Raw genomic sequence first — 56,335 nt, forward strand, 5'->3', positions numbered from 1 at the left:
CGCCGCATTTCCACCGTTCGCAAGAATCGTGATCGACCAGCCGCTGTCGGGAACCAACAGGGTGATGCAGTTGGATCCCGAGCTGTCTCCGTTCTTCTTGGCGAACCGTTGTGGGAAGTTCGGCGTCGGGGGTTGGAGCTGCCACGCCATTCCCATTCCGAATGCAGGATTCTCCGGAGCTTGCGTGTCGATCTGCTCGAGCATCGAGGTCAGGACCGGTTTGAGCGGGTTGTTGCCATAGCCGAGAGTTGTTGCGGCCCAGATCGACATGTCCTCGGCGGTGCTGACGAGGCCACCCCCGCCTGCGATCGCACCCGTGTTGTTCCACAGAGGGGCTCTTGTGCCGTCGAGGTAGTACGGAACGGCCAGGTCGGTTGCTTTGGTCTCGATCACGGTACCCATCATCCCGAGCGGGTCGGTGATTTCGCGGGCAACTGCTGCCGCGAAAGGCGGCTTCTCCTGTCCCGGAATGATCTTGTCTGCCATGAGTGTGCCGAGCAGTCCGAACCCGAAGTCCGAGTACAGCCAGTGGCTACCGGGGGCGAACTCCAAGGCCCCGGGAGCCCGGAGTCCTTCCCAGAGCATGTCTCTCGTGTACTTCGCTTTCTCGTCCACGCACGATTGTGTGGGATCTGCGCACCCAGCCGAGAGATTGGGCGGGTCGTCGCTCAGACCGGAACGGTGGGTGACCAGTTGGCGAAGCGTGATCTCCTCGCCACCGCTACCTTTTGGCAGCGGGTTGCCGTCCGAATACTTGCTCGCCAGGTCGTCCAATCCGACTTCTCCCCGAGCGATCAGTTTCGCCAGTAGTACAGCGGTGAAGGTCTTGGTCTCCGAGGCGATCTCGAATTGCGTTCGTGGAGTGACTCTCACGCCGTTTTCGACGTCGGCCTGGCCGTAGTGGTACGTAGTGGTGACACTCGCTTTGCGGTTCTTCTCATCCGGTTTGACGATGGCGAAGGCAAGACCGGGGACTCCGCTGTTCAGCAGTGTCTCTGCGACGCGCTGTACCGCTTGGGCTTCCGCAGGATCGCCGACCCGCGAACCTGGATTGGGTGCCGTGGGGCCGGCGGCGCTGGCGGTCGAGGAGGTCGCGAGGGTTATGACGGCGGTTGCCGCCAGCCCTGCAACGCTGATGAACTGTCGTCGTGACGTCCGGGCGGACCCTCGATCCTGGTTTTCCATTGTTTGCACATTACAACCAAAGTCGACTGGTTTGACTGTTTTGTCGGAATTGCCAAGGTGTGGTCCTTAGACGATGGTTTTGCTAAATCACGCCGCCGTTGACGTAGATGACCTGGCCGTTGACCCAGCGAGCTGGGCCGGCGAGAAACGCGACAGCCTCCGCGATGTCCACCGGTGTGCCGAGGCGTTCCAGGGGAGCCAGCTTGGACAGGTTCTCCACTGTAGCTTCGTCTTTCCCGTCCAGGAACAGATCGGTGGCCGTGGGGCCCGGGGCTACGGCGTTGACCGTGATGTCGCGTCCCCTTAGCTCTTTCGCGAGAACCAGAGTGATCGCGTCGACAGCACCTTTGGTGGCGGCGTACGCGGCATAAGTCGGAAACGCCAGCTTCTTCACGGAGGTGGAGAAATTGATGATCGCACCACCGCGCCGGACACGTCTGGCTGCCTGCTGGTCGACCACGAAGGTCCCTCGGACGTTGGTCCGATGCATCCGATCGAAATCGTCGAAGTTCAGTTCTGCGACGGTGGAGAGAATCATGATTCCGGCTGCATGGACGACGACGTCGATGCCCCCGAACTCCTCCTCGACCGTATCGAACAGGGCCGCGACTTCACCTTCGTCGGCGACGTCGGCATGCACCGCGATGGCGCGACCGCCCGCTGCGACGATGGTGTCCACTGTTTCCTGGGCGCGTTGAAGGTTTCCTGAATAGTGCACGGCGACAGCCATTCCGTCGGCGGCGAGCTTCTCGGCAGTCGCTCGCCCGATGCCGCCGGAAGCTCCGGTGACGATGGCGACGCGGGTGGTGGTGGTGTCAGTCATGATGTAACTCCTGAACTGGTTTGGGTGCATCGGACAGCTTGCGGAGCCACTCCCGTAGTAGGCCGACTTCGTTGGTGGAGAGGGAAGTTGAATCTGCGGCGGCGAGTTGGGCGTCGAGAGTGGATGCAACTCTGTTGAGGGAGGCGTCCGGGTGGGCGTCGGATTCGTCGATGATGGACGCGAAGATTCCGTCGCGAACTCGCTGTGACAGCGTCGGATCGGGGTACTGTTCCGGCCTTACGACGAGCATCAGAGCGACGCCCGCATTGGCGGACATCACCATCTGCGTAGCCACGTCGACCGACACGGTCAGAACACCTGCCGCAGCGCATCGTTCGAGAACGGATCGAAGTAGCGCCTGGGCCTGCAGGGCGGTGTCGGCGCTCTGGGCGGAAGGTGAGTGCATCAGTCGGTAATGAGCGGGATGTGCGAGCGCGAAGGCGGTGTGCGCATCCCAGCCGGCCCGTAGATCGGCGACGGGGTCATCGGAAGGTGTCGCAGCGCGTTTGCCTTCGAGGTATTCGAAGAAACCTGCCTCGACGACGGCTGCGAGCAGTCCGTCCTTGTCGCCGAACTGACGGTAGAGCGCGGGGGCGCCGACGCCGGCCATCTCGCACACGGCACGGGTGGAGATGTCACCGTTGGGGGAGGTGTTGAGCAGCTCGGTCGCTGCGGCCAGAATCTTTGCTCTCGAACTCATGAAAACAACGCTAACACAAATGTGTAATCGTTGCTATCGCCGGTTTGGTCGTGCGAACGAACTACAGACACAGGCACCAGAACTTGATCAGATGAGTGAGCCGGTCCGGCCACGGTTCTGTGTGGAGTGACGGCTAGAGCCGTTCTGTTGTCACACTCTGAACTAAGGAATCCTGGTGATCGACTCGGAAACTACTGTTGCGCCGAATAATTCGCATTCCGGTTATCTGGGGTGGATTCTGCGGGTCATCAGTGTCGTGGCGTGCGTTGCGGTTGCAACGGTCGTTGCCTCGCTGACGCTCGGGCCGCCATTCGCACGGGCCTGGGCACAGTGGGTTGCTCGTCATCTAGGTGGGGACTTCGAGACGGGAGTCGTTGTCGGATTTGTGACTGGGCTTTTAGGCATTGCTGTGACTTTGTTCGCAGCGCTGATGAGTTCGTTGGCGTGGCGGCGCCGAGGTGGCCCGGCATTTTCGCTTGGTATCGGTGCTATTGCCTTGCTTGCCGTTCTTCCTGGCGCAGTGAATTTGAGTATCGCGGTCGGTGCAGCAGGATCCGGGGTAAGGGCGGCGGGGAGGATCCTCGACGTCGACGGGCCGGCGTTTCGTGGAGCCTGGGTAGCCGGATCAGTGGCGGGACTGTCGCTGTATATGGTCGGGGCGCTGCTGTCAGGGAGGAGCCTTCGTTCGGCATTCGGGCCTGTCAGGCAGGTGGTGTCGCCGCCGCCAGGGGTGGTCGGCGGTACGAATGCCTTGGCCATCGTCGCACTGGTACTTGGAATCTTCGGTGGGGTTCTTGCTATTCCCGTGGGCCATGTGTCGCTGAACCAGATTCGCCGTTCCGGCGAAAGTGGGCGCGGATTGGCAGTGGCCGGCCTCGTTCTCGGCTATCTGTCGCTGGTCGTCATCGTAGGTGTCGTACTAGTGGCTGTGCCCGCGGCCTTTCGATAATTTGGGTCGCGCGTCAGAGTTGGGTGGGCTGGAGTGGCTCGATGTCGTAGGCGCGGGGTCCGAACAGGCTCGCCGTCCGGGTGCGAATGGACGGAAGTGCTTCGTAGAGGCTCCCGCCGAGGCGGTGGAGGGAGTTGAACGATCGCGATTCCCAAACCGGAAACTCTCCGTCGGTGTCGCGTGATGCTGTGTCCCACAGGAGGGCGTCACCGTTTTCGCTCCATCCGAAAACCTGCAGCGAGTCGGGGAGTGACCAATCGCCGTCGGGTTCGATCATCCAATCGAACTCGTCATCCTGTCCTTCTGTGTAGACCGAATGAAGATGAGCGGTGAGGTTGCGGGCGCGCCCTTGCCAGCCGTCGGCAAATCCGGGAAGGACGGGCGGATAGATGAGCCAGAGTCCGAAGGTCCGCGCCCACCCTGCGTGCCGGATGAATGCGCGATATGAATCGGGGAAGCCCTGCCGGTCGGGAAATCGAAAAGAATCCAAAAAGGTGAAATCTATGTGTTGAAGCGTCGGTTGGCCTTTTACCGTCAGCGCGTTGGGTCCCGTGGCAAACACGTCATCAACACTAGCAATGCGAGTCCGTGGGGGATCTCGGGCGGGAGGTCTTGGCTGGTTGTTCCCCGAGTTCGTCGGATCAAATACCTTCAATGACCCGCAAGATTCACCACCAATCGAATCACCAACTCGCCGTCCACCTCTCGGGTCCGTTTCTCGCAGATCACGTTCATCAATGCGGTGCCCTCATCGATGCCGAGTTGGTGTGTGAGTAGCGTGTCGATCGTGTCGTCGGCGCTCGTCAATGCAGCTGCAGCGGAGGCGAGTTGGTGGTTCGTGACTCCTCTGTTGCCCGTCAAGGCAACGCGCAGAGAGCCCCTGGTGAACGTCGTGATCGCGGGTGGTGTCGGTCCACCCGTGTTGGCTTGTCGCACCCCGGCGATGTCCACCCCGGGTAACAAATCGGACGTGGCCTTGGCCGGCACTCCACCAATCGGATGCACGGAGACAACTCGATCGCCGAGGCGTTCCAGAGCGGTGTCGATCGACGCTACTGTGCCGGCGCGGTGAGTCGCGACCAGCACGGCGACCGAGCCTGTGGTTTCGCGTACCCAGTTCTCGGTAGCGAGCGAGTTGACCACGGATGGAAAGTGATTTGTCGTCCACTCCATGCCGAGTTCGGTGCGGTGGACCATTACTACTCGGACGGTTGGGAAGAGAACGGAGGGTGCGAGGGCCGCAGCCAGATTTCCGATGAGACCGTCGCCGAAAATGAGCAGCGTCCCCGGTGACTCACGGGAGAGGCAGGAGAGCGCGTACCTGACGACGGCGTACGGTTCGACGAGAGTAGCGCGTGCGCTGGAAAGTTCCAGTGGCAACGGCGTGACCAACCCTCCACTCACCGCGGGCACGCCGATGATGACGCGTTGTTGAAACAACCCCTCGACGTTGTGGCCGAGAAGAAACGATGAATCATGCGGATGCGTCGGGTTGACCACGACTCGATCACCTACCTCGAAGCCGGTGACGCCGTCGCCCACTTCGACGACGCGGGTAGCGCCTTCGTGGCCGACGATGGGCGAGGGGTCGTCCCTGTCTCCGCGCACAATCTGAATGTCAGTCCCGCACAGGCTGACTTTCTCGGGGGCGACGAGAAGTTCGCCGGGTCCGGGAGTTGGAGTCGGCCGCTTTTCGACGCTCGACCGACTGCCCCTTCTCACGATTGCGCGATGGGTGAGTTGCGTTGTCATGAATCCTCTTTCACAGCTTGCTTACGCGGAGGCGACCGGCGGCAATATCGTCGGCACCGGACAGGGTGTCGATGTCGTGAGGACGGCACAGGTATATCGTCCTATGGATTCTCTCGGGAGTCAGTGACGTGTCCGCGTACGATCGCACCGAGGCGAGTTGGGAACAAAGTTCCCTCTCGTACATCTCGGACAGACCTTCGGCGAGCCCGCCACCGATCCCGATGCGATCCAGTCGTGGATCGAGGGCGATCATCGTTCTGACCAGCTCGGCGATCGGCTCGACGACCACGCTCAACAGAAGTGATGCACCAGGGGCGCCTGACTCGAGTGCTGGACCGAACGAATCTCTGTCATAGGGCAATTCGAGAGCCGAGGCGACAGCAGCCAACGCCGAGCCGGACGAGATCGCCGCGACATGTCCGATGCCTCCACATGCGCAGGGCAACTGTCGCACTGTATCCGGCCCCGACGTCACTGCACGAAGGTGGCCGACCTCACCTTGCAACCCCAATGCGTCCACTGGAATCACTCCCTCTCTTGCATCAGCTATCCGCAGTGCGATCCCGCTGCTGATGGTGAGGTAGGCGATGCGCCGATCGGTGGGACGTGTAAACCCACGAGCGAATGACGCCAACCCTGCCGTCACGTCGTTCACGAGTGTCCATCGAACGTCCGGGCGGTGGGATTCGAGGAGGCGCAGCAACGGAATCTCACCGGCAGGAGTGCCGCCCCACAATGGGCCGGATCCATGGGCGACGCCCTTCTGTTCGTCGAGCGCGGCCCCGCACGCCATGTTCACTGCGGCACCCGGCGGTAGATATCGATCCAGTGTCTCGATCAGCTCGCGCAGGAGTTGATCGGGAGTGGCAGACGGTTGTCGGAGCACGCTGGGCGATGGCAGCCGTTCGGTTCGCTCACCGCTGCGGATGCGTAGCCACGTACCTCCCAGATCGACCGATACGGTATCCGTCATAGTTCCGGTACCACGTCGATTACGAGCTCCGATCTCTCTCGGGAGAGTCGTAGTGAAGTAAAATTATTCACTCTCAAAAGGTTTCGTCCGGGCTCGGCTCCGATTGCAACGCATGATGCGCCGGAATCGGCCGCAGCAGCCATGCCGGCCGAGGAGTCTTCGAATACGGTGCAGGAGTCGGCGGAAACCTTCAAGCGCGCCGCCGCTGCAAGAAAGCCCTCGGGATCTGGCTTGCCGGCGCGCACGTCCTCAGCGCATACCGACGCGTGTGGAAGCGGGAGGCCCGCTTCAGTGAGCCTTCGCACCATCATCGATCGAGGGGCCGACGTGACAATCGCCCATTGCTCCCGGGGCACAGACGCCAGAAAGTCCTTGGCGCCGGCGATGGCGCGAACTGGATGCGAGTTCTGCTCTTCGCTTTGCCTGATCCAGTTCAGTTCGGATTCGACGTTTGCTCGATTACCGAGAACCCGAACGATGATGTCGGAAGCGATGCGGCCTGGAAGTGCCTGCGCTACCACCGCCCGATCAACGCCGTGCCGGTCCGCGAATTCGAACCAGACAGCCTCGATCGACGCCTGCGAATCGACGAGGGTTCCGTCCATGTCGAACAGCAGTGCCGAGGTCGAAATGGATTGTCGAATCAAGCTGGGCCGCAGAGTCATAAGACGGCCACCCGACTCATTCCCAAACTTTCGCCGGCAATGCGAATCAGATCGAGATCGTGGTCGGTTGAGCGGCGCAGTCGCTGGTCGCCAGGATCGGTATCGAGCACAATCGTCTGTGCACCGATCTCAGACAGAAAATCGATGTCGGCACGTATCTGGTTGATGGTTCCGTACCCGAGTGGACGGTCTGGTGATTCGACAGATCTTTCGGTGGGGAGAAAGTAGATGCGGGGGACGAACTCACGCCCGGGGGCGAGTGAAGCGACTCCAGCGATGCATAGGCCCCGGGTAGGGTGCAATGGGTGCCATGCAGTGCCTAATCTGTTGGTTCGGTCGATCGCAGCGGGTCCGTTGCCGCCGATCCACAACGGAGGGTGTGGTTGCTGCAGCGGTAGAGGTCCGTTGTGCACGCGATGTGTTCCGGCCGAGCCCGGTGCGTCGTATGTCTCCGACGTCCACGCTGCGATCAGGGTTTCGAGAGTGGTATCCGTCAGTCGGCCTCGACGTGTGAACGGAACGCCGAGGACGTCGAAAGCCTGTGCAGTCCAGCCGACCCCGATGCCCACGATCAACCGTCCGCCGCTGAGTCGATCAATCGTCGCGGTCGCGTGGGCGAGGTGGGCCGGGTGTCGGTGACTGCCGATCAGCACGCCGCTGCCCAGGCGAATCGACTCGGTACCCGCTGCGAGCCAGGACAGCGTGGCCAGGCACTCGTAAAACGGAGCGGGAGAGCGGCGATTCGCGTCGTCGGTCAACACCACGTGATCCGAGAGTAGGACATTGTCGAATCCGGCAGCTTCCGCTGTCCGGGCCCACGCGAGAATCCCCTCGGGGTCGATCTGCGGCCCGAAGTTGGGGAGATTGATTCCGTACTTCACAGCGAACTCGGAATCAGTCGCGCGGCGCCCCCGTGGCGGAACGTCAGGAAGTTTCCCCCGTTGGCGGTCAAAGGGCGAGGGGCCTCCTGCCGGCCGATGTGGTGCTCGAACAACTCGATGTTCAAGTCGCCGACGGATACCATCGCCATCCGGGACGTTCCTTCGACGTCGAGATCGAACTGTGCCGTCATGAACCCGCGATCCGCTGCGATGTCGGTGCGGAGCACCTCGGTTCCCGAATGGGCGGTCACCAGACGCGCTATCGCGGCGTCGAGGTCCGGGACGCTGTAGCCCGTGTGATCCAAACCGCGGCAGGTCGGGAGAAGGGCTGACGCGATGTCCTCTCGTCTGTGGTGGAGTCGGGCCTGGGTTTCGTGGAAGTATCCCGGCTCCTCGGGCCACTGCTGAAGTTCGAAGAGATCGCCCCACGGCGACCGGAAGTACACCCACTTGTTGCCCGCAATCGGACCCTCGGGTACCTCGATCACGTCGCCGAGGACTGTCACGTCGCTTCGCGAATCAAGGTAGCTCACAGCGAGTTCGATATCGCCGACAGTGAAGCAGAGATGGTTGGTACCGATGTCGACCAACCGCGGTGGGGGTTGATGGGGCCAATCCGCTGATACGAAATCCACGACCCCCGACAATCCGATCGGTACGGAGACACGTCCGGGGTATCTTACGACGCGGTTCGCACCCAGGAGTGAAGCGAAGAAGTTGGCGGCGGCGTCCGCATCGGGAACGGTGACACCGACTGTGGACAAGGCATCTTCGACATTCGCGGTCACGGTCATGGGATCAGCAGTACCTTTCCTCGGGTTCCGCCCGCGGCCAGCAGAGCGTGGGCTTGGGGTGCTTCGTCGAACCGGAATGTTCGGGCGACAGGGACGGTGACCGAACCGGTCGATACCAGTTCGGCGAATGATTCGAGGCCCGAGCCGTCCTCGTCGACATAGCTTTTCGCCGGTGTGATTCCACGTTGCGGTGCGGGTTGCTCGTTGTCGTCGATGGAGATGAAGGCGCCGTCGTCTCGCACACTGTCGACGGATTCGGCAATACCCGCCGTGTCGACGATGGCGTCGTACTCCTTCTGCGGCAGGTCGACGGGACTCGCTATGACCCGGCTGAGGCTGAGGGCCAAGAGTTCGTCAGTGTCGCTCTCGCGAGCGAGGGCTTCGACGCGGTGTCCCCGCGAGATCAGCAGCGCCGACGCTATTCGGCCCACCGCGCCGGCAGCACCGGTCACCAACACCGTGGATTCTGGTGCAAGGTCGAGTTTCTCGAGGCATTGCACAGCGGTGAGCGCTGCGAGTGGGATCGCAGCAGCGTGCTCGAGGGTGACGTTCGACGGAGCGGGTGCGAACAAGGACTGGTCGGCGGTGACGCGTTCGGCATAGGTTCCGTAGCGGTGTGCCGGTTGCGCGATCATTCCGATGACGCGGTCTCCTGGCGTGAAGCGTGTTACCGCGGATCCGACTGCGATAACAGTTCCGGAGACGTCCCATCCCAATACGGCTGGGAAGTGCAACTCGATGGGCAAGAACCCCGAACGGGTCTTCAGATCGACAGGGTTGACGGCAGCGGCTGCAACGGAAACAGTGACGTCTCCGGGGCCGGATGTCGGCTCGTCAACCTCGGTGAGAGTGAGAACGCTTGGGTCGCCGGTGGCTTCGATTGCGATGGCTTTCATGCGATTCCTTTCATGAGACCTTGCGTTGGAGAATGATCGACGGCGTAGCGGGCATTCGCTTCGGCTGCAGTCAGAACCAGTCCGCCGTCGACGGTAACGGTGGTCCCCGTGAGATAGCTCGAACCGGACCCGGCGAGGAACGCCGCGGCTGCTGCGACCTCGTGCACACCGGCCGGACGCCCCAACGGGATAGCGGGGCGATCGATGTCCGCATACGAGGATTCGTCATCGATGCCGTTCATCGCGGTGGCGGTTTCTCCCGGTGCGACGGAATTGACGCGCACTCCGTGGGGCGCGAATTCGAGGGCGAGGACACGACTCGACGCCGCCAATGCGGCCTTGCTGGCGCAGTAGATTGCACCGCCGGTGATGGGGACCGTGTCATGGATCGATGTGATGTTGACGATCGATCCTGCGATACCTCGCGCGATCATCCGGCGCCCCACCGACGAGGCCAACGCAAGTGGGGTGATCGAATTGACGGCCATGACCTCGCGCATTCGATCGATGGCGAGTGCATCTGCGGGTGATCGATCGTTGATTCCGGCATTGTTTACCAGGCAGTGGATCTCACCCAGTTCATCTGTGCATCTCAGAACGGCGTCGACTGTCGATTCGGCATTGCGCAGGTCCAGTTGCAGGGGAACGACGTCGATGCGGAACTGCGCATTTAGTTCGCTCACCAACCGTGCGATGCGATCGAGACCATTGCCGTATCCGAGGACGAGGTTGTGACCCTCTTTCGCAAGCGCGAGCGCGATTGCCCGGCCGATACCACTACTCGCTCCGGTTATCACTGTGTATTCGAGCTCACTCAACAGAGATCACCACCTTCGGCCGTGTCCTGTGGCCTTCGAGACGATCGAATGCGGACTGTGCTTCGGTCAGAGGAACCACACTGTCGATCAATGCGGTCAATGCCGGGCGAATCAGCGGGAACAGTTCCGCGGCTCGGCGGTAGTGATCTACCCCGTGACGTACTCCGATGATCGAAATGCCGGCCAGCGCAACCGCTCCGGGATCGATCGATTCCGTGTGCGCCGCGACGCCTACGAGGATGCACTTGCCTCCCGGACGGAGAACGCCTACGGCGGTACCCAGCGCACCGGCGCCGCCAGACGCCTCCACGACCACGTCGTACTGCCCGGTCAGGTGTGTGGCATCGGTGAAACTGTGTGTGACGGTGCCGGAGTCGAGGTGTTCGATCGACCGGGGTTCGAGAACGTCGACGGTGATCGGGTATCGACTCAGCATGGCGATGGACAAGCTGCCGATCGTGCCCGCGCCGACGACGAGAACCCGATCACCCGGCGACACCGAAGCAGCGTCGAGCGCCTCGAGCACCGTCACGAGCGGCTCGATGAGAACGTGCTCCGGTTCGACTGTGACGCGACCGAGTGAAACGACCGTGCGCCGCGGCATGCGGAGGAATTCGGCTGCGGCACCAGGATGTTCGTATAGCCCGACCTCACGCAGATCGGAGCATTGGTTGCGTCGTCCGGCCCCGCAGGCCGAACACGCCTGGCAGAAAATCATCGTGCTCCCGGTGACTACGTCACCCGCCGACAGATCGTGAATATTCGGGCCGGTCTGCTCTACGGTGCCCACCCATTCGTGCCCGAAGTGATGCGGAAACGATGTAAGGCCATCAGTGAGGTATGACGACGTGCCGTGCAACAACTCCAGATCCGTACCGCACAGACCGACATAGGCAACCTTGACGACGACATCGTCAGGCCCGCAGTTGGGACGGTCGATCGTCACGATCGACACGGAACGGGGAGCGTCGATCATCGCAGCTCTCATGGCTTTCACGTCACGCTCCGAGCAGTGCGCCGACTGACGAACAGCAGCAGTACTGCGCCCGCCGCGAGGACTGCCCCGATAGCAGGCAGGACTGCAACGCTGTTGCCGCCGGACAGAGCGATCGAGCCGATCCACGCGCCGGCAGCATTCGCAAGTTGGAATCCTGCAATGTTGACCGTGGCAGCAAGGTGCGGGGCTTCGCTTGCAGCACCGATGAGTTTCGAGGCGAGCGGCGGAATAATGGAAAAACCGGTAGCACCGAGTACGAACATCCAGGCGAAGGCAAACCAAGACGTTCCGCCGAAGACGAAGAGAGCGAGAAGTGCCAACGCGAGCGCGGTCAACGCGATGTACAGCGTTTTGTCCAGGTCCTTGTCTGCGTAGTAACCACCGAGTTGATTGCCGACAACAGACCCGACGCCGAATACGAACAACACCACCGTCACCGTCGACACCGAGATGCCGGCATGCTCGGTGAGATACGGCGAGATGTAGGTGAACACCACGAAAAGCGCTGCCTGACTGAGAGCGGTCAGCCCGATCGCCCACAGAACTGGGCCCCGGGTGAACACCCGTAGCTCTGAGCTGACATTGCCGGTCTGGTGCGAGGGAGCGGCGTTGCGCGTCGAGGCGATCAGCGCAGCGGTGACCAGCAGTTGGAAAACGGCGATGATCGCAAAAGACCAGCGCCAACCCAGTTGTGTACCGATGAGAGTTCCCAAGGGGACGCCGAGGACCGTCGCCAGGTTCAGTCCGAGGGTGACGCGGGCGATCACACGCCCTTGGAATTCAGGCGCCACCAACGACGTCGCCAGCACCAGGCACAGAGCGAAGAACGTCGCGTGTGGCAGAGCAGTGATGATCCGAAATATCACCATGGTTGCGAAGTTCGGTGCCAGCGCAGTTCCGATGTTGCCGATGACGAAGAGAGCCATCAGAGCCGCGATGAGAGGTGTCCGCGGCACCCTGGTGGTAGCGATCGTCAGTAGAGGGCCACCGATGACCACTGTGACGGCATAGATGGTGACGAGCAGTCCGGCTGTGGAGGTGCTGACCCCGAGGTCGGTGGAGATGTCCGGAAGTACGCCGGCCACAAGGTATTCGACAGTGCCGACGCCGAACACTGCCAGGAGCATCCAGATTATTGCGGCATTCGCGTTGGTAGAGCGAGCCGTTGTCGTCAATTCGTGCGGAGTTTCGACCACCATGGCCTATCCCTTCTCGTATCCGGTGTATTCGACGACTGCGCATCCCCATGTGAACCCGACGCCGATGCCGGTGAGCATGATCCGGTCTCCAGGGTGCAGGGCCTTGCTGCGGCGGAGCAGGTCGAGGCCCAGTAGTGGGTCGGCAGCACCGGTGTGGCCGATGGTTCTGCCGAGTTCGACCAAGGTCTGCTCGGCGCGGATCTTCAGCGGCTCGAAACATTGTTTGCGGAGTAGGACGTTGCCGAAATTCGGTACGATCCAGGTGGCGATGTCACCGTGATGAGTGGCGGCATCACCCAAAGCTGTTTCAGCGCATCGAGACAGAGCGGCCGCGTTGCGTGACCAGAACTCGTCGATGGAGTGAGTCTCGGTGAAGCCCCCCACCCGTGCTCGGAGATCGATCGGGTCGGCGGTGCCGTAGACAGGCATGCTTGTGCGCTCGTGCCCGCGGTGCATCTGCTCGAGGTGTGCATCAGTGACTACGGAAGTCGAAAGAATACGAAAGGGACCCGGATCCGGGCCGATGACAGCAGCGGCCGCGCCGTCTCCGTAGGCGAGACCGCTGTCGGAATTCCACCGGTCGAACAGGGGGAGACGCCAAGCGTCGGATGCAGTTACCAGGCCTTTGCCGTGTCCGTCGAACCAGCGGCCGATCAGTTCGATTCCGACGATTGCTCCGGCGCAGGCTGTTCGGATCTCGATCGGCAGGCAGTCGTCGATGCCAAGTTCGTTCTGAATGTAGGCGCCGCAGTTCCACGCCTCCAGGCCGTTGTGCAGAACCACTGCATGCACGAGTAGGTCGATTTCGTTGCTGCTGATTCCGCTGTCGGCCAACGCAGCTCTGCCTGCGAAGACTGCCATCTCCGGCGCGGATTCGCCGATATCAGGGTCCGACACTGCAACCGAAGTCTGTCCGGTCTTCTGCTGTTCGACGGGATCGAACCGTCCTTCGGTCACCATGTCGGAGGCTTGTTCCCGCCTGTCCGGTAGGTATGAGCCGAAGCCTTCGATGTAGAGGTCGCCCCACCTCATGACGCGACCTTCGTCACCGACGTCTCACGGACGCGTAGCTCGTCGCTCTTCCTGTTCAAAAGGGCGGAGGCAGAGTTGATTCCGTCGATCGTGACATCATTGACGAAGTGGTGTCCACCGATCCCGACCGGCAAAGGCAGCCGTTGCCGCCCGTCCCGATGACGCACTGTGTCGGCCAATGCGGCGCCGAGGACGCCCGGTGTGGACAAGACGTCGTTCCAGGTGGGAAGGCCGAGGCGCCTCATTACAGTCAGGACGCGATCAAGTTCAGCTTCACTGATACTTCCCCGCAAATAACCCAGTGCAGACGTCAATGCCATGTCGACAGCTACGGCTTCACCGTGCAGAAGTTCCGGTAGTGCTTCCATCTCGAGCGTGGGCGAGAATGTGTGGCCGTAGTCGACGCAGCGTTCGAGGCAGGATTCCCACAGATTGGGCTGCAGTTCCTCGAGCATCAGGTGGATCGACTCGGCGATGACTTGTGTTGCTGCTGTGTCGAGTTCGTCGGAAGAGCCCTGAAACCTGTCATCGATCAATCGTTCCCCGAAGATTTCCAGCAGTTCGAAGAGGTCGAGGGATTTGATCAAGGCCATCTTGAGTATCTCGGCAAGGCCGTTGGACAAGTGTCGGTTGTCGAGGGTACGCAGGAATGCTCGGTCGACAAAAGTTGCCAGGGCCGGTGCATACGTCCCCAGTCGATTCTTGCCCATGCCGTAGTTGACTCCGGTCTTGACGCCGACCCCGGCGTCGACGAGGCCGATCAGTGTGGTGGGGACCCGGATGTACGGCGTTCCGCGGCGGTAGACGCTCGCGGCGAAACCGACAATGTCGAGTAGAACACCCCCGCCGATCGCGATTACCGGCTCCCTGCGTCGGTCGATGCCGAATCCGTTCATCGCGTCGACCACCCGCACCGCAGAACCCCACTCTTTGACCGTCTCGTCGGCTCGCATCGGTACGAAGGATGCTCGTATTCCGTGGTGTTCGAAGTAGCCTCGAATTCTATCCCCGTGAATTCGGTCGACGTTCGCGTCGATGATGATCAAGCGTCGGTCTCCGCGGTGTAGCGACGCTGCGCTGCACCCGTCGAGTAGTCGAGTGCTGTCCTTGGCGAACAGATTTCGTGCGGCAATCACGTGATACTCGACCTGTTTGACCGCTTCGACCTTCCATGTCGAATCGGTGGCCGCGCTGTGGCTGAGACCCAGTTTGAATGAAGCGGCACTACGCATGTCGATCCCCCTAGACGGTGTGAAAGAGCGTTCGCGAGCTGTGTCAGCAGTACGGCGGTACTTCAGTGAACGAAATGAACTTTCGAGGAGAACAGTAGGACATTCGCATAGTGATCGCTACAAGAGTAGAATAGATCACATTTGGATCGGTAGATGCTGCGGAATTGGGAGGTTGCATGGCCGGGGTGCCGGGACAAGGGCGGAAGTTCGACGTAGACGCGGCCTTGGACAAGGCGATGTATGCCTTCTGGGAGCACGGCTACGAGGGGACATCCGTTGCCATGTTGACTGCTGCGATGCAGATAAATCCACCGAGTCTCTACAGTGCTTTCGGCGGCAAGGAAGGAGTGTTCTTTGCCGCCGTCGATCACTACAACGCGACTCGCGGCGACTTCATGGACCGGGCGTTCGCCGAAGAGCGCGAGGCATCCGAATTGATTCGCCGCCTCTTGAACGACGCGGCGTCCCATTACACCGACGAGTCTTGTCCGGGTGGTTGTCTGATCATCAGCGCGGCGGTCAGCGTAACCGACGCCAACAGTCACATAGCAAACCGATTGCGCGACATGCGAAATGCCAACGTGGTGTTGCTGTCGCAGAGGATCGCAGCCGATATCGCCAACGGACTCATGCCCGCTGACTCCGATCCCGAGGACCTTGCCGAGTTCATCGGTGTAGTCATCCAAGGCATGTCTCAGCGCGCCCGAGACGGTGCAACACAGAGGCAATTGGAACTCGTAGCGAACAGGTCTTTCGACTCGCTGAACTTCTCGAAAGACCTCATCGGCTGAACAGATTTCAGTTGACGGTCGGGGGTCGAGCTGGATTGGGCGATGGAGAGCATCGAGGTCGGTCCTAGTGACCTTCTATCCCAATGTAATTCGTCACTGACCGTGATGGCTGTCGGTTCGTTGAAGGAAGGGGCGAGGCCAGGCTCCGAGTGCGAGCACGGCGAGGATCGTCTGGGCCAGTCCGGTGGTGAAGAAGATGCCTTGCAGCGGCGACCAGGCGAGAACGATGGCGATCTCGACGAAGATCCAGATAATCATGGTCAGCCCGGCGGCGGCGTGCAGGCCCCATGCCAGACGGAACCTGTTGTGCTGAGCGAAGAGCGCGGCGGCTTGGATGCCTCCGACGACAACGCCGAGGAGGATTCCGGGCCAGAAATATGAAGGGAAGACGGTTCCCTCGATCCACTCAGGAGGCAGGCCCATCCCGCCGCCGATCGTCAGGCCCGCCATTCCCACGAGCGCAGAGAGCAGGTTGAGCCACGCGATGGCGGACAGACCGATCCGGAGACCCCGTGGAGGGAGCGATGTGGACGTCATGCCTGACAACGATAGAGAGGGTCAGTCGAGCCCGTCCATGTTCCTGCGCGTTGCCGCGCTGGCAGCGTCGGCATCACCCGCGACGATTGCTTCCACCAGATCTCGGTGGGCAGCGGCTTCGTCGTCGATGGATTGGGGGTTTCGTGCCGTGACGTCGGTGATAACGTCCAGGGCCGAGTTGCGGAGCGTTTCGATGAATGAATCGAACACCATCGACAACACGCTGTTGTGCGCAGCATTCACCACGGCGCGATGTAGTTCCATGTCAGCGTCGACAAATTCTGTTGGTGTCGAAGCATTTTCACGGGCTTCGAGTGCTGCCCGTAACAGGTCGACGTCGGCAGAGGTCCGACGCATGGCAGCCAGGCGGCCCGCTTCCACTTCCAGAAGTCGGCGTACTTCGTAGACTTCGCGGCGGTCCGAGCGTTTGAGTTCTCGCTCGAGTTCTGTGACCGGAGTCGAGGACATGACGTAGGTGCCGGATCCTTGATGAGAGTAGAGCTGTCCCGACGCGATCAGTGCACGCACGGCTTCCCTGCCGGTCGAACGCCCGACTCCGAGAAGCGTGCTCAGATCCTGCTCGTTCGGGATTTTCGTCCCGACCGGCCATTCGCCGTCGCCGATGAGGCGCGCAAGTTCGTCTGCGGCTTTCTGTACCAGTGACTGCTGCTTGACCTGGCGCACTGCCATGTGTCTGCTCCTGACTGACTCGGTGAACCGCCGTGGAGCGGCCCACCGAGTGACACTTCATGTCCTCCGATGAATCTTCAGACTACGGGGCTGTCTTCGGGTTATCGAAGGGCGATGACGTCCAGTTCGCGCTCCGTCTCGTCCTCCGGGTCGAGGCGTCGATCGCGCAAGGTGAATGCGATGACGGCTCCGACCAACAGCACTGCAGTTGTCGCCCCGATCGCCATGCGCGGTCCGAAGTGATCTGCCAGGTAACCGAACAGCGGAGAGGCGATGCCTCCCACTGACATTGCGAGTCCGAGGGTCACCCCACTTGCCGTGCCTGGGCGGTTCGGTAGGTAGTCCTGCGCCAATGTCACCTGTGGCGCGAAGGGCAAGAACATCGCGAATCCGAGACAGACGATTCCAAGTTCGGCAATTGCCACGTTCGGAGCCGCGGCGAGCAATGCCAGTGAAGGTACCGCAAGCAGGTAACCGAGTCGGATGGATGCACGTCGACCACGACGGTCCGCGAGGACTCCGCCCAGTAGCGTGCCGGCCGCTCCCGCCAAGGTGAAGGAGGACAACACGATTGCTGCACTCGAGGACGATCCGTTCAGTCCGTTGAGTACGTACGGTGAGACCAACGACAGCGTGGTCACATATGGAATTGACCAACACACCGTTACCAGCACGAGTCGGGTGAACGAGCGCCAATCATCTGACACGGGACCGTTCGCTGCTAGCTGCGAACTCAATGATTGGGCTGATTCGGCGTCCGTGCCCGTGCCGGCTGGTCGTGATTGGGCGACGATCCACCAAATAGCCGCTACCGCTGCAGGAACTGCGAGCAGGTAGCCGCCGGACAATCCGAGCGAACCGACCACGAGCGTGACGAACGGTGGCGCCAGTGAGGCTCCCAACGTGCCGCCCACGGAGAACACGCTCATGGCCTTCTGCGAGTGACCTCCAGCTGCGCGTGCCAAATTTGTGGCGGGCGGATGGTATGCGGCAATGCCGATGCCGGCCAAAGCAATTGCCAGCCAAGTGACGATGTAGGTGGTGCTCATCGCGGCCACGACAATTCCCGTTGCGGCCGTCACAAAACCTGTGGGTACCAGCCAATTCCGGCTCTTTCGATCGACCAGCATGCCGAATGCGGGTTGCACGACACTGGATAGTCCGGTCGCGGCGAGCGTGATTCCGGCAACCGCGGAGTAGGAATATCCGCGTTCCAGCATCATGAACGGCAACAGTGCAGGCACAGCCCCCTGGTACAGATCGTTCACGACGTGTGTGCCGGTGAGAAACGCAACTTGCCCCTTCTTCATCTCCTTGGGCATCCCTTCGTTCAGGTCTTCAAGTCCTCAGGTCCTCTGAGGACTTGAAACCTACATGAACTCACGAACGCACGGTTGTGTTGGAGACCTGGATCTCATTCGCGACGACTGCCTAACTCGCAGCAGTCGCGGCATTGCGGGCGGCGAGTTGTGCGAAAGCGTGGGTCAGTTCTGCCGGGCCGACGACATCGATGTCGGTGTCGAATCGGTTGAAGGAGGCTGCCAGCGCCGTCCAGGACCATGATCCGGCTTCGAGGCTGCACTGGTCGGGGCCAAGATCTTCGACGGCGCCGTCCTCGACAAAGGGAAGAACATAACTGGCTGGTCGATGGAGAACGACCTTGCCGTGGCACGGCCATTTGTTGATATGTTCCGATCCCTTGAAGCACGCGGCCACGTATTCGCTCACGTCACCGCCGGGGATCTCCTTCGGTGTGAACTGCGGGCCGTTCGGGATGCGTGGGGTGATGCGATCGGCGCGGAAGATTCGCCAGTCGTCTCGCTCGAGATCCCACGCGACGAGGTACCAGCGACGCTTGGAGGTCACCAGATGATGTGGCTCCACGCGGCGTGGGGGTGTTATTTCGATGTTGTCAGTTGAGCGGCCGTTCGAGTAGTCGAAGCGGAGCACCTCGCGAGCGCGCACCGCTGCGGAAATCGCTACGAGCACCTCAGGGGACACCGAGTCTGCGTCGCTGGAATCGGTCGAAATCGTGGTGAACGTGAGTGCGTCGAGGCGATGACGCAGGCGCGACGGCATCACTTGTCGCACGGTGGTCAGCGCACGCACTGCGTCCTCTTCGATGCCGACGCCGGTCAGCGTCGCCGCCTGCAGAGCGACTGCCAAGGCGATGACCTGATCGTCGTCGAACAGCAGGGGTGGTAGCTCGCTGCCGGCGTCGAGTCGGTATCCGCCGTCCGGGCCCATGGTCGCCGCAATGCTGTAACCCATCTCCCGGAGCCGGTCGATGTCGCGGCGGACCGTGCGGTGGCTGATGTCGAGCCGCTCGGCGAGTAGAGCGCCCGGCCAGTCGCGCCTCGTCTGCAAGAGGGACAGCAGATTCAAGAGCCGAGTGGTGGTCGCCATGTCGTGAGACTACGACGAGTCTAGGACGAAAACAGTCCTATACGGCTGTGAGAGTCGACGTTGTCAGGGAAAACCCGGGCGACGTTCGTACTAGGAGCAGACATGAGCATCAAGACAACGACCCACCTCAACTTCCGCGGAGACGCCCGCGCGGCTCTGGAGTTCTACCAGTCCGTCTTCGGTGGCGAGGTCACGATCGCAACCTACGGCGACTTCGGAATGCCCAAGGATGTGCCTGGCGCTGAGAACATTGTGTTCGGCCAAGTCGAAACCGCGGACGGCTTCAGCGTGATGGCGTACGACATCCCAGGACAGTCGGGCGGCTCGACCGCCAATGCCGGCACGACGCACCGCGAGAACGGCACCACGATCACCGACCAACCGTTCTTCGTCTCGGTTCGCGGTGAATCGCTCGAAGAGGTGCAGGGTTACTGGGCCAAACTCTCTGTCGGTGGATCCATCATCGAGGGTCTTGCCGCGGCGGCGTGGAGCCCCGGATTCGGCATGCTCACCGATGCGTTCGGGGTGACGTGGATCCTCGACGTCGCTGCCGGCGAAAACCCGGCCTGATCATTCAGACGACAAAGCCGCTGGCACCGAAAGGTGTCCAGCGGCTCCAGCGCGTCGGTGCCCGTCTTGCGCCTCTCGGCAAGTGGCCACTCGAAGTGGCAATTCTGGGGTGGTACCCGGGGCAAAGAACCGAACACCGACACCATCTCCAACGAACCTCCACACGGAGTTATTCCATGCTGACTTGTGCCGCGGTCAATCGTGGTCCTGCTCATCGCTCAGCTCCAGCAGAGCTGAGATGAGGATCTGAATCAGCCGGTGACACCGGTCAATTCGTTGGGGGCGTGATCGAGGGTGGTCTCGGTCAGGATGCTGCCGTCTTCGAGGTCGACGGCGATCAGCTTCTTCGACGTGGGATCGGTGACGTACGCGGTGTGGTCTTCCACGAAGAGTGCCGGCCTGGGCTCTTGCCACTTGGTGGGCTCGGTCCATGCGTCGATGACGGCGATCTTCTTGGTGACGACGCCGGTGTTCGGGTCGACGACGTGGATGGCGCCGTCGGTGCCGAGCACCAGTGCCTCTCCGTGCGGTCCGCGGCCGAGTGAGCGGAAGGTGTAGCTGGTGCCGAGGTCGACGAGCTTGAGTTCGGACGTCGTCGTGTTGGTCAGCGAGACCCGTTGCGGACGTTCGAGTTCGGCGTCCTTGTCAGTCTTGTAATCGCCCAGGACGATGTCCGACTCCTCCGAGCCTGCTTGATTTCCGATGCGGCCGTATGCATCCGGACTCTGGACCTTGGTGATCGCTCCGTTCTTGTACACGAGCAACCCGTCCTGGCAGCCCAGCACGATGGCTTCGCCGGCAGCGACTGCTTCGCCGTGGACACCGGGGCACTGTTCGTTGCGCAGGATTTCCTTGCGGTCGGCATCGAGGATGGCAATGCCGTTGCGGGACTCCGAATTTCCGATGGTCGTCAACAGGCTGCCGTCGGCAAGTGCGACCGCAACGCCGTGATGGGGTTCTGGCGTGGTGTACGTCTCGACGCGAGGTTGGCGCTTTGCCAGTTGCGCCGGATCGAAGATCTCGACGAGTCCCGAGCCGTCGTTGAAGAGGACGGTCTTTCCGGCATGGCGTACAACGTGTCCGGGTTCGTTGGCTGCGAACTCGACCTCGGACATCGCGGGATCGGCTGTGTAGTAGTGGGAATGGTCGCCGTGGGCCGAGGACCACGTGCCGGTGTCGAGCACCTTGAACGCCTCACCCGACGAGATCATGACGTGGCGACCGTCGCCGGCCGGGTTGAGTCGCGTGAAGCCGTCGATCTTGGTCTCGCCGACCACGTCGAGCGACGTTGCATCCAGCACCAGGACGCCACCGTCGTAGGAGACTGCGAGACGCGGTGTTGCCGAGGCTTGTTCGGTGGGTGCGGACGCGGTTGTCGTGGTGGTCTCCGACGGGGCCGAGTCCTTGTTGTCGGACGAGCAGCCCGTGACGAGGGCGAGTGAGAGGCCAACTGATGTGGCAAGGGTGAGGCGCCGCGACATGCGGGTGTTGAGGTGCATGGGTATAGATCTACTGCTTAATGTAAATGATTGTCAAAGTCGAGTATGCGAATGTTCGCATGTCGGGCGTGGGCACCGCGCTCGAGCATTCGCGAGCCGATGACCCCGAACACGAGTTCCCAGAAAGGGCGTTCCGATATTGAGCGGTTGAGAACATGCCTGCGATTCTTTGCCGCGTACGGAATCAGCCGCGTCGAACGCCTCGACATTGGATCATGGCCGTCGGCGTAAGTCATGACCCAGGATTCCAGGGCTGGCAGCAGGCCTGGGCATAGTGTGTATTCCCGCCCAGGTCGGCCGGTGTTCGAGTATGTGGGTCCTGATGTCGGCCTGATGCCGAGGACTCCGAATTCGGTGTTGATCAGGAATCCGGAATCGCTCAGTATCGATCCGAAGGTCTCCGTCAGCGAGTGCATGGTCGAAGGGCATTCCATGCGCCACAGCGTTGTTGGCTGCTGCGCACGCGTAGTAGCCGAAGGGGCTGCGTCCGAAGGATGGCGCGTACGCGACGTAGCGACGGCTTAAAGGACCATGTCTTTGGCCCACTGATCCAACTCGAGCAAATTGGCGCCGACGGCGCTTCCGCTTTTAGTTCCAGTGCAGGTTGGGCGGCGTGGTTTTCATGCTCCAGTGGGCCCGTGCCTCGCGACGGGGAAGCCGGTTTGTTGGCTTGAATTTGAGGTTCGTCTACTGCTCTCGGGCCGTCGCTCGTTCCGAGTTCAGGTGAGGTGGCGGCTGGGAGGCGTCAGCGTGGCTTCGACGCCCCATCAGGTAAAAGGCGATAGTGGCCGGCGTGATGGTTGCGAGCGCAACGTAGGACATGGCACTGACTGGAGACGGTGCGGGGAAGAAGATTCCGTTGAGATAGATCCATGAGGTTGCGACGGCACCGGCGATCAGTGCTGCGATTGTCACGGCGGTGGCTGCGCGCTCGCGGAAGAGGAGCATCACGGCGCCGATGCTGATGACGACGTATGGGCTCACCCAGAAATAGACGACCAGAGTTGACACTGCGTTATAGATGGAAGGAAGTGGGCCCGTGGCGCCGATCACCAAAGTGCAAATGCCGAAGAGGCCACCGAGAATGATCAGCAGGATTGCGGAAACAGGGCTGTGGAATCGGGAGTGTATGCGTGTGAACCTTTGTGGTAGAAGCTTTTCGGCTGACAGGGTGGCGACGAAGCGGGATCCGTAGTTGACGAATCCGATCAGTGCGGCGAAGGTCGCTACGGCGACAACGAGGTCCGTCATTTGTCCCATTGCGGTCGGTAAGCCCGCATTCTCGGCCAGGGCGGCGGGGGATGATGTGCCGGAAAGGATTTGGTCGGACGTCTCCGTGATTCCTGGTGCCTGTAGGAAGGTTGCGATCACGTACAAGGTTCCAAGCACGATGGGAACACTCATCACGGCGGCCGGCACATTCTTCTTCGGGTCGCGGGTCTCGGCGGCCAGGGCTGCGCTCCCCTCGAAACCGACCAGGAACGCAGTTCCGGATGCGATGCCGGCCACGATCCCGCTGACGGACGCGCCCTGAAGAGTCAGTTGTTCCTGCAGATGTAGACCAGTGTGAATCGCACTCGCCCCGGTAATGGCCAGCAACAGTGGAAGACAAATCGCGGTGAGTAGGACCGCGATTACGATCGAAACATCTAGGCCGCGACAGGTGATCGCCGCGACAATTGCTGCGGAGGCGAGGTAGATCGCGATTTGTGCAGGGCGATCGAGGCCGCCGTCGATGCCGATAGATTGCAGGAAGCTACCGCTGTACGCGCCGATGACCAGCAAAATGCTTGCGACCATCGCCAGATACCCGAGGAACAACGAGGCTGCGATCAGTGACTGTGCCCATCGCCCGAATACTTCGCCGGCGTAGGAGTAGAGCGATCCGGAGGCGACATACCGGCTAGCGAAGACGGTTACTGCTCTGCCGACGCAGATGACTGTCAGCGCTGCGAGCAGAGCAGCGACCCAACCACCGAGTCCTGCGTTGAGTACCAGCAGCATTGGAAACGACGCCATGCCGACGGCAGGGATCATTGACGAGATGGCCAGCGAGGTCAGTTGAAGGCGGCTGAGATGGCCGGATTCAAGGTTGATGGACTCCGTATTAGTCTGTGCTACAGCATTATTCGACGAGTGATTCATATGTGCGTCCTTGAATTTGTGCACTGTCGAGTGCGGGCAGGGGCTATATGCCGGGATCGGCCGCGATCGCGCGTGTGAGGATCGGGATAGCCCTCAGGAGATGGTGATGTCAGTCACATGACTGAGTCGATCGACTGAGATTAGCTTCGCCCTTGCTGTTCGTCAATGAGTTCCGGGAAATTCCTTGAATACAGCTGCGGGATTCGGATGATGACGGGCACGACTGCGGCCCGGCGCTGTCGATTGCAACGCCGGGCGGGAAACGGGAAAACTCTAGTGGGGCGGGTGGATCGAATCGATGATGCCGACGATTGCGGACGAGATGGCGTCGAGTTCGGGTGCGCTCACTCCGGTCGCGCCAGTTGCGAGATTTTGCATGTAGATTCCGTCGATTGCGCCGATCGTGTAGCGGGCGAGCAGTGTGGCGTCGCTGCCGGCGATGTCGGTTGCGTGCCGAAGCTCATCGGCGAAGGCGGATATGTACGTCGTGTAGCTGGCTCTGGCGAGTTCGGCCTTGTCCGGATTGCGCAGCGCCCACAGCAGCAGCTCGTATTGGGCGATCGGGACGTCCCGATCGGCGTGGAGAAGATCTTGGAAGCGTTCGAGCAATGAACGGATGATCTCTTGACGTGTCCAGCCAGTTGTCGGTACCAGGCGTGATCCCACTGTGGTGGCACGAAACATGTCGTCCACGGCGGTATAGATCTCTCCTTTGCCGTCGAAACTGTAGTGCAACGCAGCGAGGTTGACTCCGGCTTCGTCGGCGATGCGGCGGGTGGTCGCCGCGGCCAGTCCGTCGCGAATGATGACTCGGGCGGCGGCCTTGACGATCGCAGTCCGCCGCTCGGATGCTGTCAGATACGCCATTCGCTTTACCGTTCACCTTCTCGTTGTCGTGGGACTCCAGGGGTCGAGCGTATCGATGTCACTCAGCGTGCGTGACACCCTGGTCGATCCTTTATCTGCCCGGTGCGTTCCGGGTGCGTCGTTGCCGCTCTTCGGGATCTCTTGCAGTTTGCCTATTGACGCTAGCTCCGATCCGCCATAATCTCAGTCACATGAGTTAGTCATGTGACTGACTTCATTGCTCGACTATAGCGCTTGGCAGATCACACCAGGGCGAGAGCTGCGACATCGCACAAAACCGCGTCTCTCTGACGCGCAACCAAATCGCTTGCCCCATGCCCCGAAACTGGAGGGACCACCCCATGACCGACATCCGAGAGCGGGTGGATACAGATCCACCGCGACCCGATGAATCCCATACCCGGTGTGCGCCCGACGTCGCCGTCACGATGGAGTTCGACCCACCCCCGTTGGTACGAGCTGTCGTGACCCGCCTGCGCGTTGCTCTCGATTCCGACTCAGGCAGGAAAGCTCTCGAGGTAATGCCCCCCGAGGTCGACCTGCAGTCGACCAGTGATCCGCAAAGCGCGCGATTGACTCGAACAGCAACCGGCGTGCACGTCAGTAGCCCCGAGGGGTCGACAGTTCCTGTTGTCGGAATCAGCGTCGACGAACTGGCGATATCCGAGGACGAGCCCCTGGCGGGCACTGCGAATGTTGCCGCGTTAACCCCTCTTATCGAACCAGAGCCACCGACGCTGGACATCGCAGCGTGTGAATTCTGGGAGAAAGCTTCGGGCCTGCCTGGAATGCCCGGATTGTCATTGGCTGCTCTCGATACGGGCGCAGCCGTGCACGTGGGGCCGACAACGGATGCGTATGAAATTCACGGGCTCGAGATGGATCTACGTCGACTGCTAGCGGGTTTCGAGTTGTTCGTCTATTCCCTGCGCGCAGGGAAGTTCTACATCAAAGGCACGAACCGACAATTGTCGGTCGTCGCGGGAGCATCAATGAAGGCGGTCCTCCATGTCTGACACGACGAACCTCGGTGAATGGATCGGCAACAATTCCGTTCGCACGATTCGCGCACAAACCGTGACGTTGGATGGTGCCTTGGTCGGAAAACATCTGTCACCCAAAAAGTTTGAGTCCGGAGCGCAATCGGGCTGGGGATTCGCTGATATCGCCCTCGCAGTCGATCTCGGGAACACCGCTCAGCTCGGATTCGATTTCGGTGATTGGCGCGGTGAGATGCACGACGTCTTCCTTCGTCCCGACCTTACGACTCTGTCAACCGACGCATCACTACCAGGTCTCGCCACGGTGATGTGTGATCTGGTCGATCAACACGGGGCACCGCTTCCGGTGTGTTCGCGATCCACGCTCGCACGTGTGGTCAAAGAGCTTGCCGAGCTTGGATTTACAGGTAAGGCGGCCGTGGAGATCGAGGCCACGGTGTTCGAAGAGTCGATCGAGCAGGCCCGCGAACAGCGTTTCACGAACCTGCATCCACTCGGCGGTACCCAGGGCGCGATCTACCTGTTGAGCAGATCACGGGACTACACGACGCTCATGGACGCAATAGCTGACCGCATCGAACGGGCCGGAATCCCTTGGGAAGGCTGGGCAGACGAGTCCGCGCACGGCCAAATCGAAGTAAATCTCCCACCGACCGACATTCTCACCGCAGCGGACTGGTACGTACGAACGAAGCAGATCATGCGGGAAGTCGCCTACGAGCACGGTCGCACCATCACCTTCATGGCTCGGTGGTCGCCGGACCAGTTCGGGCAGGGCGCTCACATCAACCTTTCGCTTCAACAGGACGGACGGAACGCCTTCTTCGATGAAGTTGAGCCCTCGCGCCCGTCGGAGACGATGCGGAACTTCATCGGTGGCGTCCTCGACACAATGGCGGCGGCCAGTTCTTTCCAGTATCCGACCGTGAACTCATACCGCAGAATCGCAGAATTCGACGGACCTCCCACCACCGTCACGTGGGGTGTTGACAACAAGAGTGCGGCCGTTCGAGCCGTCTGCACGACCGAGAAGCTCTCTCGTGTCGAGTATCGCGTCCCTTCGGCGGACGTGAACATCTATCTGTCGATGGCATCGTTCCTTGCCGGCGGTCTGATCGGCCTGCGCGATCACAGCGATCCTGGCCTCGAATGCACCGTCATGGCCTGGGGATTGCCGCCGGGAACCCCGAAGTTGCCAGCCAGCCTCTCTCGAGCGATCGCGGAATTGAGTGGCGATGTAAACCTGACGGAGGTTTTGGGGCGAGAGCTGGTGGAGTACTGGATCGGCACGCGCCGGTGGGAATGGTTGCAGTTCTTCACCACTGGGGGAGACCCGGCCGCAGGAGTCTCCGACTGGGAGCTCGAACGCTACTTCGAGCACGTCTGACAACGAGGACAGGTCTGAAGATGAAAGCAGCAATACTGAACGCTGCCCCTGGTCGGCTCGAGTTCGAAGAACTCGACATCGACGTGGCCGGACCTCGAGAAGTTCGCATACGTACAGCAGCCGTCGGGCTGTGTCATACCGATCTGCACTACGTGGACGCGCTCTGGCGAACAGAACTTCCGGAGGTGCTCGGTCACGAGGCATCGGGCATCGTCGAATCGGTTGGGTCAGACGTCACGGCTGTAGCGCCTGGCGACCACGTCGTGACGTGCATGACAGCTTTTTGTGGCCGATGCCGATACTGCATTGCAGGTCGACTCACCCTCTGCTCCAATCATTCCCGCCTCCGCTCGCGGCCCCAGCCGGCGTTGACGACCAAGGCCGGGCGCGCAGTGGGACGAATGGGTGGCATCGGTGGATTCGCCGAACAGATGCTCGTGCACGAGAACAGCGTCGTCCGCGTCGACGATTCGGTACCTCTCGATCGCGCGAGTTTGCTCGGGTGCGCCACCATCACCGGCGTCGGGGCGGTCTGGCACAGTGCTCGCATCGAACCAGGGTCGTCGGTTGCCGTCATCGGTTGTGGAGGCGTGGGGCTTTCGGTAATTCAGGGCGCCCGGCTAGCCGGCGCGGCCCGGATCATCGCGATCGATGTGGACCAGCGAAGTATCGATCAGGCTCTTCGAGTCGGGGCGACTGCGTCAGTGAACGCGGCTGAGATCGAGCCCGTCGACGCCGTACGCGCGTTGTGTCCGGGTGGGGTGGACTACTCATTCGAGGCGATCGGCCGCAGAGTCACTGTCGAGCAGGCATTCTCGATGCTCGCTCCCGGCGGAGTGGCCACGGTCCTCGGCATGGTTCCTGATGACGAGCCGCTGCGGATCACGGCGTCGGAATTGTTTTTCCAGGAGAAGCGATTGCAAGGCTCCCTCCTCGGGTCGAACCAATTCCCGACCGATATTCCGCGATTGGCCGAGCTGTACGTCCAGGGCCGACTCGAACTCGACGAGATGATCTCGTTGCGAGTCCCCTTCGACGAGATCAACACAGGAATCGCAGCGCTTCGTGAAGGAGGGGTGAATCGTGTCGTCGTCGAATTCGCCTGAGCGTGCGCGTCGCCCATTGATCGGAGTGACCGGTCGGCGCTCGAGCGCGGAACGCCTGGCCGTCGAACCTCGGTACCGCCATCTCGAGTTCGACATGCACTACTCCGATTTTCCCACCCGGCTGTCGTCCGAAGGCGCCCTGGTCGTCCAAATTCCCTATGAGGCAAGCGGAATCGACCTGATTGAGCGGCTCGACGGAATAGTCATCTCTGGTGGGCAGGATGTTCACCCCGAAACACTGGGTATCGACGCCGCGCCCACCGACCCGGACAGTGACCCGCGTCGAGATGCGTATGAGATCGAATTAATATCGGGTGCAGTAGAACTCGGTACTCCACTGCTGGGTGTCTGTCGCGGGATGCAGATGCTGAATGTGGCATTGGGAGGCACGCTCGTGCCTGATCTTCCGACCATAGACATCAACCACAAGTCACCAGGACTGGGCATAGCCGAGGAGACCCACCCCGTACGGATCGCCACTGATTCGACGGTGTTCGAGATATACGGCGCACACGTAGAGGTCAACTCCTTGCACCACCAAGCAGTGGACCGGCTCGGCCCGGGCCTCACTCCCAGCGGGTGGGCTCCGGACGGTGTCGTCGAAGCGGTGGAGATGCGCGGGAGACCGATCGTCGGCGTCCAATGGCATCCGGAATGGCGCCGGAAGGACCCCGTCTTCGCTTGGTTGGTCCAGGTCGCTCTCGCGCGAAAGGAAGTGCTCGATGGAGTTGCATGAATACTCGGACATGGACGCCACGGATCTGAAATGTCGACTCGACCGGAAAGAAGTAACCCCTGCTGAAGTGCGCGAAGCCGCACTAGCTGCAATCTCCCACGTCGACACGCACCTCGGTGCCACCGTCGGTCCTCCACTCGACCCACCACCGACGTATTCCACATCCGGTCCTTTCAGCGGAGTTCCGTTCGCGCTCAAAGATCTCCTGTGCACTGCGGCGGGGATAGCGAACGAGAACGGTAGCGCAGCAACCGCAGGCTATATCGCCACACGTGACTCCGATCTGATGGCTAGGTGGCGCGCTGCCGGACTGTCCGTGACCTGTCGCACTGCCACACCAGAATTCGGATTCAGCGCAACGACGGAATCGGCAGTGAACGGTCCTACCCGCAACCCCTGGAACCCACAGCGGGTCGCCGGTGGATCCAGCGGTGGCTCCGCGGCGCTCGTTGCCGCCGGGGCCTTGCCGTGGGCGCACGCCAACGACGCCGGCGGATCCATAAGAATCCCTGCCGCACTGTGCGGGGTGGTGGGACTCAAACCGACCCGCGGGCTCGTTCCACCCGGCCCGGATTCGGATGAACCGCTCTTCGGCCTCACGACTGAGTTCGCGGTCACCCGGACAGTTCGCGACGCCGCCGCGTTGATGGACGTAGTGCACGGCAGCGCACCGGGGGACCGGTACTTTCAGCCGCGTCGAAGCCCCGGCCACTACAGCCGAGCAGTCGGCCGGCGACCGAAAGGCCTCCGGATCGCTGTGTCGACCGAATCACCTGGCAGTCGTCACGCTGCGGACCCCGCCGTGACAGCCGAGGTGATGCGCATCGCGCGCTTGCTCGAACAGTTCGGCGGCCACGTCGAGATTGCGGCACCAGATGTTGACCCCGAACTGTTTCGGGATCTCAATCTCACTTTCTGGTCTGCGTCGATCGCAGAGTCCATGCGCGCACTGACCGGAGTACGCGCCATCGAGGACATGTACTCCTCGCTGGAGAGCTCGACTGCCGCCATGGTTCGTCACGGATTCACCGTGGAATGGGCGGACATCGCCCGCGCCCGCCGCTACCAGAATCACCTGACCCGTGGCACGGCGAGCTTCTTCGAATTCTTCGACCTCACTCTCACGCCCACCACACCGACGACCGCCTGGCACGTCGGCGAACTCGCCTCCAACCGGCGGGGTATCACCGCCGGCGAGTGGGTGGACACCTTGGCGAAGTACTCGCCCTTTACTGCCATCTACAACGTCACGGGCCAACCGGCTATCTCCATGCCCACAGGAATGTGTGACGGACTGCCGATCGGAGTGCAGCTCGCCGCAGCTCCCGGCCGTGACGATCTGTTGCTTGCCGTGGCCGCGCAACTCGAGGAAGCCGTCCCATGGGCAGGCCGCGTCCCACCGATTCATGCCGGCAAGCCGCTCCTCCCAGAAACGGAAAAAATGCCGACCCTCTACTCGGAAACGGAACGCACATGAACACCCGCGAGGAATGGACACGATTCGCGACGTCAATCGAAGCGCCATCGGCTATGTGGCTGAACGGTCAATGGTTCAACGGTGACGGGAGTGAGCGCCACCATGTCTTGTCCCCGCATGACGACACCGTCGTAACCAGTGTCCCGCTGGCCACTCACGCCGACGTCGACAGAGCCGTCGAAGGTGCTCGCGCGGCGTTTCTCGATGGCCGGTGGGCGAGGATCAGTGCGCGCGAGCGTGGTGCGGTACTGCAGCGGTGGGCAGAGCTCGTCTACGAGCACCGCGACGAACTCGCTGCGCTCATCACACTCGAGATGGGTAAGCCGATCCAGATGGCACGTGATATCGAGCTGCGCGCCGTCGAGAACACCTTCCGCTGGTATGGAGAACTGGCTGACAAACTCTACGACGAGTCGCCACGCGGCCTGATCGATGCGGTCGTGTTGGTGAGCCGTGAGCCGGTGGGGGTGGTCGCGGCGATCACCCCATGGAACTTCCCACTCACTCTCAGTAGTTGGAAAATCGCCCCTGCGTTGCTTGCAGGCAACAGCATGGTCATCAAGCCCGCTACACAGTCACCGTTGTCCTTGCTTCGCTTGGCTCAGCTGGGTTCGGCTGCAGGACTTCCCGACGGCGTGCTGCAAGTTGTCACAGGTAGCGGTGGACAGGCCGGAGCTGCCCTTGCTCGCCACAACGGCGTCGACTGTCTCACCTTCACCGGATCACCGGACGTCGGCAAACAGCTGCTGATCTACGCGGGTGAGTCGAATGCGAAACCCGTGCATCTCGAACTCGGCGGCAAGAGCCCACAGTTGGTATTCGCCGATGCTCCGGACCTCGCCGTTGCAGCGCGCACCGTGGCGTGGGCAATTACCTTCAACGCCGGACAGATGTGCACTGCAGGTGCTCGCTTGTTGGTCGAGGAAACGATCGCGGATCAATTCGTCGCCGAGGTCGTTTCGGAAATCAAGCGCTGCACTGTCGGTGACCCTTTCGATCCCGATACCCACATCGGGCCCGTCGCGAGTCGGGCGCATCGCGCGGACGTCCTCGAACACGCGAGAACTGCTCACACAGAAGGCGCAACGCTCGCCCACGGTTCGCTGCAGGAACGAGCAGGTTCGGGGGCGTACCTGGATCCGATCGTGTTCACCGATGTTCAGGCCGAGCACCGCCTGTTCCTCGAAGAAGTTTTCGGACCGATCCTCGCAGTCACCCGTTTCACTGACGACGCTGACGCCGTCAGGTTGGCTAACGCCACACCGTTCGGTCTCGGAGCGGGGGTGTGGACGTCGAATCTCACACGAGCCCACCGGCTCACGCGCGAAATCGACGCAGGTCTTGTCTGGGTGAACTGCTACGAGGAAGGGGATCTCTCCGTCCCCTTCGGCGGTCGCAAACTCTCAGGCCACAGTGTGGACAAGAGCATCCATGCACTCGACAAATTCACGTCGACGAAGTCGACGTGGATCCATCTCTGAACAAAGGCACAGCACATGTCATCACGGGTCAACGACGGCCACATCGCGATCATCGGAACCGGGTTTTCCGGGCTGTGCATGGCGATCGAACTGAAGAAGAAGGGCATCGACGACTTCGTCCTGTACGAACGCGCCGACGATGTCGGCGGAACCTGGCGCGACAACACATACCCAGGGGCAGCCTGCGATGTGCCCAGCGTGTTGTATTCCTACTCCTTCGCTCAGAACCCGAACTGGACCCGTATCTTCCCGCCATGGTCGGAACTGCTCGACTATCTCAGATCTGTTGCTGCGCAGTATGATTTGCTGCCGCACATCCGCTTCGGTGTCGAGGTCTCCGAAATGCGGTTCGACGAGGACCGGCTCCGGTGGAACATCCAGTTCGCATCCGGCGAATCAGTGACGGCTGCCGTTGTCGTCAACGGCTCAGGGGGCTTGAGTAATCCGTACATCCCGCAGCTACCCGGACTGGAATCATTCGAGGGTGCCGCATTCCACTCCGCCAAGTGGCGACATGACCTCGACATGTCGGGAAGGCGTGTCGCGGTGATAGGTTCCGGCGCCAGTGCGATCCAGTTCGTCCCCGAAATCGCCCCGCACACCGAGACCCTGCATGTGTTTCAGCGATCACCCAACTGGGTCATGCCACGTGGTGATGCCGCGCTGTCGCCCGCCACCCGCGAAAGATTCTCACGGCGTCCTTATCGTCAACGGTGGCTGCGATGGCGGACCTACTGGGCATTCGAAAAGCTCGCCAGCGCCTTCCTCGGAAATCGCAAACTCGTCGAACAGTACCGATCCCAGGCGCTCGCCAATCTTCAACAGCAAGTGCCGGATTCGGACTTGAGGCAGAAGGTCACCCCAGATTACGATCCTGGCTGTAAACGTCGCTTGATATCCGACGACTGGTACCCCGCGCTGCAACGGGAAAATGTGCACTTGAACACCTCGGGGGTTTCCGAGATCCGCCCGCATTCGATCATTGACTCAGAGGGAGCGGAACACGAAGTCGACACCCTGATCTTCGCGACCGGATTCCAGGCAACCAGCTTCCTGGCACCGATGAAAGTATTCGGCCGCGAAGGAGTCGAACTCTCCGACAGTTGGCGCGAGGGCGCCGCAACAAAGCTCGGGCTTGCATCCGCCGCGTTCCCGAACCTGTGGTTCCTCAACGGCCCGAATACCGGTCTCGGTCACAACTCGATCATCTTCATGATCGAAGCACAAGCCAGATACATCGCTTCGGCAGTGCAGTACATGCGCCGAAAAAGTATCACTGCCCTCGAACTCGATCGCACCGTCCAGACAGGCAGCTACGCCGCCACCCAAGAACGCATGCGCCGAACTGTATGGGCATCGGGTGGCTGCGACAGCTGGTATCAATCCGCTGACGGTCGAATCGACACCCTGTGGCCGGCCAGCACAATCGAATACTGGTTGCGCACCAGGCTATTCCGCAAGTCCGACTTCCATGCACTGACGACAGGCAAAGGATGAACAACATGGACGTATCAATACTCGGCACCGGCTTGATGGGAACAGCTCTCGCTCAGGCGCTCATACGCAGCGGGACAAAGGTGACGGTGTGGAATCGAACCGCCGACAGAGCGTTACCCCTCGCTGCGGCTGGAGCTACAGTCGCCGAATCTCCACAATCTGCGATTGCGGCCAGCCCGCTAATCGTCATCAGTCTCCTGAACTACGAGATCGCCAAAGATGTCGTTACAGAAGCAGATTCGATTGCCGGAAAAATCATCGTCAACACCGCAACCGGTACGCCGGAGGAAGCGAACCAGTTCGCCGAGTGGATCGCAGGGCGAGGCGCTCGGTACCTCGACGGAGCCATAGCTGCATACCCGGAGGACATCGGAACCGAAAGTTCAGGGATCAACTATTCCGGAGACGAGGACGTGTGGGAGGACGTCCAGAGCCTTCTGACACCCATCGCCGCCCAATCACGATATGTCGGAGCCCGTCCCGGTGCCGCCAACGTGATCGACGCGGCCATGGCAGGCGCATTCTTCAACGTCGCGCTCGGTGCCTTCCACGAAGCAGCAGCGTACGTGCGGTCCGAGGACGTCGCGATCGCGGAGATGCGCCACAGTTTGCACCTGTGGACCGACAAACTTCTCGAACTCCTTCACGAAGCACTCAAAGCGTTCGAATCCGGAGAGTACGAGACCGATCAGGCAACCTTGAACGTATACGCAGCCGCAGTAGAAGCCTGGCAACAATCGATGCAGCGAGCAGGCCAACGCGCCGCTCTGATGACGGCGAATCTCGACAACTTGCAACGTGCATGCGCAGCCGGGCACGGGGACAAGGGCATCTTCGCCCAAATCGAAACACTCTCCGCCAACCCTCAATCCGCAATCTAAGGAGACATCAATGACAACCATGGCCAATCACCTCACCGCCCTGCCCTCGACAACAACAGTCGACGAGATCGTCGACGTGATCCACCGCGACGGCGGTGTCATCGTCGAAGATTTCCTCGACACCCCCCAGCTCGACGAGCTGCGCGCCCAACTTGGCCCCGTCCTTGAAAGCACCGGCTACGGAGAAGACGAATTCTTCGCCGGAACCCAAACGCGAAGAGCAGGAGGGCTGTTCGGTCGGATCGACCTCATGCCCCAGATCGCGCTCCACCCGCTCTACTACGGGGCCGCCAAGAAGATCCTTCAGGTGCCCCTGTCCGTCTGGGTCGGAGACGACCAGATCGAAATCACGCCTGATATCCAGATCGGTGTCACTCAGGCAATCGAAATCCACCCTGGGCAGGGTGCCCAGCGTCTCCATCGAGACGACACGAGCTTTCTGTGGCGCCACCCCGACTACGGACGCGAGGGCCGACTGCAGATCATGGTGGCGGTCAGCGATTTCACAGCAGAAAACGGCGGCACCCTCGTCATACCCGGAAGCCATCGGTGGGACGACCAACGAGGCCCGAAACAAGCCGAAGCGGCGCCGACCGTGATGCGGGCCGGTGCTGCCCTCATCTGGACCGGTTCTACGTACCACGGCGGTGGTAACAACTCGTCCGAGGCGCCACGGACCGGCTTGACGATGGCATTCGACCTCGCCTGCTTACGTCAGGAAGAGAACCAATACCTGTCAATCCCGCGTGAAAAACTGCTTGATCTTTCCGAAGAGGTACAGCGACTGCTCGGCTGGGGGTCCGGAGCGAACCTGATGGGTTACGTCGAACGGGGCGGTCAGATGATCGACGCACACGTTCTCCTCGAAAACGGCGCCGTCGAACTCCCGACTGCCCGCTGAACCCTCGATCCTGCACGTCGCTTGCCACCCGCAACCCAACTCGCACAGTAGTTTCTGGGTTTCGAATCGAGAAACATATCCGTCATGGGCGTACTCCAGCTGATTCACCTTGACATCGTGTGTCTCAGGTCAGGACTAGGCAATTGCCTAGTCCTGACCAAGGGTGCAGTGTTCGTGCCGCGTGAGCTACCGGTTCTTGAAGAACGAGACGTCGTCGTTGCCGATGAGGTCAGGGACCGTCCAGCCGTCGAGGTCGTATTCACTCAGGCACTGCTCGGCCAGTCCCTTCATGGAACTTGCGTGTCCACGATTCTGGGCTGCGAACAGCAGTTCCGCCTTGACGTTTTCGTGGTTGCCGGAGTAGTTGCGCTCGTAGAGTTCGTGGCGCCCGCCGAACTCGGTGCCGATCGAATCCCACAGAGCCTTCATGACTTTCACCCGGTCGACGGCGGTGATGCCGTCCGAACCACGAACGTACTTGTCGAGGTACGGACGCACGTCCGGGCTCTTGAAGTCGAGTGAACTCGAGGGCAGGTAGATCAGGCCCGACGCGACGTCCTGTTCGATGATCTCCTTGATCCGCGGGTACCCCTGGATCATGAACATTCGATAGGTGAGGCCGTACTCGAGCTTCGGTATCACCGAATCGCCGACCCACTGTTCGGGATCGCGTGCCATCGATTCGGTCAACGACCAGAAGAGGTTTCGCCACCCGATCACTTCGCCGACACGGGTCTGAACTCCGCGGAAGCCGCCGGCGCCGGTGGCTTCGAGTGCTTTCATCAACAGTCCGGCGATGAAGTCGAGCTTGACGGCCAGGCGAGTGCAGCCCTGAAAGGTGAAGCGCGGCAGGAAACCCGATTGAGGGAAGAATGCGTTGATCCGGTCGACGTCGCCGTACATGAAGACGTTCTCCCATGGAACCAACACCTTGTCGAAGACGAAGATGGTGTCGTTCTCATCCATGCGGCTCGACAGCGGGTAATCGAACGGACTGCCCATCACCGCAGCATGTTCGGTGTACGAGGTGCGGCAGATCAGCTTCACACCCGGAGCGTCCATCGGTACCGTGCAGATCAAGGCGAACTGCTTCTTCTTGATCGGCAGACCGTAGTGAGCGATGAAGTTGTAGTTCGTGATCGCCGATCCGGTGGCGACCACCTTGGCGCCGCTGACGATCAAACCGGCGTCGGTTTCCTTCTCCACCTTCATGAAGACGTCGCCGACTTCGTCCGGTGGAAGTTGGCGATCCACCGGGGGATTGATGATCGCGTGGTTCCAGTACAGAACCTTCTCCTGCGATTCGCGGTACCAGCGCTCGGCGTTGTCCTGGAACGGTGCGTACAACTCCTTGTTGGCGTGGAGGGTTCCCAGGAAACTTGCCTTGTAGTCGGGGGAGCGGCCCATCCAGCCGTAGGTCATACGTGCCCACGTCGCGATGGCGTCGCGTTCCTTGAGCAGATCAGCCGACGACGTCGGAGTGCGGAAGAACGGCATGGTGACACCGCCGTTGCCCGTGTCCGTCGGAACGGTCAAGGCGTCCACGTGCTCGCCCGTGTGCAGAGCGTCGTACAGCCTTGCGGTCATGCGGATCGGATTCCGGAACGCGGGGTGCGTCGTGACGTCCTTGACGCGATCACCGTGAAGCCAGATCTCGCGACCGTCCTGCAGGCTCGAGATGTACTCGTCACCCGTCATCGGCCGGGTGGCGAAGTGCTTCGTGCGGTTGGCTTCGCTGTCGGCGGCCGGATTGACCTGTGGCGCTCCGGAATCTGCGGGGTCGACGCCGGTGGGAGGAATTTCGGTGGTCGTCATGGCAAAGCCTTTCAGATCGTTTGGGGTGCGGGCTGAAGATGAATCGGGGTGAAGGAAGTGGTGGCGTCGAACCATCCGCTGTGGGGGTCGTCCTGACTGCCGTTCCAGACTGTGGTCGACGAGGTGGCGCCTAGGTCGTGAAAAGTGCTTCGGTAGAACAGAAGCGGATCCTTGCCACTCGACTGCGCATCGACGATCTCACCGATGAAGATGATGTGGTCACCACCGTCGTACTCCTTCCACGGGACGCACGAGATAGTTGCTGCGGCGCCGTCGAGCAGGGGAGCGGTCGGTCCGTCGATCCACTTCGGTTCGGTGCGCTGCGGTCGGCCGGCAAAATGCATGGCCGTGTCCACTTGGTCGGCGGCAAGGATGTTGACGGCAAACGGCGCGTTGCCGAGGTAGCCGCACGCCTTGGACTTTCGCGTCATCGTGATCTGGCACAGGCGTGGTTCCAGCGAGATTGCCGTGAATGCGGTGACGGTGGCTCCGTGTGGCTGACCGTCGGCGTTGGTGCAGGTGATGACGGTGACGCCGCTGGCGAATTGGCCGAAGATGCCTCGAAGCTGATTTTGTTCCATGACCGGACCTCCTTGTCGGATGGCTGGTGAGTGAGGGTGCCGCGAAGTGCGGGAGGCGGAGGTGCTGGACGACTCGCGCCGGGAGTGAAGACGAACGTACGGCGAGTGCGGCGTTCGGTCGATCCGTACAGCGCGGTGTCTATCCGGATTGCGCACCCGATCGAAGCCTGTATCCGTTTCCTCTTGGAAGTGACCGGGGACACAGTGTTCAATGATGTTCAGCGCTCATGCTCGGCAATGTGGCTGGTCACGGGTTTGGAAGGTGAAGAAGGACGATGGTCGACTCCAAGATCGGTACAGCTCCCCGCGACTGGGACGAGGCGTGTGATGCGGTTTCGGACGCCTATTTTCCGCACACGCTGACGCCGTTGTCACGGCACGCGGCCAGCGGAGTCGGGGTGTGCACCGCCGAGTTGGGTCCACTGCGGATCGCTCATATTCGATGGGGAGCAGACGTCGCGGTCGAATCCGAGCATCCCGGCGCCTACGGGGTGAACATCCCGCTCTCGGGCGAGCTCGAGTCGGTGTTCGCGGGCTCGCACGTGCTCTCGACGGAGGGCGTTGCGACGGTGTGTCCGCCCGACATCACCACAAGAATCACGCGGTGGAGCGCGGACTGCGAAATTGTCGGAGTCCGGATGGACCGTCAGTACCTCGACCGCGAGATGGAGAAGGTACTCGGCCGGCCCGGAATGCACTTGCCTGATCAGGTGGATCTTCGGGGAGACGACGGAGCCAGATGGCTGAAATTTGTTCGCTCACTGTCGGATCAGATCCTCGGCCCGGTCGGCGTGCTGCACAACGAACTGGTGGCAGCTCAGCTCTCCGGTGCCGTGGTCACGGCATTCGTCCTCGCTGCAATGCCCGAAAGTGAGGACGCGGTGCGACATGCCAGGCCACGCATCGTCAAGCGGGTGCTCGACGAGATGCACGACGACCCGGCCCGCGTGTGGACCGCAGCAGAGATGGCCGAGGTGGCGGGCGTCAGCGTACGGAGATTGCAGGAGGGATTTCGGCAGTACGTGGGCCGGAGTCCGTCGGAATGCCTGCTCGACATCCGCCTCGAGCGGGTCCACGCAGATCTGGTGGATGCCGACGACTCGACGACGGTCACCGATGTCGCTGTGAGATGGGGTTTTACGCACACCGGACGATTCGCGTCGTCTTTTCGGCGTAAGTACGGTGTGTTGCCTTCCGAAGTATTGAGAAGTTAGCTCCGGTATCCCATGTCCGCGCTGAGCTGATTCGCCTTCTCGACGAGGAACGGTGCGACGTCGGCGCGAAAGGCTTCCGGGGTTGTGCGTCCGGCCGAGGTAGAACACGCTGCCACACCGACGACGCTTCCGCCGGCGTCGCGGACGGGGGCGGCGAGGGAAATCAGGCCGTCTTCCAGTTCCTCGGACGTGAGTGCATAACCCTGCTCGCGCACCACTCGAAGTGCGGTGTGGAATGCGCCTTCGTCGGTGATCGTGGTGGGTGTGAGGGCGTCGAACGTGGAGTTCGCGATGACTTTGTCGACGATTTCGGTTGGCGCCCAAGCTAGCAGGGCGCGGCCCATGGAGGTCGCATATGCAGGCACTCTGGTACCGACGCTGACGTTGATGCTCATGATCCGGCGTACGGGTACTCGCGCGGCGTAGACCACGTCGACGCCGTCGAGGACCCCGAGCGACGCCGACTCGTGGGTGTGTTCTGCGATCTCCAGCAGGCGGGGGAGCGCCGCCTCGGTCAGGGCATGTGATGCCGAGAAGTGCTGGCCGATGCTTAGAACGCGCGGGGTGAGCGACCACCGACTGTTGTTGCCGGTGACGTATCCGAGTTTCTGCAGGGTGAGGAGGATACGCCGGACCGCGGGGCGGGAGAGGCCCGTTTCGGCGGCAAGATCTGCGAGCGACGGGTTGGGGTTCTTCTCGTCGAAGGCCATCAGCACAGCGAATCCACGCTCGATGCTCTGGATGTAATCGCGATCGTTCTCGCTCACGGAATGACCTTTCATCTGCGGGTATGCCTGATCAGTGCCCTCGAAGGTTGACAAACCTTGTGACTGGGCGCACAGTACAAGCGTACGCACAGCGTAACAGATGTACGCACAGCGTACAACCAGACTTGGGAAGCCGACTCAGCCCAGCAGTACGGCACCCACCCGGTAACAGCCACATACGGCCCCGAGGAGGACCACATGACCACTTCCGAGAGCCCCACCGCAGTAGGTTCGGGCACGGCCGCCACCGACAAGTTCCTCCAGGAACGAGTCAGCGCGGACACCCCGCCCGAGCGCGTCTCGGCCATCGCCAAGGACGTGCTCGAGGCACTTGCCGGCGTCATCGACAAGCACGGCATCACCTACCCCGAGTACCGCGTACTCAAGCAGTGGCTCATCGACATCGGCCAGTTCGGCGAGTGGCCCCTGTGGCTGGACGTCTTCCTCGAGCACAACGTCGAGGAGGTTGCGTACCGCGGCCAGCACGGCACCAAGGGAAGCATCGAGGGCCCCTACTACGTCGCCGACGCCAAGACGTTGCCATCCAAGTGTGAACTTCCGATGCGTGACAACGAGGTTGGATCGAAGCTGGTCTTCGAGGGCCAGGTTCGCGATCTCGACGGCAACGGGTTGGATGGGGCCACCGTCGAGCTGTGGCATGCGGACGACGAGGGCTACTACTCCCATTTCGCGCCGCACATCCCCGACGGGAACCTCCGCGGAACGATCGTGACCGACGGAGCGGGACGGTTCGAGATCACCACGATTCAGCCTGCGCCGTACCAGATCCCGACCGACGGCCCCACCGGTTGGTTCATCGAGAAGGCCGGCTGGCACCCGTGGCGTCCGGCTCACCTGCACCTCATGGTGAAGGCACCCGGCAAGCGCACGATCACTACGCAGCTCTATTTCAAGGACGGTGAGTGGATCGAGAACGACGTGGCAACTGCCACGAAGCCCGAACTGATTCTCGATCCGAAGCCGGGTGCCGATGGAATCAACCGGGTCACGTACGACTTCGTGCTCGACCCGGCCTGATCCACAACTGTTCGAAAGAAAGTGATTTGATGACAGACCTGTCGATCGTCTCCATCGAGACGACCATCCTCGACGTTCCTTTGGTCCGCCCCCACAAGTTCGCCACCACATCGATGACGGCGCAGCCGTTATTGCTGGTCGCGATTCGCACATCCGACGGTGTTATCGGATATGGCGAAGGTGTCGTTCCGGGCGGTCCGTGGTGGGGCGGCGAATCGGTGGAGACGATGCAGGTCATCATCGAGAAGTACATCGCGCCGGTGGTGGTCGGCAGGCGTGTGGATCAGATCACCGCGATCATGGCCGACATCGAAAAAGTTGTTGCCAATGCACGATTCGCGAAGGCCGCCGTCGACGTGGCGTTGCACGACGCCTGGGCTCGTAGCCTGGGAGTCCCCGTGCACACGCTCCTCGGCGGGGCTTTCCGCGAGAGTGTCGACGTCACGTGGGCACTGGGTGCTGCGCCGGCGGACGAGATCATCGAAGAAGCTCACGAAAAGCTCGAATCACGGCTCAATTTCAGCTTCAAACTCAAAATGGGAGCACTCGACCCGGCGGTCGACGTCGCGCGCATCGTCAGCATCGCGCAGGCGCTCGACGGCCACGCCGGCGTCCGCGTCGACGTCAACGCGCGGTGGGATCGCTTCACGGCGCTGCGGTACCTGCCACAACTCGCAGACGGTGGAGTCGAACTGATCGAACAGCCCACTCCGGCAGACCAAATCGAGGTCCTCGCCGAACTCAGCAGGCTACTACCGATTCCGATCATGGCCGACGAGAGTGTGCAGACCCCACACGACGCTCTCGAAATCGCCCGCCGGAGCGCCGCCGATGTCATCGCCCTCAAGACCACCAAGTGTGGTGGCCTCCAGCGCAGCCGCGACATCGTCGCAATTGCCAAGGCCGCCGGTATCGCGTGCCACGGTGCGACGTCCATCGAAGGCCCGATCGGCACCGCCGCTTCGTTGCACTTCGCGTGCGCCGAGCCTGGAATCAACTTCGGAACAGAGCTTTTCGGCCCGCTGCTCTTCAGCGAAGAGTTGCTTCAGGAACCCCTGAAGTATTCCGAGGGTCAGTTGCACCTCCCCGCCGGACCTGGACTGGGAGTCGAACTGAACATGGACGCCGTCAAGACCTGGACCAGGAACTAGAGGATAGAAGAACATGGCACTCTTTCACGTTCGAATGGACGTCGATATTCCGCGCGACCTGGATCCGGAAGTACGCGCCGATACCGTCGCAACGGAGAAGGCGTACTCGCAAGACCTTCAGCGACAGGGAAAGTGGGTGCATCTGTGGCGAATTGTGGGACAGTTCAGCAACATCAGCATCTTCGACGTCGAGTCGGCTGACGAACTCCATGAGATTCTCTGGAACCTCCCGCTGTTCCCGTACATGACCATCGAGGTCATGCCGTTGACGAAGCACGGATCTTCGATCAAGTAGAGCCTGCGCGGGCGGGCGGGTCAGCGTATTCCGTCGCGGCGCAATGCGACGGACACTGCGGCAGAGCGGGTTTCGACGCCGAGCTTGGCGTAGATGTGCCCAAGATGGGTTTTCACCGTCGCTTCGCTGATGAAGAGTGCCTTACCCAGCTCGCGGTTGGTCATCCCCTCGGCGAGCAGGCTGAGCAGTTCGGACTCACGGGCGGTGAGCGCTTCCTGCGGGCGCTGCATCTGCTGGACAAGACGAGAGGCCACAGTGGGAGAGAGAACGCTGCGCCCGGCTACCGCGCCGCGCACCGCGCCGAAGATCTCGTCGGGCGTTGAGTCCTTGAGTAGGTAACCGATGGCACCGGCGTCGACGGCCCGCACGACGTCGGCGTCGGTGTCGTACGTCGTGAAAACCAGTACGGGAACATCGACACCGTCGCTTCGCAAGCGTTTGATCGCTTCTGCACCGTGCATGCCGGTGCCCATGTCCAGATCCATCATCACCAGATCCGGTGAGGCCGACGGTATCGCCGTGGCCGCCCCCTCACCGGACGATGCTTCGCCGACTACTTCGACGTCCGGCTGAGTGTTCAGCAGCGCTCTCAGCCCGGCTCGCACGACCAGATGATCGTCGACGAGGAACACGCGAATGGTGGTGGTCACCGGATCCTCCGTTCGAGAGGGAACTGGGCCGCGACGACGGTGCCGTCTCCCGGTGCACTTTCCACGGTGAACGATCCGCCGAGCTGTGCGATGCGACTTCGCATCGCACGTAGGCCGTATCCACCGTACCGAGAATGGTCGGCGAGCTTTCCCGGATCGAAGCCGACGCCGTCGTCGAAGATGTCCACGGAGACGGAGTCGTCGAGATACGTGATCGTCACGCCCGCCGTTTCGGCGCGAGCGTGGCGGGCGATGTTGGAGGACGCGCTCGAGACCACTCGCACGATGGCATGAGCTACGTCCGAGGGCAAGATGACGGCTTCACCGACGGTGCGGATCCGAACGGTCGGGACGAACTGGCGGGCGGCGGCCACGACCAAGGCGTCGAAGTCGCCCGTACCGCCCTTGGCCGGTGCCAGATCGTGGACGAGGTCGCGACTCTGCATCAAGCTCGTTCGGATGTTCTCTGCTGCGGCATCGACATCGGCTCGAGACGGCGAACCCGTTGTATTCCAAGTTTGTTCGGCTGCCTCGAGTCGTAGAAGAGCGCTCGCAAGTCCCTGAGTAACGGTGTCGTGGATTTCGCGCGCGAGGCGCTCTCGCTCAGCGGCAACGCCGGCAGCACGTTCGGTATCTGCCAATGCAGATTGCGCTTCTGCTACCTGACGTAGAAGCCGAAGGCGTTCTCGGGCATCTCGTTCCATCTGCCCGTACGCTGCCGCGACCAGTGCCGCGGTGCACAGAGGTCCGAGCAGTGTCACCAATTCGGCACGACCGGTGACTCGGTAGAACGCGATTCCGGCGAGGACGCCCAGGATCCCGACGAGGGGGTAGGCGATCTTGCTCGGGTACAGACGAATACAGAGGAAGAGAACGGGGAACGCACACCACGCGAAACTCGGCGCAAGCCAGACCAGCGCTGCCCAGGTGCTCAGTACCGGCCACATCCACAGTCGTTGGCGAACCACATCTCGCGAGGACACCGTAGCCATGACGGCGTAGAGCAAGGCGAGGACCACGGCCAGGACGAGTACCACCCCGAACCGACCGCTGGTCCCGTGGACTGTGACGTACCGGACTCCTGACGTGGACAGCAGTACGAAGAACGACGCGTGGATCGCATACGCCAACGGGCCGCGCAGGCCGAGTTCGGCGTCGGCGTTCATGGCTCCGTTACTCATCCCTCGAATATTACGGAGGGCGCCAGGCCGTCGTATCAACCGTTCGGATGATATCTGCACAACCAGACGGGGCACGGTTCGTCACCCGAGCGCCCGATGTGCGCACCCGCACTCGGACGCGACGCTGTAGTGGACGGTTTCGAACCATTCGACTGAAAGTGTGCCCGACATGAACCACCGCATTTACACACGACTTCCCCGTACGCTCGCTGTCGCCGTTCCGGTTGTCGCAATCCTTGCCAGCGCCGCGTGCTCGACCACCGACACACCGGTGGCGAACGCATCGAGCACGACGTCGATTTCTGCCACGCAGCAGCCTGCTGCGACCGGCGATTCGGCGATTGTCACTCAGAATCGACTCAGCGCCGACGCAGCAGTGAAGGCTGCTGGTGCGGCCCTGGCGAAATGCCGGGCGGACGGGCTCGGATTTGTCACCGTCTCCGTCGTCGACCGTGCCGGAAACGTCATCGCTATGGTGCGCGGCGACAACGCAGCCCAGCACACGGTGGAGGCCTCACGTGAGAAGGCTTACACCTCTGCAGCTTTCGGAGCCGACACCAGTGACCTCTCGCAGCGTACCAAAGGCGAGGGATCAACCATCGCCGACCTCCCCGGCACTCTCTTCCTTGCAGGTGGAGTCACTGTGAAGGCTGGATCCGCGTCGATCGCCGGCATCGGTGTCGGTGGTGCACCGGACGGAATGCAGGACCAAACGTGTGCTGCCGCAGGTCGTGATGCGATCGCTTCGTCACTCGGCTGAGTGAGCGCATTCAGCGTGCTTCGTGAATTGTGCTTTTCGCCACCTGGATTCGCTCGGCACGACAGTTGTCCGATTGTTGCGATGACCTCGACTTTGTAACACCGGAGCCCCCGGAAAGGGACAAACACGTCGACAGTGGAACCGACGATGCACTTACCGAAGCGAGTTTCTTGATGCGCAGTTTCGGGGAAAGACACAACCTTGCAGAGAATCAGATTCAGGTTGCCCGAACGCAATACACGGCGGGCGCGGGTGCTCGTAGCGGCGTTGCTGTCGATCTTCCTCCTCGGCGGCATGTTCGGTCCGACCGCCGCGAGCGCTACTCCGGCGCACACGGCGCCATGGGGTGGTTACGACGAGTTGTGGGTCCCGTCTTCGATGGGAAACATCAAGGTTCAGGTGCAGTGGGCCGCGCGGGGCGGCAACGCCGCGTTGTACCTACTTGACGGTCTTCGCGCGCAAAACGACAGGAATGCTTGGAGTTTCGAAACCAACGCACTCGATCAGTACCGCAACGACAACATCACGTTGGTGATGCCGGTCGGCGGTGAGTCGAGTTTCTACACGGACTGGTACGCGCCGTCCAATTTCAATGCTCAGCCCATAACGTACAGGTGGGAAACATTTCTCACACGCGAGCTTCCGGACTTCCTTGCAGGGTATGGTGTTTCACCAACCAACAATGCGATCATCGGGTTGTCGATGGGCGGCAGTGCCGCGTTGAACCTGGCGGGGCATCATCGGGATCAGTTCAAGTTCGCGGGCTCGCTGTCCGGCTACATCAATATCTCGGGCCCGGGTATGCGTGAGGCGATCCGCGTAGCCATGTTCGACGCCGGCCGGTACAACGTCGATTCGATGTGGGGCCCGCCGTGGTCATCCGGGTGGCTTCGCAACGACCCGTTCGTCAACGCGGAATCGCTTCGCGGACTGTCGATGTACATTTCGTCGTCCAACGGCATCCCGGGACCGTACGATCATCCGTCTGCGCCGATCGATTACTTCCACACGGCGACGGGTATGGGGCTGGAGGCGCTCTCCTGGGTGCACGCGCGTGCATTCGAAATTCGTCTGAAATCCATGGGAATCCCAGCGACGTACAGCTTTCCGCCCGCCGGGATTCACTCCTGGCCGTATTGGTCTGCTGAATTGTGGATGGCCAGAGGACAAATTCTCGACACCATGAACGCCTGGTGACGCAGATGTGAGGATCTCTCCGGACTGGCGTATGCGTCAAGTCCGGAGAGATCTCGCTCAGAAGGTGATGATTCCGCGGAGGTTGCGACCGGCATGCATGTCGGCGAAACCGTCGTTGATCTGGTCGAGGCTGTACCGGTTGGTGATGAGTCCGTCGAGTTCGAGCTTGCCGCTGGTATAGAGATCGATCATCCAGGGAATGTCGGCAGTGGGATTGGATGCGCCGAACAAGGATCCTTGAATTCTCTTCTGGTACAAGGTGAGTTCCATCAGGCTCACGGGAATGCCGATGTCCGTCATCTTCCCGAGACCGGTGACGACGCAAGTTCCTGCCTTGCGGATTGACGAGAACGCCTGCGCGACATGTTCTCCGGTGGTGACGCCGACGGTGACGATGGCGGAATCCGCGCCCTGGCCGTTGGTGAACGAGCGCGCGATGTCCGTGGCTTCCTCCATGGTGGCCACGGCATGGGTCGCCCCCAATTTCAATGCACTGTCGCGCTTGAACGCAACCGGGTCCACCGCGATCACGTGGGCGGCGCCGGCATGCGAGGCGCCCTGTACCGCGTTGATTCCGATTCCGCCGACTCCCATGACGATGACGGTCTGCCCGGGGTACACCTGAGCGGAGTTGACCGCGGCGCCCCAACCGGTTCCGACGCCGCAGCCGAGCAGACACAAAGCGTCGAGCGGCAGGTGCTTGTCGACTTTCACGGCCGAGAGAGTGCTGACCGTGGTGTATTCACTGAAGGTGGACAGGCCGCAGGTTTGTGCGACTGGCTGACCGTCGAGAGACATTCTGTAACTGGAGGTTTCGCCGGGCCTGCTGCCGGTCATGATGGCAGCACCGTTGTCGCAGAGGTTCTGGATTCCGCTTGCGCACCAACGGCAGCGGCCGCAGGCGGCGAGGAACGAGAACACGACATGATCGCCCTCGGACCATCCTTCGGTGTTCGGCCCGACCTCGACGACGATTCCGGCGCCTTCGTGTCCGCCGCAGATGGGATAGCGGCCGACTCCGTGGTCGCCGCTGGCGATGTGATCGTCCGAGTGGCACAGGCCGGAGGCGACCATCTTGACAGTGAGTTCGCCGCTGCGGGGTGAATCGAGTTCGAGATCGACCACCTCGTATGTGCCTGGTGCTTGGCGAATGACGGCTCCACGAGTGCGCAAGTTGTCTCCTGAGGTGAGAGTTGTTCTTCGGCTACCTCAGTTGTCTACTCGAGAGTTCAGGACGGGCTCGAGGCCCATCTCACTGATCGGACGTTTCGTATTTTTCGGATTCGTCCGGGGTTCGTCCCAAGATGGCGAGTTGCAGTTCGGTGAGCAGTCGCGTGTCCGGCTCGTCCAACGAAATGCCCATGATCTGTTCAGCGCGCCGAATGCGGTAGCGCAGCGTGTTCGGATGTACTTTCAGAGACGAGGCGGCCTTCTTCACATCCCCGAAAGCTGTCAGGTAGGCCGTGAGCGTGAACTGCATGTCAGAGGTGTTCTTGTCGTCGTAGGAGACGAGTCTGTCGATACGAGGGTCTCGCAATCGCTCGTGATCAGCAACGAGGTCGAGTATCTCGCCCAGCAATACCGCGGTGCGTGACGCCGCGAGTGTGGTGACCTTCGAGGTTTCGTGATCATCGGTGGTATCGAGCACGCGGTCCACCTCTCGACGCGCCTCGGGTACGCCTTGCAACCGCGCGATCGGGACCGCGACGGCGGCGCGCACGCTGATGCCCGCACGGTCCTCGACTACTCGCACGGTGTCGTAAGCCCAGTCGCTGACAGCGACCTCGTGGTCGGCCTGAGGGAACAATACGTAGATCCGGTTGTCGATGATCGTCGTGACCGCGTCGCTGCGGAATGCGCTGGCGCGCAGGCGCAAGGCGTTGGTGATTCGATCGAGATTCGATCCGGGCGAGAGTGATGTCGCAAATCCGACGACCGCAGACGGTCCGTCGGTGTTGATGCCGAAAGAACCGGCCAGCGAGTGCATGTCGACCCCACCGGAGCGAACACCGAACAGCCTTTGCACTTGGGCATTCTCGCGGCTGGAGGCGTCCAAGGTACGCATGAGAATGCGTGCGGCGACCGCCGCTGCACCCCGCAATACCGCTTGGGCGTCGTGGGAAAGAGGTTCAGAGGCGCGCTGCACCCAGATGCTGCCGAGATTGTGTTGGTGTGCAACAGAACCCGTCGGCGCTGACAGGTCCGGGCGGGTGATGCTCACAGCCAGCCTCTGCGCGGCTCCGATGCTCGGCTCGGAGGGCAGACTGATGACCTCGTCCGATCGCCTGAGATGCTCGAACACGCCTCTGCTCTCTATCCATTCGGTGTATTCGATCGGCCACTCCCGGCCGAGTATGGAGAGCTGACGGAGTTCGTCTTCGCCTTCGTGAGCAGAGGAATATGCGATGACGTGGAGTGCCGTGTCGTCGATCGTCACGAGTCCGCCAGTCAATTCGGCGATCGTTTCCGAGAGCGCGAACAGATCCGAATCACCACCGGCCACAACTCCTGCGACGGCCCGCGAACGGTACATGCTCTGTGTCAGAAGCCGTAGTACGAGCGAATAGACGTGCCCGGAACTAGCCTGCGGATGTACCGCGGCCACTGCGATCCCGATGTTACGTGCGGCGGTGAGAACCGTCGTCGCCTCGCGCGCATTCTTGACGAGCAGAAGCTTCGGGCGACGCCTCGCCGGCCTGCCTTCGAACTTTCGCAGCCACTGCGTCAACGTCGATTCGGGCACCCCTACGGGGAGGTAGATGTCGGAGATCGCACCACGGCTGTCGGTGCCGTCAATATCGGAGGACTCGACGAGGGCGATCGAACGGATTTCGACATCGAGTCCATCCGGGCTTTCCAGAAGTTCGATCACGGACTTGTCCGTGGAATGCATGAGGGCGCCGAGGGTGGTGCCGACACTCGGCCCGTTATTCCTCGGACCTGTCGACGCTTGCGGGAGGGCTACAGAAAGTGGCTGCACATTTGCTCCTCGGCCGGTGGGTCATTACAGGCTAACCCCGACAGACGAAATGCAGAATAAGGAAATAGGGGACAAATTTATTCGTCAGGCATGGTGATGCCGAGTTCCTGCACCTTTTCGGCGACTGCCTCTGGAAAAACGTTCTTGAACAGATAAAGGTCTTGTCCGATCACCCAACCAGGTGCCAACGCCGTCGCATATCGCTCGAAGTATCCGAGTTGTTTACCGAAAAGAACCAATTCCTCGGGACTCGCAACACCCCACTGCTTGCCCAACTGAATCAGTGCCATGATCAATTCACTGAGCTTGAGTTCACCGAGGTCACGGCCGAGAATCGGGGTCAGGGCCGTTGCGACCTGCATGCCGAGCTGATCGTCGTCGACTTCGTAGTCGGTTGCATATCCCAAGGATCGAATTCCGCGGGCGACACGGGCGAAATCACCGTCGATGAGGGTGGCTCGGAACATGTCGGAAAGGATGCATCTCCATGTCTCGGGAAGGACGCCGACGATGCCGAAGTCGAGCATCGCTATCCGGCCGTCGTCGAGGACCCACAAATTTCCCGCGTGGACATCTCCGTGGAACGGACCGTGAACGATGACTGATTCGAGCCAGACCTTCACTCCGCGCCGGATCAGCATGCGGGCTTCGTCGATGCCGTCCGGACCGGCGACGAACCGATCCAGTGGAACGCCGCGCATGCGTTCCATACAGATGACGCGGGGACCACAGTAGTCCCAGTACACCTCCGGTGTCGTGACTCCTTTGTTGTCACCGAATGCGCTGATGTTGTTCCGGAATGTGGTTTGCCGGTCGGCCTCGACCGCGCTGTTCAATTCCGTCATCGTTGCATTGTGCAGATCGCGAATGATGGCGGTGGCATTGGCAATTCGAAGGAACTCGACAAACTTCTCGAGGATGTTCGCACCCCAGTACGCCGCCCGCAGGTCGATCAGCATCCGCGCATAGATGTCCGGACGCTGGATCTTGATGACGGCCTCGCGGCCATCGTGCAGAACGCACGCGTGTACCTGCGCTACCGACGCGGCCGCGAGAGGTACGTCGTCGAATTTCGCGAACAGGTCGTCTACGGAGTATCCGAGGTCCTCGTGCACGACGCTTCTGGCCTGCTCGGCAGGAAATGACGGAACGTCGTCGAGGCAACGTAGGCATGCATTGGCGACGGGGGCCGGGAACAGGCCGGACGACGACGCGACCAGTTGACCGAGCTTGACGAAGGTGGGACCCAGAGCGATGAAGCCGTCGACCATCCCGTCAGAGGCAGCGTCAGCCCACGTGCGTCCACGCTTGCGGAAAGGCCACACGATCAGTGCCAGCATGATCGATGTCGACAACACGACGGCGATGATCGCGGAACGCCACAACTGGGCGAGGCCGAAGCGTTCGAGGTCCGGCATGTGGACTTCGAGGGCAGTGGCGGGCACTCCTGACGAGTACGGCCCGACAGGTCGCGTTGGATCCAGCACAGCTCTCCCTCGTTCAACGAGCGCATCCAGCATTTTGCCGTGAGATCACTTACGCGACCCCTTCCGTTAGTCAGTATGCCAAGTCACACATAACTGCCGGAACCGCCTACGCGTTCAGCCTACGATCGGTGAATGCGTGAGCACTTGATCCCGATCGGCGAGGTTGCAAAATCGTTCGGAATTGCGGCTTCGACCTTGCGCTATTACGAGGACGAAGGACTGCTGTCCGCGCGGTCGCGAACTGGCGGCAAACGCTGGTACGGGCAGCGTGAGCTGCGCCGGCTGGCATTGATCCGGATGTACACCGAGACGGGAATGTCCTTGGAACAGGTGCGGTCCTTCATCGAAACCGACACCACGTCCGACCAGTTCTCGACGGTTCTCGCAGATCAAGTGTCGACACTCGAGGCGCAGATCGCCGCTGCTACGCGAGCGAAACTGATCCTCGAGCATCACCTGACGTGTCGGCAAGAGCGTCCGATGCAGTGCCCGTGGTTGCTCGAGCAGCTCGACATACGCGTCGAAGCGGCGCTTGACTTCAAGTTGACTTGAACCTCCATAGTTAGGGCGCACTTACCGCCCTATCCGGAGGTTGACCATGTCGGCACGACGATGGCTGCCGCTCATCGCCGCATGCATCGGAACTTTCCTGTTACTGACGTACGCCACCATCACGACAATCGCGGTGCCGGCCATCGCAGTCGGTTTGGACGGCAGTACGGGCGCGATGTCCTGGGTCGTCGACGCCTACACGCTGGCTCTTGCCGCGCTTCTGGTGGGCATGGGCGCGCTCGGCGATGCGTGGGGACGTAAACGCCTCTACATCTGCGGACTGGTCGTGTTCCTGGTTGCAACGGCCGTGTGCGCGATTGCCCCGGACGTCACGGTTCTGGTCGTTGCTCGCGGCGCGCAAGGAATTGCCGGTGCGGCGATGTTCGCGACGCTCCTGCCTCTGCTCGGCGACGCATATTCGGGCCGCGATCGTCACGTCGCCTTTGCTGCGTGGGGCGCCGTCGCTGGATTGGCGGCGGGAATCGGGAACGTTGCAGGAGGGCTGCTGACGCAGTTCTTCGACTGGCGTGCGGTCTTCTATTTCGGAATACCCGTGGCCGCAGTAGCGCTCGCAATGGCTGTGTTCTGTTTCGCCGACAGTGAGCGCGGCGACGACAACATCGACTGGGCCGGAATCGTTTTGTTCACCCTCGCTGCCGTTGCCGCGGTTCTCGGCGTGACGTGGGGCGGCGACATCGGGTGGGCTTCGTCGTCGACAGTTCTTGCCTTCCTGATCGCAATCGGTGCGCTGACGGCGTTTGTGTCCTGGCAGCGTCGAGGCAGCAGTCCGATGCTCGATCCGGCATTGTTCCGATCCCTGAAATTCGACGGCGTCCTCGTCGCTGCGTTCGGGTACTACCTCGCGGCCTACGGCCCGCTCGTAGTCCTTTCATTGTGGCTGCAGAACGGGCTGGAACTGTCGGCATCGGCGGCCGCACTCGTGCTCTCGATTCAACCGCTCGCTTTTGTCTTCGTGTCGGCGCTGTGTGGATCACGGCTTCAGCGAGTCGACCTTCGACTGTCGCTCGGATTCGGGACGGTTCTCTGCGGAATCGGTTGCGTGGCCATGCTGTACGTTCTCGCCGAGCCGGTCTGGCCCGCGCTGATCGCCGGGCTGATTCTGACCGGTGTCGGTTCCGCGATGGTGTCGCCGGTGCTGCCGGGTGCCGCGATGTCGGACGCCCCGGCAGAGCGCGCCGGGACGGCTTCGGCGACAGCCAACTCGTCGCGTCAATTCGGGCTTGCCGTCGGAATTGCGTTGTGCGGCTCTCTCTTCGCCGGTCCGGACGAGTTCGCCTTGCTGTGGCCGTTGGTCTTCTGCGCCGGCGTCGGAATGCTCACGGGTTTGGTATCGATCCTTCTCTTTTCTCGTTCGTCAACTCCTGCAACAGTTCAACCAATCGCCGAAAGGGCACACACATGACCACGCTGTTCACTCCACGACCGCACCGGCGTCTCGAGATGGACTGGAATCGCCGCAGGTTCCTCGGCGCTGCAGCAGGATTGGCTGCTGCGCTGGCAGCGGCCGGTTGCTCGCGTTCGGGCGCAGACGCCGGGGGTGAAGGCGATGCAGGCTGGTCCTTCACCGATGATCGCGGCAACCTGATCGAATTGGATTCACCGCCAAGGACATTTGTCACCTACACCGGTATCGCGGGTGCTCTCTGGGATTACGGACTGGTGCCTGTCGGTGTTTTCGGGGCGCTGACACGATCACCGGGATCAACGGACACCAGCATCTCCGGCAACTTGGATTTCTCGAAGACCGACATGGTCGGGCAGCTCTGGGGACAAGTGGAACTCGAGAAGATCGCTGCGCTGGAGCCGGACGTCGTCATCGTCCCTCAGTTGCGTGGTTCGGCACTACTAGACGAGGCGAACTTGGATGCGGTGAAAGGCTTGTCGACAGTACTGTTCGTGGAAACGGCAGCAGGAACCATCGACCGAACCGTGCAAGAGATCGTGGAACTGGCCGTGGAACTCGGAGCGGACCAGGATATGGAGGCTCAGCGAAAAGACTACGACGCTGCGCGTGCGCGGATCTCCGAAGTTGCTTCTTCGCTGAATAATTCACAGGTTTTGTTCGCGTCCGCAGATCCGGACACGATTCGTGTCAGTCTTTCGGGATTCCCGATCCTCGCAGACCTGGCGGGATTGGGACTTGCCGTCGTCGATCCGGCCGAGGGATCGTCGGTCTACGTCGAGAAACTGGCTTGGGAGATGGCGGACCACTATCCGGCCGACATGATCTTCCTCGACGATCGCCCGTCCAGTTTGCAACTGGATACGCTCGGAACCAATCCTGCGTGGTCCAACTTGCCCGCGGTGAAGGCGGGAAAGATCGGGACCTGGAATCCGGAACCCGTGCTCAGTTATGCCGGGATCGCCCGTACGTACAACAATCTGGCTGACCAGCTGCTGGCATTCTCACATTCCTGACCGCCGCGTCGTCTACGACGTATGGACCTCTTCACCGATCTGTCTGCTCGAGTTGATTCCCTCGATTGGCCTGCGCTGATCGAGGGAATCAACTCCAGTGGGTGTGCCCAGACGGCGCCGATACTCGACGAGTCGGAGTGCCGCGAAATTGCTTCCTGGTACTCGGACGTCGACCGGTTCCGGAGCACCATCGACATGGCTCGATACCGCTTCGGCCAGGGGGAGTACCGGTACTTCGGCGATCCCGTACCGGAGCCGATCACGGCTATGCGATCCGCCTTCTACCGACACCTGCTGCCCGTGGCGCGGGAGTGGGCGTTCAAGCTGGGCGAGGGTGCACCGTGGCCGGATTCATTCGAAGAATGGATCGATCAGTGTCACGACGCCGGTCAGAATCGCCCTACCCCGATCCTTCTGTCCTACGGACCTGGTGACTGGAATGCATTGCATCGGGACTTGTACGGAGAGTTGGTGTTTCCCTTGTAAGTCGTGATCGGGCTCGACAGACCTCGCATCGACCACGCCGGCGGCGAGTTCTTGCTCGTGGAACAGCGGCCGCGCGCCCAGTCGAAAGGGACGGTGACAGTTCTCGAGCAAGGTCACGCGTTGATCTTCACCACGCGGGATCGACCGGTGCAGAGTTTGCGGGGGTGGTCGAGAGCCCCTGTGCGACATGGTGTCAGTGTGGTGCACTCCGGCACACGTCGAACATTGGGATTGGTGCTTCATGATGCCGAGTAAGACGTACATTCTCCGCGACGCTCGCAACAAACCCTACGAGAGCTCGACGCCCGGTGCGCTTGGCGGGCACCGGAAAACGAAGATCTACGGTCGACTCGACTGTCGAGGGGCTGCGCAGGCAATCGCGCGTGGTGGGTATGTCGTCAGTCGGGTGTTCTTCGCGGACGAGCCGACCGCGATTGCGGCCGGCTATCGCCCCTGTGCCGTCTGCATGCCCGAAGGTTACGCAGCCTGGAAGGCAGTTGCTACGCGCCGAAGCGGTCGCGGTACTCCTTCGGAATGAGCGGCTTGTCGCCGCGGACCTTCAGCTGCTGGACAGCCCAGGTATTGCCGTCCGGGTCGGTGAATCCGAAGAAGGTGCCCCCGTCACGCTCGTCGAAGACGGTGACCTCACTGGCATCGACGCCGCGGTCGATTAGCTCTTGGCGAGCCGTTGCAGCGTCGGCCACGACCAACTGCAATCCCTTCAACGAACCAGGGGCCATCTCGGTCTGCGACGGCAGGTTGCCGATGACGATCGAGCAGCCCGAACCACGCGGAGTGAGCTGGGCGACCGTCATGTGTTCGTTGACGGTGTGGTGGTCGAGATCGAAACCGACCTTGTCACGGTAGAACTCGATGGAGCGGCCGAGGTCACTGACGGGAACGATGACTACTTCGAGGGTCCAGTCCATGAAACTGCCTTTCGCTGAAGAGGTTCGGGCAAACAGGTGGTCAGAGTTGCGCGACGATCTTGTCCAGGCGTTCGTAACCTTCGGTGACGCCGAGCTCCATATTGCTCTCGATCATTCCGTCTCGCGCTTCGAGGCTCGGATATACGGAATGGCCGGAGAGACGGGTGCGTCCGTTGCCCAGATCCTCGAACGTGATCGATTCGATGCTGACGACGTCGGGAAATCCCTCGTATTCGAAGGTTTGGATGGCAAAGTCGTTCTCGCGAACAACGTGAAATACACCGTTGAACCGGAACTCTTCGCCCTCGGGGTTGCGATGGACGTACTTGTATCGACCGCCGCTCACGAACTCGTATTCGTCGATCTCCATCTCGTAACCGTTGGGGCCGAGCCACTGCTTGACCAGTTCGGGATTCGAATGAGCTGCGAAGACGGCGCTGACGGGTGCGTCGAATTCGCGGGTGATGTCGATGTACGGCACGCCCTCAGGAGCCGTGATGGTGACGGGATTGGTGGTAGCCATGGCTAAGTCTCCTTCTGTGTGGTGCTGAGTAGGTGATCGAGCTTGCGGAACTGTTGTTCGTGGATCAGTCGATAGCGGTCGATCCAGGCGGTCAAAGCCTCGAGAGTTGCGGCGTTGAGATGTACCGGCCGCCTCTGGGCTTCGCGGCTGCGAGTGACCAAACCTGCGGCTTCGAGTACCTGAATATGTTTGGAGACGGCCTGTTTCGTGATCTCGAATGGCTCGGCCAAATCGTTGACCGTTTGGGGGCCGGTGCTCAGGCGGGCGATGATCCGCCGTCGTACCGGGTCGGCAAGCGCCATGAACGCTTTGTCGAGACGCTCGTCTGCCCCTGGATCCACGATCACTTGTCAACCATCTCCTTTATCAACCAACCTGTTGATTACGATACGAGCCCATGCGGAGGGTGTCAATGCTTCGAAACCGATTAGCGTGGAATTCATGAACGCTCTGATTCCTCGGCCACGAATGGAAGTGGCGCCAGGGGCGATTCTCGTTCCGGATTGGCTCAGCATCGAACAACAGCGCACCTTGGTGGCCGAGTGCCGACGGTGGGCGACCGCGCCCGTGCCGATGCGCTCGGCCGTCGTCCCTGGTGGGCGCAAGATGTCGGTGCAAACAGTCTGTCTCGGTTGGCACTGGCAGCCGTACAAATACACGCGCACCGCCGACGACGTGAACGGTGAACCGGTTGCCGCTGTGCCCGACTGGCTCGTTGGCCTCGCCCGTAGCGCAGTTGCCGCTGCCTATGATGATCCGACTGCGGGGGAGCGGTACACGCCGGACACCGCGCTGATCAATTTCTACGACGAGGGCGCTCGGATGGGCATGCATCAGGACAAGGACGAGCGCTGCGACGCTCCTGTCGTCTCACTGAGCGTCGGGCAGAGTTGTGTCTTTCGGTTCGGGAATTCCGAGAATCGGAACAAGCCGTACACCGACGTCGAACTCCATTCGGGTGATCTCTTCGTCTTCGGTGGGGAGTCTCGGTTCGCGTATCACGGAGTGTCGAAAGTTATTGCGGGAAGTGCAAGTCCCGACATCGGTCTGCCGTCCGGGCGGCTGAACATCACCCTGCGGGATACCGGAATGTCGTGACTGTCTCACCCCTGCTGTGCCACTGGTGTAGCAGGGTCGAAGTCTGCGCTCGAAGGTCCGTCCCCGACCATCTCGATCAACTCGGTCGACGGTGGAGTTGGCAGCGTGCGCCAGCGCTCTCGTTCGAGGTTGTGGGGTTGTGTCTCGTTCATGCCCTCATTGTCGACTTCCGGCTCCGATCCACCAGTCGGGGATGGGCCGGGTGCAATTCGGTAGGCCGTTGAGCGCCCCGCTGTCTCGTCGACATCCTCGGACCTCAGCACGTCGACGACAGTTCGGGTCGCGGCACGGGTCTGGCGAGGTTGGTGGGTGGATTCGAGGCGA

General features: G+C 61.4%; 57 protein-coding genes and 1 pseudogene (1 of these 58 only partly in view). 24 read left to right on the forward strand and 34 right to left on the reverse strand.

The annotated features are described in order from the left end of the window. The 3 genes from CPI83_RS02950 to CPI83_RS02960 form a co-directional block, all read right to left on the reverse strand. Window positions 1-1,185 carry the 5' portion of a serine hydrolase domain-containing protein gene (locus tag CPI83_RS02950; RefSeq protein ID WP_097386751.1) on the reverse strand. Its footprint begins 123 nt before the window's first position, so the window shows 1,185 of its 1,308 coding nt (coding positions 1-1,185); it begins with the start codon at window positions 1,183-1,185; its stop codon lies beyond the left edge, outside the window. 82 nt (window positions 1,186-1,267) lie between these two features. After that, complete coding sequence (locus CPI83_RS02955; protein WP_097386752.1) at window positions 1,268-2,008, reverse strand: SDR family oxidoreductase; 741 nt, start codon at window positions 2,006-2,008, stop codon at window positions 1,268-1,270. Beyond that, window positions 2,001-2,708 carry a TetR/AcrR family transcriptional regulator gene (locus tag CPI83_RS02960; protein WP_117435004.1) on the reverse strand — a complete coding sequence of 236 codons (708 nt, stop codon included), beginning with the start codon at window positions 2,706-2,708 and terminating at the stop codon, window positions 2,001-2,003. Before CPI83_RS02960 ends, CPI83_RS02955 begins: the two co-directional genes overlap by 8 nt. A gap of 175 nt (window positions 2,709-2,883) precedes the next feature. Here CPI83_RS02960 and CPI83_RS02965 point away from each other — a divergent pair, with 175 nt between their 5' ends. Beyond that, window positions 2,884-3,657: a DUF4190 domain-containing protein gene (locus CPI83_RS02965; protein WP_097386753.1), complete on the forward strand. Its 774-nt coding sequence runs from the start codon at window positions 2,884-2,886 to the stop codon at window positions 3,655-3,657. 13 nt (window positions 3,658-3,670) lie between these two features. Here the strand turns inward: CPI83_RS02965 and CPI83_RS02970 are convergent, their stop codons facing one another. From CPI83_RS02970 to CPI83_RS03025, 12 genes are all read right to left on the reverse strand, one after another. Beyond that, complete coding sequence (locus CPI83_RS02970; protein WP_024487502.1) at window positions 3,671-4,147, reverse strand: hypothetical protein; 477 nt, start codon at window positions 4,145-4,147, stop codon at window positions 3,671-3,673. 161 nt (window positions 4,148-4,308) lie between these two features. Beyond that, window positions 4,309-5,409, reverse strand: a complete 1,101-nt coding sequence (locus CPI83_RS02975) for an alcohol dehydrogenase catalytic domain-containing protein (RefSeq protein WP_019745661.1) — start codon at window positions 5,407-5,409, stop codon at window positions 4,309-4,311. A gap of 10 nt (window positions 5,410-5,419) precedes the next feature. Further along, the gene (locus CPI83_RS02980) at window positions 5,420-6,382 is read right to left on the reverse strand and encodes an ROK family protein (RefSeq protein WP_097386754.1); all 963 of its coding nucleotides are present in this window, start codon (window positions 6,380-6,382) and stop codon (window positions 5,420-5,422) included. After that, the gene (locus CPI83_RS02985; protein WP_019745659.1) at window positions 6,379-7,047 is read right to left on the reverse strand and encodes an HAD-IA family hydrolase; all 669 of its coding nucleotides are present in this window, start codon (window positions 7,045-7,047) and stop codon (window positions 6,379-6,381) included. Before CPI83_RS02985 ends, CPI83_RS02980 begins: the two co-directional genes overlap by 4 nt. Continuing rightward, a complete protein-coding gene (locus CPI83_RS02990; protein WP_020971055.1) occupies window positions 7,044-7,928 on the reverse strand; it encodes a TIGR03619 family F420-dependent LLM class oxidoreductase in 885 nt (294 codons plus the stop codon). Before CPI83_RS02990 ends, CPI83_RS02985 begins: the two co-directional genes overlap by 4 nt. Beyond that, window positions 7,925-8,722: a VOC family protein gene (locus CPI83_RS02995; RefSeq protein ID WP_019745657.1), complete on the reverse strand. Its 798-nt coding sequence runs from the start codon at window positions 8,720-8,722 to the stop codon at window positions 7,925-7,927. Before CPI83_RS02995 ends, CPI83_RS02990 begins: the two co-directional genes overlap by 4 nt. After that, a complete protein-coding gene (locus CPI83_RS03000; RefSeq protein WP_020909402.1) occupies window positions 8,719-9,618 on the reverse strand; it encodes an NADP-dependent oxidoreductase in 900 nt (299 codons plus the stop codon). Before CPI83_RS03000 ends, CPI83_RS02995 begins: the two co-directional genes overlap by 4 nt. Continuing rightward, window positions 9,615-10,436 carry an SDR family oxidoreductase gene (locus tag CPI83_RS03005; protein ID WP_019745655.1) on the reverse strand — a complete coding sequence of 274 codons (822 nt, stop codon included), beginning with the start codon at window positions 10,434-10,436 and terminating at the stop codon, window positions 9,615-9,617. Before CPI83_RS03005 ends, CPI83_RS03000 begins: the two co-directional genes overlap by 4 nt. Next, on the reverse strand, window positions 10,429-11,424 hold the full coding sequence (locus tag CPI83_RS03010) for an alcohol dehydrogenase catalytic domain-containing protein (RefSeq protein WP_020909399.1): 996 nt from the start codon (window positions 11,422-11,424) through the stop codon (window positions 10,429-10,431). Before CPI83_RS03010 ends, CPI83_RS03005 begins: the two co-directional genes overlap by 8 nt. A 5-nt stretch (window positions 11,425-11,429) precedes the next feature. Continuing rightward, a complete protein-coding gene (locus CPI83_RS03015; protein ID WP_020971053.1) occupies window positions 11,430-12,632 on the reverse strand; it encodes an MFS transporter in 1,203 nt (400 codons plus the stop codon). Between the two features lie 3 nt (window positions 12,633-12,635). Then, window positions 12,636-13,664, reverse strand: coding sequence for a ketoacyl-ACP synthase III family protein (locus tag CPI83_RS03020; RefSeq protein WP_020909397.1), 1,029 nt, complete (start codon window positions 13,662-13,664; stop codon window positions 12,636-12,638). Continuing rightward, window positions 13,661-14,896: a sedoheptulose 7-phosphate cyclase gene (locus CPI83_RS03025; protein ID WP_021345782.1), complete on the reverse strand. Its 1,236-nt coding sequence runs from the start codon at window positions 14,894-14,896 to the stop codon at window positions 13,661-13,663. The genes CPI83_RS03020 and CPI83_RS03025 overlap by 4 nt, the downstream gene beginning before the upstream one ends. Before the next feature lie 176 nt (window positions 14,897-15,072). On the opposite strand from CPI83_RS03025, the gene CPI83_RS03030 reads away from it, so the two are divergent. Next, window positions 15,073-15,687, forward strand: a complete 615-nt coding sequence (locus tag CPI83_RS03030) for a TetR/AcrR family transcriptional regulator (RefSeq protein WP_020909395.1) — start codon at window positions 15,073-15,075, stop codon at window positions 15,685-15,687. Window positions 15,688-15,780: 93 nt separating this feature from the next. On the opposite strand, the gene CPI83_RS03035 is transcribed toward CPI83_RS03030, so the two are convergent. The 4 genes from CPI83_RS03035 to CPI83_RS03050 all read right to left on the reverse strand — a co-directional run bounded on the left by CPI83_RS03035 (window position 15,781) and on the right by CPI83_RS03050 (window position 19,320). Continuing rightward, window positions 15,781-16,224 carry a hypothetical protein gene (locus CPI83_RS03035; protein WP_232816849.1) on the reverse strand — a complete coding sequence of 148 codons (444 nt, stop codon included), beginning with the start codon at window positions 16,222-16,224 and terminating at the stop codon, window positions 15,781-15,783. A 21-nt stretch (window positions 16,225-16,245) separates the two neighbouring features. Continuing rightward, complete coding sequence (locus CPI83_RS03040) at window positions 16,246-16,914, reverse strand: FCD domain-containing protein (protein ID WP_020909393.1); 669 nt, start codon at window positions 16,912-16,914, stop codon at window positions 16,246-16,248. Between the two features lie 101 nt (window positions 16,915-17,015). After that, window positions 17,016-18,224: an MFS transporter gene (locus CPI83_RS03045; protein WP_060938242.1), complete on the reverse strand. Its 1,209-nt coding sequence runs from the start codon at window positions 18,222-18,224 to the stop codon at window positions 17,016-17,018. Between the two features lie 121 nt (window positions 18,225-18,345). Next, complete coding sequence (locus CPI83_RS03050; RefSeq protein ID WP_060937865.1) at window positions 18,346-19,320, reverse strand: WYL domain-containing protein; 975 nt, start codon at window positions 19,318-19,320, stop codon at window positions 18,346-18,348. 102 nt (window positions 19,321-19,422) lie between these two features. Between CPI83_RS03050 and CPI83_RS03055 the strand changes: the two genes are divergently transcribed. After that, window positions 19,423-19,890 (forward strand): VOC family protein, encoded by a 468-nt coding sequence (locus tag CPI83_RS03055; RefSeq protein ID WP_029256446.1) that lies wholly within the window; start codon window positions 19,423-19,425, stop codon window positions 19,888-19,890. Window positions 19,891-20,141: 251 nt separating this feature from the next. Here the strand turns inward: CPI83_RS03055 and aztD are convergent, their stop codons facing one another. The 3 genes from aztD to CPI83_RS03075 all read right to left on the reverse strand — a co-directional run bounded on the left by aztD (window position 20,142) and on the right by CPI83_RS03075 (window position 24,401). Further along, window positions 20,142-21,389, reverse strand: coding sequence for a zinc metallochaperone AztD (gene aztD / locus CPI83_RS03060; protein WP_060937866.1), 1,248 nt, complete (start codon window positions 21,387-21,389; stop codon window positions 20,142-20,144). A gap of 687 nt (window positions 21,390-22,076) precedes the next feature. Beyond that, window positions 22,077-23,534, reverse strand: a complete 1,458-nt coding sequence (locus CPI83_RS03070) for an APC family permease (RefSeq protein ID WP_255246877.1) — start codon at window positions 23,532-23,534, stop codon at window positions 22,077-22,079. A 273-nt stretch (window positions 23,535-23,807) separates the two neighbouring features. Continuing rightward, complete coding sequence (locus CPI83_RS03075; protein WP_019745642.1) at window positions 23,808-24,401, reverse strand: TetR family transcriptional regulator; 594 nt, start codon at window positions 24,399-24,401, stop codon at window positions 23,808-23,810. Between the two features lie 341 nt (window positions 24,402-24,742). Between CPI83_RS03075 and CPI83_RS03080 the strand changes: the two genes are divergently transcribed. The 9 genes from CPI83_RS03080 to CPI83_RS03120 are packed head-to-tail and all read left to right on the forward strand — an operon-like array spanning window position 24,743 to window position 34,868. Further along, window positions 24,743-25,417, forward strand: coding sequence for a hypothetical protein (locus CPI83_RS03080; RefSeq protein ID WP_097386755.1), 675 nt, complete (start codon window positions 24,743-24,745; stop codon window positions 25,415-25,417). Continuing rightward, entirely contained in the window at window positions 25,410-26,789 is a 1,380-nt protein-coding gene (locus CPI83_RS03085) for a glutamine synthetase family protein (protein ID WP_019745640.1), read from the forward strand. The genes CPI83_RS03080 and CPI83_RS03085 overlap by 8 nt, the downstream gene beginning before the upstream one ends. 20 nt (window positions 26,790-26,809) lie before the next feature. Continuing rightward, complete coding sequence (locus tag CPI83_RS03090; RefSeq protein WP_029256442.1) at window positions 26,810-27,895, forward strand: Zn-dependent alcohol dehydrogenase; 1,086 nt, start codon at window positions 26,810-26,812, stop codon at window positions 27,893-27,895. After that, window positions 27,873-28,631, forward strand: coding sequence for a gamma-glutamyl-gamma-aminobutyrate hydrolase family protein (locus CPI83_RS03095; RefSeq protein WP_029256441.1), 759 nt, complete (start codon window positions 27,873-27,875; stop codon window positions 28,629-28,631). Before CPI83_RS03090 ends, CPI83_RS03095 begins: the two co-directional genes overlap by 23 nt. After that, window positions 28,618-30,108, forward strand: coding sequence for an amidase family protein (locus CPI83_RS03100; protein ID WP_232816851.1), 1,491 nt, complete (start codon window positions 28,618-28,620; stop codon window positions 30,106-30,108). Before CPI83_RS03095 ends, CPI83_RS03100 begins: the two co-directional genes overlap by 14 nt. After that, a complete protein-coding gene (locus CPI83_RS03105) occupies window positions 30,105-31,589 on the forward strand; it encodes an aldehyde dehydrogenase family protein (protein ID WP_060937870.1) in 1,485 nt (494 codons plus the stop codon). Before CPI83_RS03100 ends, CPI83_RS03105 begins: the two co-directional genes overlap by 4 nt. A 15-nt stretch (window positions 31,590-31,604) precedes the next feature. Next, window positions 31,605-33,086 carry an NAD(P)-binding domain-containing protein gene (locus CPI83_RS03110; protein WP_019745635.1) on the forward strand — a complete coding sequence of 494 codons (1,482 nt, stop codon included), beginning with the start codon at window positions 31,605-31,607 and terminating at the stop codon, window positions 33,084-33,086. A 5-nt stretch (window positions 33,087-33,091) separates the two neighbouring features. Next, the gene (locus CPI83_RS03115; protein ID WP_020971038.1) at window positions 33,092-33,967 is read left to right on the forward strand and encodes an NAD(P)-binding domain-containing protein; all 876 of its coding nucleotides are present in this window, start codon (window positions 33,092-33,094) and stop codon (window positions 33,965-33,967) included. 10 nt (window positions 33,968-33,977) lie between these two features. Next, a complete protein-coding gene (locus CPI83_RS03120; RefSeq protein WP_020971037.1) occupies window positions 33,978-34,868 on the forward strand; it encodes a phytanoyl-CoA dioxygenase family protein in 891 nt (296 codons plus the stop codon). A gap of 186 nt (window positions 34,869-35,054) precedes the next feature. Here CPI83_RS03120 and CPI83_RS03125 read toward each other — a convergent pair whose 3' ends face one another. Next, window positions 35,055-36,683 (reverse strand): 4-hydroxyphenylacetate 3-hydroxylase N-terminal domain-containing protein, encoded by a 1,629-nt coding sequence (locus tag CPI83_RS03125; protein WP_097386756.1) that lies wholly within the window; start codon window positions 36,681-36,683, stop codon window positions 35,055-35,057. Window positions 36,684-36,694: 11 nt separating this feature from the next. After that, entirely contained in the window at window positions 36,695-37,264 is a 570-nt protein-coding gene (locus CPI83_RS03130; protein ID WP_019745631.1) for a flavin reductase family protein, read from the reverse strand. A gap of 275 nt (window positions 37,265-37,539) precedes the next feature. On the opposite strand from CPI83_RS03130, the gene CPI83_RS03135 reads away from it, so the two are divergent. Next, window positions 37,540-38,478, forward strand: coding sequence for an AraC family transcriptional regulator (locus CPI83_RS03135; RefSeq protein ID WP_047889028.1), 939 nt, complete (start codon window positions 37,540-37,542; stop codon window positions 38,476-38,478). Here CPI83_RS03135 and CPI83_RS03140 read toward each other — a convergent pair. Further along, a complete protein-coding gene (locus tag CPI83_RS03140) occupies window positions 38,475-39,245 on the reverse strand; it encodes an IclR family transcriptional regulator (protein ID WP_029537119.1) in 771 nt (256 codons plus the stop codon). The two genes, CPI83_RS03135 and CPI83_RS03140, sit on opposite strands and share 4 nt — an antisense overlap. Window positions 39,246-39,443: 198 nt before the next feature. Between CPI83_RS03140 and catA the strand changes: the two genes are divergently transcribed. Genes catA through catC form a run of 3 tightly spaced genes read left to right on the forward strand, consistent with a single transcriptional unit; the run spans window position 39,444 to window position 41,729 of the window. Beyond that, complete coding sequence (catA, locus tag CPI83_RS03145; protein WP_019745628.1) at window positions 39,444-40,283, forward strand: catechol 1,2-dioxygenase; 840 nt, start codon at window positions 39,444-39,446, stop codon at window positions 40,281-40,283. Window positions 40,284-40,312: 29 nt separating this feature from the next. Further along, window positions 40,313-41,434, forward strand: coding sequence for a muconate/chloromuconate family cycloisomerase (locus tag CPI83_RS03150; RefSeq protein ID WP_019745627.1), 1,122 nt, complete (start codon window positions 40,313-40,315; stop codon window positions 41,432-41,434). 13 nt (window positions 41,435-41,447) lie between these two features. After that, a complete protein-coding gene (catC, locus tag CPI83_RS03155; RefSeq protein ID WP_020909384.1) occupies window positions 41,448-41,729 on the forward strand; it encodes a muconolactone Delta-isomerase in 282 nt (93 codons plus the stop codon). 20 nt (window positions 41,730-41,749) lie between these two features. Here the strand turns inward: catC and CPI83_RS03160 are convergent, their stop codons facing one another. Then, a complete protein-coding gene (locus CPI83_RS03160) occupies window positions 41,750-42,379 on the reverse strand; it encodes a response regulator transcription factor (protein WP_020909383.1) in 630 nt (209 codons plus the stop codon). Further along, window positions 42,376-43,545 (reverse strand): sensor histidine kinase, encoded by a 1,170-nt coding sequence (locus CPI83_RS03165; RefSeq protein ID WP_020971031.1) that lies wholly within the window; start codon window positions 43,543-43,545, stop codon window positions 42,376-42,378. Before CPI83_RS03165 ends, CPI83_RS03160 begins: the two co-directional genes overlap by 4 nt. A gap of 184 nt (window positions 43,546-43,729) precedes the next feature. Between CPI83_RS03165 and CPI83_RS03170 the strand changes: the two genes are divergently transcribed. Both CPI83_RS03170 and CPI83_RS03175 read left to right on the forward strand, forming a co-directional pair. Further along, the gene (locus CPI83_RS03170; RefSeq protein WP_097386757.1) at window positions 43,730-44,320 is read left to right on the forward strand and encodes a heme-binding protein; all 591 of its coding nucleotides are present in this window, start codon (window positions 43,730-43,732) and stop codon (window positions 44,318-44,320) included. Window positions 44,321-44,521: 201 nt separating this feature from the next. Further along, window positions 44,522-45,517, forward strand: coding sequence for an alpha/beta hydrolase family protein (locus CPI83_RS03175; RefSeq protein ID WP_020971029.1), 996 nt, complete (start codon window positions 44,522-44,524; stop codon window positions 45,515-45,517). 57 nt (window positions 45,518-45,574) lie between these two features. On the opposite strand, the gene CPI83_RS03180 is transcribed toward CPI83_RS03175, so the two are convergent. The 3 genes from CPI83_RS03180 to CPI83_RS03190 form a co-directional block, all read right to left on the reverse strand. Further along, on the reverse strand, window positions 45,575-46,690 hold the full coding sequence (locus tag CPI83_RS03180) for an NDMA-dependent alcohol dehydrogenase (protein ID WP_021331791.1): 1,116 nt from the start codon (window positions 46,688-46,690) through the stop codon (window positions 45,575-45,577). Between the two features lie 79 nt (window positions 46,691-46,769). Further along, window positions 46,770-48,497 (reverse strand): helix-turn-helix domain-containing protein, encoded by a 1,728-nt coding sequence (locus CPI83_RS03185; RefSeq protein ID WP_232816852.1) that lies wholly within the window; start codon window positions 48,495-48,497, stop codon window positions 46,770-46,772. Window positions 48,498-48,574: 77 nt separating this feature from the next. Continuing rightward, window positions 48,575-49,984, reverse strand: coding sequence for an AarF/UbiB family protein (locus tag CPI83_RS03190; protein ID WP_097386759.1), 1,410 nt, complete (start codon window positions 49,982-49,984; stop codon window positions 48,575-48,577). Between the two features lie 132 nt (window positions 49,985-50,116). Between CPI83_RS03190 and CPI83_RS03195 the strand changes: the two genes are divergently transcribed. From CPI83_RS03195 to CPI83_RS03215, 5 genes and pseudogenes are all read left to right on the forward strand, one after another. Next, window positions 50,117-50,536: a MerR family transcriptional regulator gene (locus CPI83_RS03195; protein ID WP_007729752.1), complete on the forward strand. Its 420-nt coding sequence runs from the start codon at window positions 50,117-50,119 to the stop codon at window positions 50,534-50,536. Between the two features lie 46 nt (window positions 50,537-50,582). Further along, window positions 50,583-51,959, forward strand: coding sequence for an MFS transporter (locus tag CPI83_RS03200; protein ID WP_070795572.1), 1,377 nt, complete (start codon window positions 50,583-50,585; stop codon window positions 51,957-51,959). Continuing rightward, window positions 51,956-52,975 (forward strand): ABC transporter substrate-binding protein, encoded by a 1,020-nt coding sequence (locus tag CPI83_RS03205; RefSeq protein WP_019745618.1) that lies wholly within the window; start codon window positions 51,956-51,958, stop codon window positions 52,973-52,975. Before CPI83_RS03200 ends, CPI83_RS03205 begins: the two co-directional genes overlap by 4 nt. Window positions 52,976-52,996: 21 nt before the next feature. Next, a pseudogene (locus CPI83_RS03210) lies at window positions 52,997-53,716 on the forward strand (2OG-Fe(II) oxygenase). Beyond that, a complete protein-coding gene (locus CPI83_RS03215) occupies window positions 53,706-53,999 on the forward strand; it encodes an Ada metal-binding domain-containing protein (protein ID WP_097386760.1) in 294 nt (97 codons plus the stop codon). Before CPI83_RS03210 ends, CPI83_RS03215 begins: the two are co-directional and overlap by 11 nt. Here CPI83_RS03215 and CPI83_RS03220 read toward each other — a convergent pair. The 3 genes from CPI83_RS03220 to CPI83_RS03230 are packed head-to-tail and all read right to left on the reverse strand — an operon-like array spanning window position 53,962 to window position 55,260. Continuing rightward, on the reverse strand, window positions 53,962-54,390 hold the full coding sequence (locus tag CPI83_RS03220) for a VOC family protein (protein WP_097386761.1): 429 nt from the start codon (window positions 54,388-54,390) through the stop codon (window positions 53,962-53,964). The two genes, CPI83_RS03215 and CPI83_RS03220, sit on opposite strands and share 38 nt — an antisense overlap. Before the next feature lie 40 nt (window positions 54,391-54,430). Continuing rightward, entirely contained in the window at window positions 54,431-54,913 is a 483-nt protein-coding gene (locus CPI83_RS03225) for an SRPBCC family protein (RefSeq protein ID WP_019745615.1), read from the reverse strand. Window positions 54,914-54,915: 2 nt separating this feature from the next. Continuing rightward, complete coding sequence (locus tag CPI83_RS03230) at window positions 54,916-55,260, reverse strand: metalloregulator ArsR/SmtB family transcription factor (protein ID WP_019745614.1); 345 nt, start codon at window positions 55,258-55,260, stop codon at window positions 54,916-54,918. Between the two features lie 94 nt (window positions 55,261-55,354). Between CPI83_RS03230 and CPI83_RS03235 the strand changes: the two genes are divergently transcribed. Then, complete coding sequence (locus tag CPI83_RS03235) at window positions 55,355-56,011, forward strand: alpha-ketoglutarate-dependent dioxygenase AlkB (RefSeq protein ID WP_198586333.1); 657 nt, start codon at window positions 55,355-55,357, stop codon at window positions 56,009-56,011. 5 nt (window positions 56,012-56,016) lie between these two features. Here the strand turns inward: CPI83_RS03235 and CPI83_RS30935 are convergent, their stop codons facing one another. Further along, window positions 56,017-56,163, reverse strand: a complete 147-nt coding sequence (locus CPI83_RS30935; protein WP_198586334.1) for a hypothetical protein — start codon at window positions 56,161-56,163, stop codon at window positions 56,017-56,019. Between the last annotated feature and the right edge of the window lie 172 nt (window positions 56,164-56,335).

This window comes from Rhodococcus sp. H-CA8f (genome assembly GCF_002501585.1).
Lineage (GTDB): Bacteria > Actinomycetota > Actinomycetes > Mycobacteriales > Mycobacteriaceae > Rhodococcus_F > Rhodococcus_F erythropolis.

Bases quoted from the DNA above. Each gene is read 5' to 3' on its own strand.
- CPI83_RS03010 (WP_020909399.1), bottom strand. From the start codon at position 11,424: ATGAGAGCTGCGATGATCGACGCTCCCCGTTCCGTGTCGATCGTGACG.
- CPI83_RS03235 (WP_198586333.1), top strand. From the start codon at position 55,355: ATGAACGCTCTGATTCCTCGGCCACGAATGGAAGTGGCGCCAGGGGCG.
- CPI83_RS03195 (WP_007729752.1), top strand. From the start codon at position 50,117: ATGCGTGAGCACTTGATCCCGATCGGCGAGGTTGCAAAATCGTTCGGA.
- CPI83_RS03050 (WP_060937865.1), bottom strand. From the start codon at position 19,320: ATGGCGACCACCACTCGGCTCTTGAATCTGCTGTCCCTCTTGCAGACG.
- catC (WP_020909384.1), top strand. From the start codon at position 41,448: ATGGCACTCTTTCACGTTCGAATGGACGTCGATATTCCGCGCGACCTG.
- CPI83_RS03000 (WP_020909402.1), bottom strand. From the start codon at position 9,618: ATGAAAGCCATCGCAATCGAAGCCACCGGCGACCCAAGCGTTCTCACT.
- CPI83_RS03020 (WP_020909397.1), bottom strand. From the start codon at position 13,664: ATGAGGTGGGGCGACCTCTACATCGAAGGCTTCGGCTCATACCTACCG.
- CPI83_RS03130 (WP_019745631.1), bottom strand. From the start codon at position 37,264: ATGGAACAAAATCAGCTTCGAGGCATCTTCGGCCAATTCGCCAGCGGC.
- CPI83_RS03205 (WP_019745618.1), top strand. From the start codon at position 51,956: ATGACCACGCTGTTCACTCCACGACCGCACCGGCGTCTCGAGATGGAC.
- CPI83_RS03105 (WP_060937870.1), top strand. From the start codon at position 30,105: ATGAACACCCGCGAGGAATGGACACGATTCGCGACGTCAATCGAAGCG.
- CPI83_RS03135 (WP_047889028.1), top strand. From the start codon at position 37,540: ATGGTCGACTCCAAGATCGGTACAGCTCCCCGCGACTGGGACGAGGCG.
- aztD (WP_060937866.1), bottom strand. From the start codon at position 21,389: ATGCACCTCAACACCCGCATGTCGCGGCGCCTCACCCTTGCCACATCA.
- CPI83_RS03200 (WP_070795572.1), top strand. From the start codon at position 50,583: ATGTCGGCACGACGATGGCTGCCGCTCATCGCCGCATGCATCGGAACT.
- CPI83_RS03015 (WP_020971053.1), bottom strand. From the start codon at position 12,632: ATGGTGGTCGAAACTCCGCACGAATTGACGACAACGGCTCGCTCTACC.
- CPI83_RS02975 (WP_019745661.1), bottom strand. From the start codon at position 5,409: ATGACAACGCAACTCACCCATCGCGCAATCGTGAGAAGGGGCAGTCGG.
- CPI83_RS02980 (WP_097386754.1), bottom strand. From the start codon at position 6,382: ATGACGGATACCGTATCGGTCGATCTGGGAGGTACGTGGCTACGCATC.
- CPI83_RS03080 (WP_097386755.1), top strand. From the start codon at position 24,743: ATGACCGACATCCGAGAGCGGGTGGATACAGATCCACCGCGACCCGAT.
- CPI83_RS03090 (WP_029256442.1), top strand. From the start codon at position 26,810: ATGAAAGCAGCAATACTGAACGCTGCCCCTGGTCGGCTCGAGTTCGAA.
- CPI83_RS03025 (WP_021345782.1), bottom strand. From the start codon at position 14,896: ATGCGTAGTGCCGCTTCATTCAAACTGGGTCTCAGCCACAGCGCGGCC.
- CPI83_RS03120 (WP_020971037.1), top strand. From the start codon at position 33,978: ATGACAACCATGGCCAATCACCTCACCGCCCTGCCCTCGACAACAACA.
- CPI83_RS03070 (WP_255246877.1), bottom strand. From the start codon at position 23,534: ATGAATCACTCGTCGAATAATGCTGTAGCACAGACTAATACGGAGTCC.
- CPI83_RS02995 (WP_019745657.1), bottom strand. From the start codon at position 8,722: ATGACCGTGACCGCGAATGTCGAAGATGCCTTGTCCACAGTCGGTGTC.
- CPI83_RS03150 (WP_019745627.1), top strand. From the start codon at position 40,313: ATGACAGACCTGTCGATCGTCTCCATCGAGACGACCATCCTCGACGTT.
- CPI83_RS03165 (WP_020971031.1), bottom strand. From the start codon at position 43,545: ATGAACGCCGACGCCGAACTCGGCCTGCGCGGCCCGTTGGCGTATGCG.
- CPI83_RS03055 (WP_029256446.1), top strand. From the start codon at position 19,423: ATGAGCATCAAGACAACGACCCACCTCAACTTCCGCGGAGACGCCCGC.
- CPI83_RS03125 (WP_097386756.1), bottom strand. From the start codon at position 36,683: ATGACGACCACCGAAATTCCTCCCACCGGCGTCGACCCCGCAGATTCC.
- CPI83_RS03225 (WP_019745615.1), bottom strand. From the start codon at position 54,913: ATGGCTACCACCAATCCCGTCACCATCACGGCTCCTGAGGGCGTGCCG.
- CPI83_RS02985 (WP_019745659.1), bottom strand. From the start codon at position 7,047: ATGACTCTGCGGCCCAGCTTGATTCGACAATCCATTTCGACCTCGGCA.
- CPI83_RS03100 (WP_232816851.1), top strand. From the start codon at position 28,618: ATGGAGTTGCATGAATACTCGGACATGGACGCCACGGATCTGAAATGT.
- CPI83_RS03115 (WP_020971038.1), top strand. From the start codon at position 33,092: ATGGACGTATCAATACTCGGCACCGGCTTGATGGGAACAGCTCTCGCT.
- CPI83_RS03085 (WP_019745640.1), top strand. From the start codon at position 25,410: ATGTCTGACACGACGAACCTCGGTGAATGGATCGGCAACAATTCCGTT.
- CPI83_RS02960 (WP_117435004.1), bottom strand. From the start codon at position 2,708: ATGAGTTCGAGAGCAAAGATTCTGGCCGCAGCGACCGAGCTGCTCAAC.
- CPI83_RS30935 (WP_198586334.1), bottom strand. From the start codon at position 56,163: ATGAACGAGACACAACCCCACAACCTCGAACGAGAGCGCTGGCGCACG.
- CPI83_RS02955 (WP_097386752.1), bottom strand. From the start codon at position 2,008: ATGACTGACACCACCACCACCCGCGTCGCCATCGTCACCGGAGCTTCC.
- CPI83_RS03075 (WP_019745642.1), bottom strand. From the start codon at position 24,401: ATGGCGTATCTGACAGCATCCGAGCGGCGGACTGCGATCGTCAAGGCC.
- CPI83_RS03040 (WP_020909393.1), bottom strand. From the start codon at position 16,914: ATGGCAGTGCGCCAGGTCAAGCAGCAGTCACTGGTACAGAAAGCCGCA.
- CPI83_RS03030 (WP_020909395.1), top strand. From the start codon at position 15,073: ATGGCCGGGGTGCCGGGACAAGGGCGGAAGTTCGACGTAGACGCGGCC.
- CPI83_RS03045 (WP_060938242.1), bottom strand. From the start codon at position 18,224: ATGAAGAAGGGGCAAGTTGCGTTTCTCACCGGCACACACGTCGTGAAC.
- CPI83_RS03220 (WP_097386761.1), bottom strand. From the start codon at position 54,390: ATGGACTGGACCCTCGAAGTAGTCATCGTTCCCGTCAGTGACCTCGGC.
- catA (WP_019745628.1), top strand. From the start codon at position 39,444: ATGACCACTTCCGAGAGCCCCACCGCAGTAGGTTCGGGCACGGCCGCC.
- CPI83_RS03170 (WP_097386757.1), top strand. From the start codon at position 43,730: ATGAACCACCGCATTTACACACGACTTCCCCGTACGCTCGCTGTCGCC.
- CPI83_RS03215 (WP_097386760.1), top strand. From the start codon at position 53,706: ATGCCGAGTAAGACGTACATTCTCCGCGACGCTCGCAACAAACCCTAC.
- CPI83_RS03035 (WP_232816849.1), bottom strand. From the start codon at position 16,224: ATGACGTCCACATCGCTCCCTCCACGGGGTCTCCGGATCGGTCTGTCC.
- CPI83_RS03110 (WP_019745635.1), top strand. From the start codon at position 31,605: ATGTCATCACGGGTCAACGACGGCCACATCGCGATCATCGGAACCGGG.